The organism is Streptococcus sp. 27098_8_113, assembly GCF_041432545.1.
Lineage (GTDB): Bacteria > Bacillota > Bacilli > Lactobacillales > Streptococcaceae > Streptococcus.
The window spans coordinates 57,672-115,342 of record NZ_JAPVZU010000005.1 but is presented as its reverse complement, the minus strand read 5'-3'; the positions used below and the strand labels follow the sequence as shown (position 1 = coordinate 115,342).

Below are 57,671 nucleotides of genomic sequence, written 5' to 3'. Positions count from 1 at the left end.
AAATTTAATAACTAGAAAGAGGAAATAACAGAATGACACATTCAGTATTCCAAGGACGTAGCTTCCTTGCAGAAAAAGACTTTACTCGTGCAGAATTAGAATACCTTATCGGACTTTCAGCTCATTTGAAAGACTTGAAGAAACGCAATATTCAGCACCACTATCTTGCTGGTAAGAATATCGCTCTCTTGTTTGAAAAAACATCTACTCGTACGCGTGCAGCCTTTACTACAGCAGCTATCGACCTTGGTGCACATCCAGAATACCTTGGCGCTAATGATATTCAGCTTGGTAAGAAAGAATCTACAGAAGATACTGCTAAAGTATTGGGACGTATGTTTGACGGGATTGAATTCCGCGGCTTCAGCCAACGCATGGTAGAAGAATTGGCAGAATTCTCAGGTGTTCCAGTATGGAATGGTTTGACTGACGAATGGCACCCAACTCAAATGCTTGCTGACTATTTGACAGTCCAAGAAAACTTTGGTCGTTTGGAAGGCTTGACATTGGTTTACTGTGGTGATGGACGTAACAACGTTGCTAACAGCTTGCTGGTAACAGGAGCTATCCTTGGCGTTAACGTTCACATCTTCTCTCCAAAAGAACTCTTCCCAGAAAAAGAAATTGTTGAATTGGCAGAAGGCTTTGCGAAAGAAAGCGGCGCACACATCCTCATCACTGAAGATGCAGACGAAGCTGTTAAAGGTGCAGATGTACTTTACACAGACGTTTGGGTATCTATGGGTGAAGAAGACAAATTCGCAGAACGCGTTGCACTTTTGAAACCTTACCAAGTTAACATGGAATTGGTGAAGAAAGCTGACAATGAAGATTTGATCTTCTTGCACTGCTTGCCAGCATTCCACGATACAAATACTGTTTACGGTAAAGATGTCGCTGAAAAATTTGGCGTAGAAGAAATGGAAGTAACAGACGAAGTCTTCCGCAGCAAATATGCTCGCCACTTTGATCAAGCAGAAAACCGTATGCACACAATCAAAGCTGTTATGGCTGCTACACTCGGCAACCTTTACATTCCAAAAGTATAATTTATAAACCGTAATACCAACAGCTATGAGGGCTGCGACTAATAGCTTTAGTCCAGTCCTCTTTTATATGATGGAAATCTGTTATTTCTTATAAAAATTTGAAAAAATATTAAACCGAAATCTAAAGGCATTCAATTGAATGTGATAAAGGAGAATTTATGGCAAATCGTAAAATTGTAGTAGCTTTGGGAGGAAATGCGATTCTTTCTTCTGATCCATCAGCAAAAGCTCAACAGGAAGCTTTGGTGGAAACAGCTAAGCACCTTGTAAAACTGATTAAAAATGGGGATGATTTGATTATCACTCACGGTAATGGTCCTCAAGTTGGAAATCTTTTGCTCCAACACTTGGCGGCTGATTCTGAAAAGAACCCTGCTTTCCCACTCGATTCACTTGTTGCTATGACAGAAGGTAGCATCGGTTTCTGGCTGCAAAATGCCTTGCAAAATGCTCTTTTGGATGAAGGCATCGAGAAAGATGTTGCTTCAGTTGTGACACAAGTTGTTGTCGATAAAAATGACCCAGCTTTTGTTAACCTGAGCAAACCAATTGGTCCTTTTTATTCAGAAGAAGAAGCAAAAGCAGAAGCTGAAAAGAGCGGAGCGACTTTCAAAGAGGATGCTGGCCGCGGTTGGCGCAAGGTTGTTGCTTCACCAAAACCTGTTGATATCAAGGAAATCGAAACAATTCGTACCCTCTTGAATGCTGGTCAAGTGGTCGTTGCTGCTGGTGGTGGCGGAATTCCAGTCATCAAGGAAGACAACGGTCATTTGGCTGGTGTTGAAGCTGTTATTGATAAAGACTTTGCTTCTCAACGCTTGGCAGAATTAGTCGAAGCTGACCTTTTCATCGTCTTGACTGGTGTAGATTACGTCTTTGTCAACTACAATAAACCAGACCAAGAAAAGTTGGAACATGTGAATGTTGCTCAGCTGGAAGAATATATCAAACAAGACCAATTTGCCCCAGGCAGCATGCTTCCAAAAGTAGAAGCAGCTATCGCTTTTGTCAACGGTCGTCCAGAAGGAAAAGCAGTTATTACTTCCCTTGAAAATCTTGGCGCTTTGATCGAATCTGAAAGCGGAACAATTATTGAAAAAGAATAAGCTATTTTACTAGTAAAATATATGGTATTTCTAACGTCTTTATATCAAGTTAGGAATATTTCTTGAAAATAAGTGCGATATTTTCAAAAAATACTAGTTTTTTAGACCTTAATGTGGTAAAATAAATATAAATAGAAAGCGTTTTTCTTAAATATTTATTTAAGAAAGTGGTTGGTTTTTTGCACTTTGTTAGACATTAGGAGGAAAAACAAATGAGTGAAAAAGCTAAAAAAGGGTTTAAGATGCCTTCATCTTATACCGTCTTGTTGATAATCATTGCTATTATGGCAGTGTTGACTTGGATCATCCCTGCAGGTGCCTTTGTGGATGGTGTTTACAAAGCTCAACCTCAAAATCCGCAAGGGATTTGGGATGTTCTCATGGCACCGATTCGGGCTATGCTAGGTACTCATCCAGAGGAAGGTTCGCTGATTAAAGAAACAAGTGCAGCGATTGATGTAGCCTTCTTCATCCTCATGGTTGGTGGTTTTCTTGGTGTTGTCAATGAAACTGGTATGCTAGACACTGGTATTGCTTCTATTGTGAAGAAGTACAAGGGCCGCGAAAAAATGTTGATTTTGGTTCTCATGCCTTTGTTCGCCCTCGGTGGTACAACTTATGGTATGGGTGAAGAAACTATGGCCTTCTATCCTCTTCTTGTGCCAGTTATGATGGCTGTTGGATTTGATAGCTTGACTGGGGTTGCCATTATCTTGCTCGGTTCACAAATTGGATGTTTGGCATCTACCTTGAACCCATTTGCGACAGGTATTGCTTCATCAACTGCAGGTGTAGGTCTTGGTGAAGGGATTATCCTTCGTTTGATTTTCTGGTTTGCTTTAACTGGTCTTAGCACTTGGTTCGTTTACAAGTATGCTGACAAGATCCAAAAAGATCCAACTAAGTCTCTTACTTATGCAACACGTGATGAAGATATGAAATTCTTCAATGTTGGTGAAGACGAAGAAAACGTTAATTCAACTCTTACTAAGAAACAAAAACATGTCTTCGTACTCTTTGTTCTTACTTTCGTCTTGATGGTCTTGAGTTTCATTCCATGGAGTGACTTAGGTATTACTCTCTTTGGAGACTTAAATACTTGGTTGACTGGTCTTCCAGTTATCGGTAAGATTGTTGGCTCATCTACAGCTGCTTTGGGTACTTGGTATTTCCCAGAAGGCGCAATGCTCTTCGCCTTTATGGGTATCCTTATCGGTGTTGTTTATGGTCTTAAAGAAGACAAGATTATCTCTGCCTTCATGAATGGTGCTGCTGATTTGCTCAGTGTAGCCTTGATCGTAGCGATTGCCCGTGGTATCCAAGTTATCATGAACGATGGTATGATTACTGATACTATCCTCAACTGGGGTAAAGAAGGCCTGAGCGGTCTGTCTTCACAAGTCTTTATCGTTTTGACTTATATCTTCTATCTGCCTATGTCATTCTTGATCCCATCTTCATCTGGTCTTGCCAGCGCGACTATGGGTATCATGGCTCCGCTCGGAGAATTTGTCAATGTACGTCCTAGCTTGATCATCACTGCTTACCAATCTGCTTCAGGTGTCTTGAACTTGATTGCACCAACATCTGGTATTGTGATGGGAGCTCTTGCACTTGGACGTATCAACATTGGTACTTGGTGGAAATTCATGGGCAAACTTGTAGTTGCTATCATTGTAGTGACCATTGCTCTCCTTCTCCTTGGAACGTTCATTCCATTCCTATAAAGAGTGAGTGAGGTGATTCCATGAAAACATATATAACGAATCAAGTTAAAGATGAGTTTCTTACATCATTAAAGACTTTGATTTCCTACCCTTCGGTACTTAACGAGGGAGAAAATGGAACACCTTTTGGACAAGCAATTCAAGATGTCCTAGAAAAAACTTTAGGGATTTGTCGAAGTTTAGGTTTCACTACCTATCTTGACCCTAAAGGTTATTACGGATATGCAGAAATCGGTCAGGGAGCAGAGCTCCTGGCCGTTCTCTGTCATTTGGATGTTGTTCCATCAGGTGATGAAGCGGATTGGCGGACACCGCCATTCGAGGCAACTATCAAAGACGGCTGGATCTTCGGACGTGGTGTCCAAGATGATAAGGGACCATCTATGGCTGCTCTTTATGCAGTCAAGGCTCTGTTAGATAGCGGAGTAAAATTTAAAAAGCGGGTTCGTTTTATCTTTGGTACGGACGAAGAGACACTTTGGCGCTGTATGGGGCGGTACAATGAACTCGAAGAAACAGCGACGCTTGGCTTTGCACCAGATTCTTCTTTCCCTCTGACCTATGCTGAGAAAGGCCTCTTACAGGTCAAGCTGCATGGTCCTGGTTCTGATCAGCTGGACTTAGAAGCAGGAGAGGCCTTTAATGTTGTGCCTGGCAAGGCCAGCTATCAAGGAGAACTTTTGGAGCCGGTCGTGGCAGGTTTGCAGGCAGCTGCTTTTGAATACGAGCAAAATGACCAACAAGTCACTGTTCTCGGTCTACCTAAGCATGCCAAGGATGCAGCTGAAGGTATCAATGCTATTGTTCGGCTAGCGACAGTTTTGCAGCCTTTACAAGCTCATCCTGCTCTGGCCTTTATTGCAGAAGCGGTGGGAGAAGATGCGACTGGTAGCCGTTTATTTGGCGACATTTCAGATGAACCCTCTGGTAGACTCTCCTTTAATATTGCAGGTCTGACGCTGAACTCAGAAAAGTCTGAAATCCGTATTGATATTCGGATTCCTGTCTTAGCGGATAAAGATCAGCTAGTAGCACAACTAGCGGAGATTGCTGGGCGCTACCAGCTTGACTATGAAGAATTTGACTATCTGGCTCCGCTCTATGTACCTAAAGATAGCGAACTGGTCAGCACCTTGATGGCTATCTACCAAGAAAAGACTGGCGATACTAGTCCAGCCATGTCCTCTGGTGGGGCAACCTTTGCTCGGACTATGCCAAACTGTGTGGCCTTTGGTGCTCTTTTCCCAGGAGTAGAGCAGACGGAACATCAGGCCAATGAACGAGCGTCTTTGGAAGATCTCTATCGTGCGATGGATATCTATGCTGAGACTATTTTCCGCTTGGCAGGAGAGTAAAATTGCTAGGATAGATATCAGTGTTGCGAATTTTTCCAAGTAAAAACTGTGAATCAACACGAAAAAGAGTTGGATATTCCAACTCTTTTGTTATTTACTAAAGAAAAATGGGGGTGCAAATTCTTTGAGTTTATCAAAGCATTCGATAGCAGCTTGATTATCTTCGCAGATGATCAGGCAGACATCGTCTCCGCAGACTGTAGCAACAATCTGGGGTAATTCCAGAGCGTCTAAAATGGCACCAAAAGATTGGGCTAGTCCGGGTAAGGTTTTCATGACGACTTGATGCTGAACGGGGCGGAGCATGACGAGGGCATCTTCCATATAGAAGCGCAGTCTTTTCTCCCAACGAGAAGGGGCGATACTGTTAATGACATAGTAGGATTTGTCATTTTCGGTCACCTTGACTAGATTGAGAGTTTTCATGTCACGAGAGAGAGTAGACTGGGTGACAATGACACCATTTGCTTCCAGTAGTTCTTGGAGTTCCTGCTGGGTATGGACTCTTTTTTCCATGATGAGGGAGCGAATGAGGCGATGCCTACTTTCGATTTTATTCATAGATTCACCTGTATTTATTTGATAAACATAGCGTCGCCAAAGCTAAAGAAGCGGTAGCGCTCAGTGATAGCATGCTCATAGGCTTGCAGTGTCAGTTGGCGTCCAGCAAAAGCTGATACCAGCATGACAAGGGTTGATTTTGGCAAGTGGAAGTTGGTTGAAAAAGCATCGACAATCTTCCACTGATAGCCCGGTTTGATAAAGATATTGGTCCAGCCGGAGTCTGCTTGGATTTGACCCTCAAATTTGCTGCCGATTGTTTCCAGTGTTCGGATAGAAGTGGTACCGACAGCAACGATGCGGTGGCCGCTTGCCTTGACTTGGCGCAGGGTCTCAGCTGCTTCTTCAGACAAACTATAAAATTCGGAATGCATCTCATGCTCTTCCAGATTGTCAACTGATACGGGACGGAAGGTTCCGAGCCCGACATGCAGCGTCAGATAGACAAGTTTAACGCCTTTTGCCGCAATTTTATCCAGCAATTCCTCTGTGAAATGGAGGCCAGCGGTTGGAGCAGCGGCGGAGCCGTTTTCTTTAGCATAGACTGTCTGGTAGCGTTCACGGTCTTCTAGCTTCTCGTGGATATAAGGTGGCAGGGGCATTTCACCCAAACTTTCTAGGACTTCTAAGAAAATGCCCTGATAATCAAAGCGAACGATCCGTCCGCCGTGTTCTAGCTCTTCTGTAACAGTAGCAGTCAAACGACCATCACCGAATGACACACGCGTTCCGACTCTGAGTCGTTTGGCTGGCTTGGCTAGGACTTCCCAGAAGTCTCCTTGGGTATTTTTCAAGAGTAGGAGTTCTACATGACCGCCAGTTTCAGGTTTGGTTCCATAAAGGCGGGCTGGTAGGACACGGGTGTTATTCATAACCAAGGCATCACCTGGCTCAAGTTGGTCAATAATATTGTCAAAATGTTGGTCACTAAACTGGCCAGTTTCCCGATCTACAATGAGCAGGCGAGAAGAGTCTCGCTTCTCCAGAGGGGTTTGAGCAATCAGTTCTTCCGGCAAGTGAAAATCAAAATCAGCAGTATTCATTCTATCTCCTTAAATAGTTCTCATGATCCAAATATAGTAGGCGGCAAGTAAAAAGGGAATACTGATAAAGAAAATTCCCAGGCATAAAAAAATTAGTTGCCAACCTAGATGTTTTTTTAAGAAAAGCCCAGCGGTAAAAAGGGCAATTCCCAGTAAAAAGATTATAATCATTGGTAATAGCATGCTTTTATTATACCATGATTTGACGCTAAGTCTCTCAGTAAAATTTGAAAAAATTAAGTAGAATCTACTTGACAAAAATTGGTCTATACCATATAATAAAATAAGGAATCAATCAAGAAAAATAGGAGAATAGAATGAAAGTTATTCGTGTTGAGAATCAAGTAGAAGGCGCAAAGGTAGCTTTAGAAATCTTGAAAGAAAAGCTAGCTCAGGGGGCCAAAACATTGGGGTTGGCAACAGGAAGTAGCCCGATTGAGTTTTACAAGCAAATCATTGCCAGTAACCTAGATTTGTCAGAGCTGACCAGTGTAAACTTGGATGAGTATGTGGGACTTTCAGAAGATAATCCCCAATCTTACCGTTACTTTATGAATGAGCAGCTATTTAATAAAAAGCCTTTCAAAGAAAGCTTTTTGCCAAACGGTGCAGCAGAAGATGTGGAAGCAGAAGTGAAACGCTACAATCAAGTCTTGGCTGATCATCCAGTAGATTTGCAAATTTTGGGAATTGGGACCAATGGTCATATTGGCTTTAATGAGCCTGGAACTAGTTTTGATAGCACTGTCCATATTGTCGATTTGGAGCAGTCAACTATCCAAGCGAACGCTCGCTTCTTTGAAAAGATAGAGGACGTACCGACTCAAGCCATCTCAATGGGAATTCGGAATATCTTAGATGCAAAATCAATCATCCTCTTTGCCTATGGCGCTTCTAAAGCTCAAGCCATTGCAGGAACAGTCCGAGGAGAGGTAACAGAAGCTGTGCCAGCTAGCGCCCTTCAAGGCCATGAAGATGTCGTGATTATTGCAGACAAAGAAGCTCTAAGTTTATTAGAAGCTTAACAATCTATTTCCTATCTAATTTTTAGGTGGGATTTTTTATATTTATCAAAAACCTGATTAAAAATATGATATACTAGTTAGGAATGATTTTTTTGGAGGATAAATGTGAAGAAGAAGTTTTTGGTGTTTGGATTGATTTTGTCTGCCTTTCTATCACCGCTTTCTGCTGCGGCAGATGAATTGGTAGATATGGCACGAAAAATGTATCCCAATGAAAATGTACAAGCAATCAATCGCCCTAAGTCATCTTTGATGATTGACGGAAATACGGGCGATATACTGTGGCAGGATAACATTGATGAGGTTCGCGATCCAGCCAGCATGAGTAAGATCATGACCTTGTACTTGGTTTTTGAAGCCATTAAAGAGGGAAAACTCAGTTTAGATACGGTGATTAAGGCGACACCGCAAGATCAGGCGGTTGCGGGAATTTATGAAATTTCCAATAATAAAATCGTGGCTGGAGTCAATTATACTGTTTCTGAGCTGATTACCATGACAGTTGTACCCTCTTCTAACGCAACAACAGTGATGCTGGCAAATTACCTATCAGATAACGATCCCGATGCTTTCTTGGACAAGATGAACGCCAAAGCGCAAGAACTAGGCATGACCAACACCAAATGGTTTAATGCCAGTGGTGCTGCGGCAGTTTCTTTCAAGGGTTATTATACACCTCAGAGATATAACAATTATGTTAGCAACCAAACAACTGCGCGTGATTTAGGGATTTTAGTTTATAATTTTGTAAAGAACTATCCAGATATTTTAAACTATACCAATCAGGCTAAAGTAACTGTCAAGGCTGGGACGCCTTATGAAGAAACGTTTGAGACTTATAATTACTCATTGCCGGGTGCTCGCTACGCTCTGGAGGGAGTAGATGGTCTGAAGACGGGCTCAAGTCCGAACGGTGCCTTCAACTACATTGCAACTGTCAAGCGCGGAAACCAGCGCGTGATTGGCGTTATCATGGGCGTTGGTGACTGGGCTGACCAAGATGGTGAATATTATCGCCATCCATTTGGAAATGCCTTGATCGAAAAATCTTATGCTGACTACGAGTACAAGAAACTGTTCTCTAAAGGGAAGCAGGAGATTGATGGAAAAACTTACAATCTGCCAGAAGATTTTTATGCGACAATCAAAAAAGATGCGAAGGCGAAGCCTGTAGTTGAGAATGGTGTCTTGAAGGCCGGAAATGATCTATACACGCTCTCTCCAAAGATCTCTGATGAGATGAAAGTGGAGGAAGTAGATGCTTCTGTTACCCAGTCTGCCAAAGAAGAAGTCACTAAGAAAGAAAATAATAAAACTTGGTATAGTGACTTGCTGAGCAACCGCTGGTTAATTGCCTTACCAATTGTCATTATTTTCCTGATTTTCTATATCGAGAATCGGAAATCGAGAAAAGCTAAAGCAAGAGCTAGAAAGCAAAGATTTAAATAAAGGCTTGTGCTTATTTTGCAAGCTGAGATAGAGGCTGGGACAAAAGTCCTAGCCTCTCAATTGTCTTTGGATTGTCGAGCAAGACGCAGTGGTTGAGTGGGCTCTACTACGCTGATTTCATCAGCTTTTACAGCCCTACTCAACTGTGCGGAGGTGGGACGACGAAATCGAATTCTAACGAATTACCGATTTCTGTCCCACTCTCTATTCTATTTTTGGAGAGGTTTTGATGATGGGGAAAAAGTTTTCTAATAGCTATTTGGCTTATTTTTTGATGTATAATTTTTATTTTCTGTCCAATTCATTGTTTTCGACCTTGATATCCGTTTATATGCTGGATAAGGGGTACACGGCTGGTCAAGTATCTATCGTCGTATCAGCTTCTTTCTTTTCTTCCATGCTGGCTCAGCCAATCATGGGGGTGTTAACTGATACACTTGGCATCAAGAGAGTTTCGCTTATCAGTTTTTTCCTGATTATCCTGGGAGATATCTTTTTCATGGAGGCTGATAATCTATGGCTCTTAGCCATCTGGTATAGTTTTGTCTTGATGCTCATCAATGGGGTGGGTACCGTGATGGATGTGCTGGCAACCCAAAGTCCTTATAAATATGGGAAAATTCGAATTTGGGGAACAATCGGTTATGCCGTCGGTTCACAGCTGGCAGGTTTGATTTATAAGAATATTTCTCCCCAGGCCATCTATCTGGTCTTTATCGGGACTATGTTGCTGAGTATTTTAGGAGTTCTTGGCATGAATCCCAAGCGAGATAGATTAACTAAAAAGGGTGAAAAACGAGGCCATTCACTTTTTTCAGCCATTCTTAAAAACAGAACCTATCTTTTTTATCTTTTCCTTGTTGCCCTTTACTCTGGTGTAGGCAATACAGGGCATACCTATATTCCTTCCATGCTAGAATCCAGTGGCTTGAGTGTTGATTGGGCAACGACAGTCGTAGCTGTCTCTGTATTGTGTGAGGCGCCCTTAATCTTTTATTCCTATCTTTTCATGGATAAGATAGCTGTCAAAAAGTTGCTCTATATCTGCTTAGGTATGATGCTTCTTCAGTATGCGGTTTATGCTTTAAACTTTGGCTTAGGCTCGAAAATCGTAGTCACTCTGCTTTCCAAGCATGCTTCTGGTATGGTACTGACTATGCTTAGCCTGCGCATCGTGGCAAATTTGGTAGATGAAAAATATTTGGTGACCGCTTTTGCGTTACTACAGACAGGGAGAAATCTAGGAACAATTTTCATCCAGAATATGTCAGGGTCTATCTTAGATCGTTTTGGCTATGGTAGTATGAATTTCATGTTGGCAGCCATTATAGGTCTAGTGCTCTTGCTTGCTCTCTTCTTGAAAGTTCCTGAAAAAAAGAATCAGAATTTATTTGGATAAGAAAAAACGAGTCTGGAATTTTTTCAGCTCGTTTTTGTTTGGGTATATTACATAAGTGAGAGAATAAATAATACTTCGTTCCATTTCACAAGCCCTCTCTTTGGTGTTTTAATTACGAATAAAGATATAAAAGATATTGTTTTGAAAGGGAAATGCTCATGTTACTTGCGAAAAATGAAGAGGGGATTTTGCTGAATGCGATGGAAAATCAGCCGTCTCTAGGCGAACAACTCTTTTGTCCTGCCTGTTCGGGAGCGGTCCGCTTCAAAAAAGGAAGGGTCATGCGACCGCATTTTGCTCATGTTTCTCTTGAAAATTGTTCGTTTTATACGGAAAATGAAAGTGCGGAGCATTTGAATTTGAAAGCTGGCCTTTATGGCTGGGGGAAGCAAAGCCAAGAGGTTCAGGTGGAGGCCTTTTTACCTGAGATAAGGCAGATTGCTGACCTTTTGTTGGACGGTCGTATAGCCCTGGAGATCCAATGCAGTTCACTCAGTCAGGAAAGACTTGAGGAAAGGACGCTGTCCTATCGCCAGCATGGCTATCAGGTACTCTGGCTCTTGGGCAAGAAATTATGGTTAAAACAGTCGCTGACGAAACTGCAAAAGGACTTTCTTTATTTCAGTCAAAATATGGGCTTTCATCTTTGGGAATTGGATGAGAAAAAGCAGGAGCTTCGACTTAAATATCTCATTCACGAGGACTTGCATGGGCGTGCTCAGTACAAAGTCAAATCCTTTCCTTTTGGCCAAAGTTGCCTGTTATCCGTCTTGCGCAGCCCCTTTCAGAAGCAGGAGCTAGAGAGTTATCTGGCTAGGCAGGATCCTGAAATCTGTCGCTATGTTCGTCAGCAGCTTTATTATCAGCAGCCTCGTTGGATGAAGCTCCAAGCCCAGCTCTATCAAAAAGGAGACAATCTTCTAACCAAGTCGGCCGAGGATTTTTATCCGCAGGTTCGGCCTGTCCAAGCTAGCTCCTTTTGCCAAATAACAAGAGACTTAACGCCCTATTACCAGCACTTTCATCGCTATTATCAGGCTGAAAAAAATAAGCAGCTTCAAATTATCTATCCACCGGTATTTTATGCGAGGATTTCCCCCACTTTTATGATAAAATAGAAAAGATGGAGGAAATTTCTATGGCAAAACAAAGAAATGAAATTGAAGAAAAATATACTTGGGATTTGAGTACCATTTTCCTAACAGATGAAGCCTTTGAAGCGGAGTTGGCGCAGGTTTCAGAAGAAGTGAAGAAAGCAGCTAGTCTGGCTGGGCATTTGCTGGATTCGGCTGACAGTCTTTTGACAACGACAGAAATCCAGTTGGACTTGATACGTCGGATTGAAAAGCTTTATTCTTATGCTCACATGAAGAACGACCAGGATACTCGTGTGGCTAAGTATCAAGAATATCAGGCTAAGGGGATGACTCTTTATAGCGAATTCGGTCAAAGCTTTGCCTTCTATGAGCCCGAATTTATGGCGATTACAGAAGAGCAGTACCAAGCTTTCTTGGCTGAGCAGCCAGGTTTGCAGCTGTATCAGCATTATTTTGACAAGCTTTTGAAAAAGAAAGCCCACATCCTGACACAGCGCGAAGAGGAGCTATTGGCCGGTGCTGGTGAAATTTTTGGCGCAGCGGGCGAAACTTTTGCTATCTTGGATAATGCGGATATCGTCTTTCCGATGGTGCATGACGAAGATGGAAATGAAGTTCAGCTCAGTCACGGCAACTATATCACCTTAGTCGAGTCTAAGAACCGAGAGGTCCGTAAGGAAGCCTATGAGGCTCTTTACAGCGTCTACGAGCAGTACCAGCATACCTATGCTAAGACTCTGCAGACCAATGTTAAAGTTCACAATTACAATGCGAAAGTCCGCAAGTTCTCCTCTGCCCGTGAAGCAGCCTTGTCAGCGGACTTTATTCCAGAAAGTGTATACGATAGCTTAGTTTCAGCTGTCAATAAGCATTTGCCTCTTTTGCAGCGTTATATCGCTTTACGAGCAAAGATTTTAGGTATTTCTGACTTGAAGATGTATGATATGTACACACCTTTGTCAGAGACAGACTATAAGTTCACTTATGAGGAAGCCTTGGCTAAGTCTGAGGAAGTCCTGGCTATTCTGGGTGAGGATTATCTGAGCCGAGTGAAGACAGCTTTTTCAGAGCGCTGGATTGATGTTCATGAAAATCAAGGCAAGCGCTCAGGAGCATACTCAGGTGGTTCTTATGATACCAATGCCTTTATGTTGCTCAACTGGCAGGACACGCTGGATAATCTCTTTACCTTGGTGCATGAGACAGGCCACAGTATGCACTCCAGCTACACCCGTGAGACCCAGCCTTATGTCTACGGAGACTACTCTATCTTCCTAGCTGAGATTGCTTCGACGACCAATGAAAATATCCTGACAGAAAAGCTTTTGGAAGAAGTAGAAGATGATGCAACCCGCTTTGCTATCCTCAATCACTTTTTGGATGGCTTTAGAGGTACGGTCTTTCGTCAAACCCAGTTTGCTGAGTTTGAGCACGCTATCCACAAGGCTGACCAAGAAGGTCAAGTTTTGACCAGCGAGTTTCTCAATGAGCTCTACGCTGACTTGAACGAGAAATACTATGGACTGAAAAAAGAAGATAATCCACAGATTCAGTATGAGTGGGCACGGATTCCGCATTTCTACTATGATTACTATGTTTTCCAATACTCTACAGGCTTTGCAGCTGCTTCTGCCTTGGCTGAAAAGATTGTCCATGGCAGTCAGGAAGACAAGGACAAGTATCTGGACTATCTCAAAGCTGGGAATTCTGACTATCCGCTTAATGTCATCAAAAAAGCAGGTGTGGATATGGAAAAAGAAGACTACCTAAATGCTGCTTTTGCTGTCTTTGAGCGTCGCTTGGACGAATTCGAAGCCTTGGTAGAAAAGTTGGGACTGGCATAAGATGGTCGAGACTTATAATCAAAACTCTAATCCTAATATGCGCCGGCCAGTGGTCAAAGAAGAGATTGTAGACTTTATGAGACAACGACTCCAGCCAGTTTCTGGTGGACTCAAGGAGCTGGAGGATTTTGCCAGAGCTGAAAATGTACCCGTGATTCCTCATGAGACAGTGGCTTATTTCCGACTGCTACTTGAAAGTCTGCAACCAGAGAAGATTTTAGAAATCGGAACGGCTATCGGTTTTTCGGCCCTTTTGATGGCGGAACATGCGCCTCAGGCTCAGATTACGACTATTGACCGCAATCCAGAGATGATTGAGCTGGCCAAGGCTAATTTTGCTAAATATGACAGCCGTCAGCAGATCACCCTGCTGGAAGGCGATGCAATGGACCTGCTTGAGACACTGGAGGATTCCTACGACCTTGTCTTTATGGACTCTGCCAAGTCCAAGTATGTGGTCTTTCTGCCTCAGGTTCTCAAGCGCCTCAATCCTGGTGGTCTGGTCCTCATTGATGATGTTTTCCAAGGCGGTGATGTTGCCAAGCCTTTTGAGGACATTAAGCGTGGTCAACGGGCTATTTACCGAGGACTGCATAGCCTGTTTGACGCAACTTTGGATAGTCCAGATTTGACTGCGAGCTTGCTTCCTTTAGGAGATGGGCTGCTTATGGTTAGAAAAAAATAATCCCTTCACTTTTTTCTTGATTTCCAAAAATTTTTAGGAAAAATTAAGATATCAAGTTGGATTTGTGGTACAATAGACAAAGTGAATTTATTGAAGGAGTAGATAAAATAATGAAGAAAAAAATCCTTACAGGAGCAGTAACTCTCTTTTCTGTAGTGGCTTTAGCAGCATGTTCACAAACAGCAAAAGATAAAGATATTGTGACAATGAAAGGTGAGACAATCACAGTCAGTGAATTTTACGATCAAGTAAAAAATAATGGTGCCTCTCAACAAGTTTTGCTTCAAATGGCAATTAAGCAAGTTTTTGAAGAAAAGTATGGCAAAAAAGTGACGGATAAAGAGGTTGAAGAAGCCTTTGAAAAAATGAAATCCGCTTATGGTTCTGCCTTCCAAAATGTTCTTGCTCAAAGCGGATTGACCGAAGATGCCTACAGAGACCAGATCCGCGCAAATAAATTAGTTGAATACGCTGTTAAGAAAGCAGCTGAAAAAGAGTTGACAGATGACAACTACAAGGCTTTCTTTGAAACGTATACACCAGAAGTAACGGCTCAAATTATCAAGGTGGACAGTGAAGAAAAGGCTAAGGAAGTGCTTGAAAAAGCTAAGGCTGAGGGAGCAGACTTTGGTCAGTTGGCCAAGGAAAACTCAACCGACAAGGACACCAAAGATAAGGGCGGCGAGGTGAAATTTGATTCAACCTCAACAACAGTTGCGGATGCCGTTAAAAAAGCTACTTTTGCTTTGGAAGAAAATGGCGTTTCTGATGTAATCACTGTACGAGGTAAGCAGAACTATTCAGCAAGTTACTACATTGTTAAATTGGTGAAGAAAACTCAAAAATCTGCAAAATGGACAGATTACAAGAAGCAACTAAAAGAAGGAATCCTGACTCAAAAACAAAACGATGCAAGCTTTATTCGTTCTGTTATTTCTAAAGAATTGAAGGAAGCGAATCTGAAAGTGAAGGATCCAGCTTTCCAAAATGTCTTTGCCCAATATGTAGAAGGGGATACTTCTAGCTCATCGTCTAAAGAAGAAAGCAAGTCTCAGTCTTCTAGTTCAGAAGAAAAGAAATCACAATCTTCTAGCTCGGAAGAAGCAAAATCTGGGGCTTCAAGCTCAGAAGAAAGCAAGTCAGAAGCTGCTCATACTGAAGAAAACCCAGCTCCTGCAGCAGAATAAGCTTGACGAAAAGCCAAGAAGTCAGTATAATAAAATTATTGAGAATTGATTTTCTAAATCTCAGCTCAGAGAATTGGCGGTGCTGCGAGCCATGTGAGAGGAAAATTCATGCTACTCATGTTTCAAACTAAATAGCTAATGAGAATGACAAGTTCATTGAATGAAGGTGGTACCGCGGTTTTTCGCCCTTCAGACAAAGAGCTTGTCTTTTATCTTGACTCTGGAGGTAAAGCGATGAAGACCTATCTTGTCAAACAGAAATTTCGCCTAGGTGGCGAACGCTTTGATATCAAGGACGATCGAGGTAACATAGATTACCAAGTAGAAGGATCATTTTTCCAGATTCCGAAGAGCTTCACCATCTATGATGCCCAAGGACAGACAGTTAGTCAGATCAGCAAAATCTTTCTAACATTTTTGCCTCGGTTTGAAATAAAGCTCAGTGACGGGACTAGCTTTTATATTCGCAAGAAACTGACCTTCTTTCGTGATAGGTATGAGTTTGACAATTTAGGCCTCAGGATTGAGGGCAATATCTGGGATTTAAATTTTAAATTACTAGATGATCGCGATCAAGTCGTGGCAGAGATTACCAAGGAACTTTTCCATCTGACCTCCACTTATCAGGTGAGTGTCTATGATGAGGCTTACTCAGATTTGGTTATTTCCCTCTGTGTCGCCATTGACTATGTGGAAATGCTGGAAAGTTCATCATAAAAAAACATTAAAAAGATTTAAGGAGAAAAATAAATGAAACAAATGTCTAGTGCTCAAATTCGCCAAATGTGGTTGGATTTCTGGGCAAGCAAAGGCCACTCTGTAGAACCATCAGTTAGCTTGGTTCCAGTAAATGACCCGACTCTTTTGTGGATTAACTCTGGGGTAGCAACTCTTAAGAAATATTTTGACGGGACCATTATCCCTGAAAATCCACGTATCACCAATGCGCAAAAAGCGATTCGTACAAACGATATTGAAAACGTAGGGAAGACTGCGCGTCACCATACCATGTTTGAAATGTTGGGGAACTTCTCTATCGGGGATTACTTCCGTGACGAAGCCATCACTTGGGCTTATGAACTCTTGACAAGCCCTGAGTGGTTTGACTTCCCAGCTGAAAAACTCTACATGACTTACTATCCAGACGATAAAGATTCTTACAACCGCTGGATTGAAGTGGGAGTGGATCCAAGTCACTTGATTCCAATCGAGGACAACTTCTGGGAAATCGGTGCGGGACCTTCTGGACCAGATACTGAGATCTTCTTTGACCGTGGAGAAGCATTTGACCCAGAAAATATCGGTATTCGCCTGCTTGCAGAAGATATCGAAAACGACCGTTACATCGAAATCTGGAACATTGTTTTGTCTCAATTTAACGCGGACCCTGCTGTTCCTCGTAGTGAGTACAAGGAATTGCCACATAAGAACATTGATACGGGCGCTGGTTTGGAGCGTTTGGTGGCGGTTATTCAAGGGGCTAAGACCAACTTTGAAACAGACCTCTTCATGCCGATCATTCGTGAAGTTGAGAAGTTGTCTGGTAAGGTCTACGACCAAGATGGCGACAATATGAGCTTTAAGGTTATCGCTGACCACATCCGTTCTCTTTCATTTGCCATCGGTGATGGTGCTCTTCCTGGAAATGAAGGTCGTGGCTATGTCCTTCGTCGTCTTCTCCGTCGTGCTTCCATGCATGGTCAAAAATTGGGTATCAACGAGCCTTTCCTTTACAAACTAGTTCCAACTGTTGGAAAAATCATGGAAAGTTACTACCCAGAAGTACTTGAAAAACGTGATTTTATCGAGAAAATCGTTAAGAGCGAAGAAGAGTCATTTGCTCGTACCCTTCACTCAGGTCAACACTTTGCCCAAGGCATCGTAGCAGACTTGAAAGAAAAAGGTCAAAGCGTTATCGATGGACAAGATGTCTTTAAACTCTACGATACATACGGATTCCCAGTGGAGTTGACAGAAGAAATCGCTGAAGAAGCAGGTATGACTGTCGACCGTGAAGGTTTTGAAGCAGCTATGAAAGAGCAGCAAGAACGCGCGCGTGCGTCAGCTGTCAAAGGTGGCTCAATGGGAATGCAAAATGAAACCCTTCAAAACATCACAGTTGAAAGTGTCTTTAACTACAATGCGAGTCAATTGCCGTCTAAGTTGGTGGCTATCGTAGCTGATAATGCTGAAGTTGAAGCTGTTTCAGAAGGAACTGCCTCTCTTATCTTTGCAGAGACTCCATTCTACGCTGAAATGGGTGGACAAGTAGCTGACCACGGTCAAATCTTGGATGCTGCAGGAAACGTCGTGGCTACTGTAACAGATGTTCAAAAAGCACCAAACGGACAACCATTGCATACAGTGGAGGTTCATGCTCCGCTTGCTTTGAATCAAGAATACACACTGAGCATCGACAGTAATCGTCGTCTTCGTGTCATGAAGAACCACACGGCGACTCACTTGCTCCATGCCGCTCTTCACAATATCCTTGGTCACCATGCGACACAAGCAGGATCTCTGAACGAAGTCGAATTCCTTCGCTTTGACTTCACACATTTCCAAGCAGTAACTCATGAAGAATTGCGTGCCATTGAACAGCAAGTCAACGAGAAAATCTGGGAAGCAATTGCAGTAGAAACTGTTGAGACAGATATTGACACAGCAAAAGAAATGGGAGCTATGGCCCTCTTTGGGGAGAAATACGGTAAAGAAGTTCGTGTCGTTACCATTGGTGACTACTCTGTTGAGCTCTGTGGTGGTACCCACGTTGGCAACACTTCTGAAATTGGCCTTTTCAAGATTGTCAAAGAAGAAGGAATCGGATCAGGAACTCGTCGTATCTTGGCAGTGACTGGTAAGGAAGCCTTTGAAGCCTATCGCGAGCAAGAAGACGCTCTGAAAGCAGTAGCAGCAACCTTGAAAGCACCGCAACTCAAGGAAGTACCTCACAAGGTTGAAGGCCTTCAAGAGCAACTTCGTCAATTGCAAAAAGAAAATGCAGAGTTGAAAGAAAAAGCTGCAGCTGCAGCTGCAGGCGATGTCTTCAAGGATGTGAAGGAAGTCAACGGTCAGCGTTACATCGCTAGTCAAGTTTCTGTATCAGATGCAGGTGCCCTTCGTACCTTTGCGGATAACTGGAAACAAAAAGACTACTCTGATGTGCTTGTCCTAGTTGCCGCTATCGGTGACAAAGTCAATGTTCTTGTAGCTAGCAAGACAAAAGATGTGCATGCAGGAAACCTTGTCAAAGAATTGGCTCCAATCGTCGATGGACGTGGTGGTGGTAAACCAGATATGGCCATGGCAGGAGGAAGCAACCAAGCGAAAATCCAAGACTTGTTGGATGCAGTAGCAGGTAAGTTGTAGTATGATTTTTAAGATCAGGATTCAGTCCTGGTCTTTTTTACTTCTTATTTTGTAAAGGATCTAAGTCTTTATGACAAAAATATTTATTTTTTTGACAAATATGCTTGTCAAAAAGGAAAGAATCTGTTACAATGTATTTAAGTTAAGAAGAAAAGATAAAAGGAGGAACTAATGGAGATACTGTTTTGGTGTCTACTTCCGATATTTTCTGGTTTGTGGCTGATGTCATCCAGTGAATTGAAAAATGTAAAAAGGAAGTTGAAACGTTTAGAGAGAAATAAAGAAAGGAGTGGAGAAATGTCACGTTTTTTTAAAGAAATGATTGGGAAAAAACCGATCATCATTGGTGAAGTTTTCGGGACAGATTGCTGGGAGGTAGTTGATGCTGATGACGATTGGGTTAAGTTGAGTAAGACCAATAAAAAAGGTCAAACAAGAATCAAGCTCATGCGAATTGACGATATCAAGTCTGTTGAACTGAAAGAAGACTGAGAGGTGTTGTCATGAAGCTGAAAAATCGACTCAAAGAGCTGAGGGCCAGAGACGGGCTGAATCAAACCGACTTGGCCAAGAAAGCCGGCGTGTCACGGCAGACGATTAGCTTGCTGGAGCGGGATGAATACACGCCCTCCGTGGTCATTGCTCTCAAAATTGCTCAGATTTTTAACGAAAGTGTCGAAAATGTCTTTCGCCTAGTGGAGGAAGAGTAGATAGTCAGGAAAAATCAGTTGCTGGAGATAGTTTATGCTAGCCATCTTGTCATGAAGACAAGCAAGCTTTCATATCATAGTGATTACTTGTCTGATCCTGATAAGTTGAGTAAGTATATTAGTGCTTTTCCGCAAGTGACGGAAAGTAAAACAAGGAGAAAAACAATGCAAGAATTTATGGAAAACTTTAAAGTTAACGAAGAACAAGCAAAAATTGCTGGTGTTTGCGCAGGTTTGGCGGATTATTTTGGGATAAAGGTAGCTTATATTCGTCTAATTTTCGCAGTTGTAGTGCTAGCATCAACTGAGCTAGGGATTTTTGTAGCCTTGGGCTATGCCTATCTGGCAGGATGGTTCCAAAAGGATTATTTGTGGAATAAAATGAGCCAAAAAGTCAGAAATCACTTTATTTTTCTAATGACAGTGCTGATTATTTTACCTTTATTTGGCCGTGAAATACTGGAAACTGCCTCTGACTTTATTAGCCAAGTCATGGCTTGGCTGACTGCGCTTATTTAAGAATAGGAGAAAACAATGTCAACAAAGAAAAGAATATTGAGAAATATCGGCATCTTCATTCTTGCTGCTATATTAGGAGGAGGAGTAGTCGGTTTTATAATGACTCATTTTGAGCATTTCTCTTGGCCGACCGTCTTAAATGTTGAACTGCTGAAGAACATTGGTCGAGCGAGTTTATTCATTCTCTATCCCGTAACCTTTTTCTTGCTCTATCAGACGCATAAAGTTCACGGAGCTTACCAGAGAGAAGAAGATGATGACAGAAGCTATGAGCTCTATCGTCAAACTTTCAAAACCCTAGAATATGCGACGATTTTATATAATATCTCGTCTGCTCTGACTCTATTCACCCTCTTTGTAGGAGTGAGCTACCTAGGTCCGCTACTAAGGTCAGAAACGACGATTCACATTCCATTTTATGATATTGCACTGTTTCTTGCTTTGATTTTAGGTCAAATTCTTGTATTGAAAACCACTCAGAAGGTTCGTCAATATAAATTATCTGCTATGCCAACCATTGAGGAGATGAAGGACTATGCTCTGTCTTATGATGAAGGGGAGTTGCAGGCTCATTATGAACAAAGCTTTTTAACCCTCTTCAATCTCAATCAGCGCCTCATTCCAGGTCTTTATATCTTGCTCTTTATTCTTGGAGTTGGGACACCAATGCAGGTCGTATCTGGTATGATTGTCTTAACCATTATTTTTGTCTATATCAATGTGGACTCCTATCAAGCAGTTAAAAGATATTTCAAATAAGTTGTTTGTCGGTCAAAAAGGAGTTCATCTGAAATTAGTAAGCTTTATCTTTCCTAGTATCTATATTGGACTGATACTGCTAAATTTCCTATTCCAATTGGATACGATTTTGGCTTGGCTTGCGGTATCGGTCATCTATCTTTATGTTACTGTCAGCCAGTACAAAATCGTTAAACGTTATTATAAGTAAGAAAGTGAGAAGAGGCCTTATGTCACAAGTGATTCAAGTAGAGAATATTTCTAAAAGTTTTGGAGAGAAAAAAGCTTTAGAACGGATTAATTTTCATATCAATCAAGGAGAAATTTTCGGATTTTTAGGACCATCTGGCTCGGGAAAAACAACTTTAATTAACATCCTGACAGGCCAGCTTGATGCCGACAATGGTCAAAGTAAAATCCTTGGTAAAGCCTCAGATGCTATTAATGCTCAGGATTTGGTGAAAATTGGCCTAGTATCTGATACAAGTGGCTTTTATGAGAAGATGACTCTCTATAAAAACCTGCAGATATATGCGAAATTATACGATTTAAAAAATGAACGGATAGATGAAGTTTTAGAGCAGGTTGGTCTGTTAGAAAGCAAAAATATTGTAGCAGAGAAACTTTCGACAGGTATGAAGCAGCGGATGTTTCTAGCTCGAGCTCTTTTAAATAATCCTGAGGTCTTATTTTTGGATGAGCCAACGAGTGGGCTTGATCCCCGTACTTCCAAGGTGATTCATGAGCTTTTGCTTGAGCTGAAGAAAAAGGGAACAACCATTTTTCTGACGACGCATGATATGCATGAAGCGAGCGCCCTTTGTGATAGACTGGCCCTGCTAAATAAGGGAGTATTAGTAGAATATGGCAAGCCGAAAGCTATTATTCAAAAATATAACACAGCCAAGAAAGTTAAAATTAGCTATGAAAATGGAGAAACCGAGCAAATTTCGTTCTCAGAATTGGCTACAAAAGACCTAAAATTGGCCATTACAGTACATTCTTGCGAACCTACATTAGAAGAAATCTTTATTCAATTAACAGGAGAAAAACTAGATGTATAAAAAAATTAAAGCTCTCACATGGCTGCGTACTCAGATTTTATTGACAAATTCTTCATTGCTTATGTCTGTCTTGCTGCCCTTTGGCCTCCTCTTTTTGTACAATATGATTTTAAATAAGAATGGCAATGCAGGTCAAGGACTATTGAAAATGATCCTGCCTATGACCTTTGCCATGAGTGGCGGCTACATGGTGTCTATTATGATGGCAGAGGACAAGGAGAAGCGCAATCTAAAGACCTTGATGTTGAGCGGGGTTCGTTCTACTGAATACCTCTTATCCATGCTGGTTTATCCCTTCCTATTTACAGTCGTTGCCTTGCTTTTTTTCCCATATTATTTGCATGTAGACCTGTCTGGCAAATGGCCTGTCTATCTTGTGATCAATCTCTTCATTATTGTTATTATCCTTTTAATCAATCTTTTTATTGGTGGTATTTCCAAGACACAATCTCAAGCTCAGGTTTATAGTTTATTTCCGCTGTTGCTGATTAGTTTCGTACCTCTATTTGCTAGTTTTGATAAAACAATACAGCACATTCTACGGTTTACTTTTATGAATCCATTTATCAACTTCTTTGAAACAGGAGACTATTCATTTAAAATTGAAGATGTCTCTAATTTGGTGATTTGGCTTCTTATTTTTATCAGTGCAAGCACCTATGTCTTGAGTAAAGGTCGAAAATAATGGAGGAGCTTTTATGAAATTAATTAAAAAAATCAACTTTATGGAAGAAAAGAAATATGTAATCGGTCTAAATGTAGTGGGGCTCTTACTGATTTTTCCTTTCTCAATGCTTTTTGCGAAATTGACCCAGCTAATCTTCCGTGCAGACCATTATGATTTTTCGGGTCTAGATCTTGCCTATTTTTTAGTTTTTACCTTTATCCTTATCGTCATCCATGAGTACATTCACGGTTTCTTCTTCAAGTTTTTTGGTAAAGGGAAAGCCAAGGTCAAGTTTGGTTTTAAAAATGGGATGGCTTATGCGACTAGTCCAGGAACTTTTTACAATCGTAAGGACTTCTTGGTCATTGGTTTGGCTCCCTTTGTTTTGATTAGCCTGCTCCTGACATTATTGGCTATGCTGGGCTTGCTCAGTTCAACTCTCTACATGCCTCTGGCTAGTATTCATGCAGCGGGATGTGTTGGTGACTTTTACATCGCTTTGCTGCTGTTGGGCCAGACTGAGGATATTCTGGTCGAGGATACTGAGGTTGGGATGAACTTTTACCAGAAAGAAGAGCCTAGTCAGGACTAGCAATCACAAGTGTTGTATGCCTTTTTTAAAATGTCTATTAAAGAGTAATATACTTGATAATTTAAAGATGTGGAGCAATGTTGATCTTGTCTAAATGGATGGCAGCGTGATACTAATTTCAAATTTAAGACAAATGAAACCCGAAGGACTAGAAGTTCCTTCGGGTTTTGTATATAAGAGAAAAATGATTAGACAAGTTCGTCAATAGAAGTGTAATTGAGATTCAAGCCTTCTGCAACTGGTCGACTAGTGATGTGGCCGTGATAGGTTGTGACACCTTCACGCAATCCAGCGTCGTCTGCAATAGCTTGTCTGAAGCCCTTGCCAGCCAGTGCTTCGATATAAGGAAGAGTAACATTGGTCAGAGCAATAGTAGAAGTGCGGGCTACGGCACCAGGGATATTGGCTACTGCATAGTGGAGAACACCGTGTTTTTCATAGACTGGCTCATCATGGGTGGTCACGCGGTCAGCAGTCTCGATAACGCCACCTTGGTCAACAGCCACGTCAACAATAACAGAACCAGGGCGCATTTGCTTCACCATATCGTCAGTCACCAGTTTTGGAGCCTTAGCACCAGGAATGAGCACAGCTCCAATCACGACATCAGCTTCGCGGACGCTTGCCTCGATGTTAAATGGATTGGACATGAGAGTTTGAATTTGGTTGCCAAAGACTTCTTCTAGCACAGATAGACGTTTGGCACTAATATCGAGAATCGTAACTTGAGCGCCTAGTCCCAGAGCGATACGGGCTGCATGAGTTCCTACGACACCGCCTCCGATAATGGTAACTTTACCTTTTGGCACTCCTGGTACACCGCCAAGGAGAACGCCAGAGCCACCTGTCTGCTTGGTTAGGAAATGAGCTCCGATTTGAACCGCCATACGACCAGCAACCTCACTCATAGGTACTAAGAGTGGTAGTTGTCCTTGTCCATCACGCACAGTCTCGTAGGCTACCCCGGTAGTTTTGGCAGTTACCATAGCTTGGGCTAATTCGGGAGCAGCGGCCATGTGCAGGTAAGTGAAGAGTAGAAGGTCATCACGCAAGAATTGGTATTCAGCTTCCAGCGGTTCTTTAACCTTAACAACCAACTCAGCTGCCCAGGCTTCAGCAGCAGTGGCAACGATTTTTGCACCTTGCTTTTCATAGTCTGCATCTGCAAAGCCAGATCCAAGTCCAGCATTTGTCTCAATCAAAACCTGATGGCCTTTTCCTACAAGACTGTGTACACCAGCTGGCGTCAGGGCAACGCGATTTTCATTATTTTTAATTTCTTTTGGAATTCCGATTAACATAGAGCTTTACTCCTTTTTCTAACGCTAGGATCTCCGAATACAGGACTACAAAGGGACCTAGGTCAATTATTGTGATGTTTTCATTTTAAAGGAAACTATCGCAAAAAGCAAGAAAAAAAGGATTGTTTTGAGCAGGGAATTATGCTATTCTGTTAAGAAAAATTAGGAGGAAGAGATGGAAAATATCTATGTCAAGCTAAGTCAGCATTCTAGACTGGAAACGGAACGATTGATCTTGCGTCCAGTGACTTTGGATGACGCTCCAGCCATGTTTGAATATGCTTCTGATGAGGAGAATGTCCGCTATACCTTTGAGGCTAACAAAAATCTAGAGGAAACCCGCAATAATATCGCCCTGTTTTACCTAGCTAGTCCTTTGGGGCGCTGGGGCATTGAGCTGAAGGAGACTGGCGACTTTATCGGAACGATTGACCTGCATAAGATCCGCTTGGACTTGAAAACGGCAGCTATCGGCTATGTGATCCATAAAAAATACTGGAATCGGGGCTACACGACTGAGGCCACTCGGGCAGTGCTTGAGCTGGTTTTTGAAGAAATCGGCATGAACAAATTGGTGGCCTTACATGATATCGATAATCCTGCCTCTGGTCGTGTCATGCAAAAGTCAGGCATGATCTTTTCGCACGAAGAGCCTTACGCAGCCCTGGACAAGCATGAGGAGGGACGCATAGTGACGCGGCTGCATTACTATCTGACCAGAGACCAATATTTCGCAAAAAAGTGAGAAAGAATATTGACAAGTGCCTATCTACATGATATAGTAGATAGGTAATGCTGATTTAGCTCAGTAGGCAGAGCGCATCCATGGTAAGGATGAGGTCGCCGGTTCGATCCCGGCAATTAGCACTAGATAAAGAGGTTGAGATTTTCTCAGCCTTTTTTGGTTTTAAATTAGGATTTCTCCTAGTTTAAAATGTATGCTTGCGTCCTCATAGGCGCCCAAATATGGTATAATAAAAGTAATATTAGCAAGGCAGGTAAAATATGTATATCGAAATGGTGGATGAAACCGGTCAGGTTTCTCAAGAAATCATCAAGCAGACTCAGGAAATCTTGGAGTTTGCAGCTCAGAAAACAGGCAAAGAAAATAAGGAAATGGCTGTGACCTTTGTGACCAATGAGCGCAGCCATGAGCTCAACCTGGAATACCGAGACACAGATCGGCCGACGGATGTCATCAGTTTGGAATACAAACCAGAACTAGATATTGCCTTTGACGAGGAAGATTTGGCGGACAATCCTGAGCTGGCTGAGATGCTGGAGGATTTTGATGCTTATATCGGCGAGCTCTTCATTTCGGTGGACAAGGCGCGGGAGCAGGCAGAAGAATATGGCCACAGCTTTGAACGGGAGATGGGCTTTTTGGCGGTGCATGGTTTTCTGCATATCAACGGCTATGATCATTATACGCCGGAAGAAGAAGCAGAAATGTTTGGCTTACAGGAAGAAATTTTGACAGCTTATGGACTTACAAGACAATAAAAATAACAAGCGCAAGTGGAAAAATCGAGATGTCATATCGAGTTTGGAGTTCGCTCTGACGGGGATTTTCACCGCTTTTAAGGAAGAAAAGAATATGCGGAGCCATGTTCTTTCAGCTTTAGCTGCCATTATTGCAGGTCTGATTTTTCGGATTTCAGCGACGGAGTGGCTCTTATTGCTGCTAAGTATTTTTTTGGTGATCGCTTTTGAAATCATGAATTCAGCTGTTGAAAATGTTGTGGATCTGGCTAGTGATTATCACTTTTCTATGCGGGCTAAGAATGCCAAGGATATGGCAGCTGGTGCAGTTTTGGTGGTTTCTGGTTTTGCAGTTATCACAGGTTTGATTATCTTTTTGCCAAAACTGTGGGATATTATTTTTTAGAGAAGGAATAGAACAATGACTTTTAAATCAGGCTTTGTAGCCATTTTAGGCCGACCAAATGTCGGCAAATCAACTTTTTTGAATCATGTCATGGGGCAAAAAATTGCCATCATGAGTGACAAGGCTCAAACGACCCGCAACAAGATTATGGGCATTTATACGACGGATAAGGAGCAGATTGTCTTTATCGACACGCCGGGAATCCATAAGCCCAAGACTGCTCTAGGTGATTTTATGGTTGAATCTGCCTATAGCACCCTGCGTGAGGTGGACACGGTTCTCTTCATGGTACCGGCAGATGAGCCGCGTGGCAAGGGCGATGATATGATTATCGAACGCCTGAAAGCGGCTAAGGTGCCAGTGATCTTGGTGGTCAATAAGATTGATAAAGTCCATCCGGATCAGCTTTTGGCGCAAATTGATGATTTCCGTCAGCAGATGGACTTCAAAGAAATCGTTCCGATTTCGGCTCTGCAGGGCAACAATGTTTCCCGTCTGATTGATATCCTTAGTGAAAATCTGGAGGAAGGTTTTCAATATTTCCCAGAAGACCAAATTACCGACCATCCAGAACGTTTCTTGGTTTCAGAAATGATTCGCGAAAAGGTTCTACACCTGACTCGTGAAGAAATTCCCCACTCAGTTGCGGTAGTTGTTGATAGCATGAAGCGAGACGAGGAGACGGACAAGGTCCATATCCGAGCGACGATCATGGTCGAGCGAGACAGCCAAAAAGGCATTATCATCGGTAAAGGTGGCTCCATGCTCAAGAAAATCGGTTCTATGGCTCGCCGCGATATTGAGCTCATGCTGGGAGATAAGGTCTTCCTCGAAACCTGGGTCAAGGTCAAGAAAAACTGGCGAGACAAGAAGCTGGATTTGGCGGACTTTGGCTATAATGAGAAGGAATATTAAAAGAGCAAGAATTGTTCATTTCTGATTATTGATTGAATCGTAGATAGGAAAATTGAATGAACAAAGACTACATTTCCTATATTCGCTCCAAGGTGGGGCATGATAAGGTTATTCTGAATTTTGCTGGTGGAATTCTAGCAGACGAGGACGGCCGTGTGCTTCTGCAGTTACGAGGCGATAAGAAAACATGGGCGATTCCTGGAGGAGCTATGGAGCTCGGGGAGACTTCTCTGCAAGCAGCCGTGCGTGAGTTTTACGAAGAGACAGGCATTGCCGTTGAAGCCAAGCGCTTGCTGAATGTTTATACGAATTTTGATGAATCTTATCCTAATGGTGACAAAGTGCAGACGGTTGTCTTTCTGTATGAACTGCAGGCATTGGAGAATATTGATATTTCCAATTTTCATAATGAGGAAACACTGCGTTTAGTCTTTTTTTCTAAAGAAGAAATAGCAGAGCTGGAAAATGTATCGGATAAACACCGCCTGATGCTGGATGAGTATTTTTCGGACAGCTTTGCTATGGGGCTATGATATTGAGAATACTAAGAAAGGAACTTTATGCCTGAATTACCTGAAGTGGAAACGGTTCGGCGCGGTTTGGAGCGTCTGGTTGTTGGCAAGACGATTAGGCAGGTGCAGGTCCGCTATGCCAAGATGATTGGCGCGGGAGTGGATGCCTTTGTCCACGATTTGCCAGGTCAAACCATTGAAAAGATTGGCCGTCGGGGCAAGTATTTGCTCTTTTACCTGACAGGCGGGGTGCTGGTTTCCCATCTGCGAATGGAAGGCAAGTATCTTTTTTATCCGGATGCGGTGCCTGAGCGCAAGCATGCCCATGTCTTTTTCGAGATGACGGATGGTGGGACGCTTGTTTATGAGGATGTCCGCAAATTTGGAACCATGGAGCTGTTGAGAAAGGATCGGCTAGAGGCTTATTTCACTGCCAGAAAGCTTGGTCCTGAGCCGACAGAGGCGGACTTTCTTTTGCCGCCTTTTGCTGCAGCTTTGAGTCGTTCCAAGAAGCCCATCAAACCCTATTTGCTAGAGCAGACTTTAGTCGTTGGTCTGGGCAATATCTATGTAGATGAGGCCCTTTGGCGGGCGCGGATTCATCCGGCAAGGCCAGCAGCTAGTCTAAAGCCTGCTGAAGTAAAGCGGTTGCGTGAGCAGATTATAGAAGTTTTGCAGCTTGGGATTGAAAAGAGAGGCTCGACCATTCGGACCTACCGAAATGCTTTGGGTGAGGATGGCACTATGCAGGATTTTCTGCAGGTCTATGGAAAGACTGGTCAACCCTGTGCTAGATGCGGCAGCCCGATTGAAAAAATTAAGCTGGGCGGACGCGGTACTCATCTCTGTCCTCATTGCCAGAAAGCGAGGTAGCTGTTGTGGTAAGAATTATCGGTATCACTGGCGGCATTGCCTCGGGTAAGTCAACTGTGACAGATTTTTTGAAGCAGCAGGGCTATCAAGTCATTGATGCGGATCAAGTGGTGCATGAGCTGCAAGAGCCGGGAGGACGACTGTATCAAGCTCTTTTATCCGCTTTTGGTCCAGCTATCTTACGGGAAGATGGCCGCTTGGACCGGGCCAAGCTGGGAGCCATGATTTTTGGGAATCCAGACCTCTTGGCGCAGTCCAGCCAGCTTCAGAACGAGATTATTCGAGAGGAACTGGCTCGCAGACGGGACTTGTTGGCAGAGACGGAAGCTGTCTTTTTTATGGATCTTCCCTTGCTATTTGAGTTAGAATATGATAACTGGTTTGACCAAATCTGGCTGGTAGATGTGACGGAGGAAACTCAGCTCAGTCGCCTTATGAATCGAAATGCTCTGAATCAGGAAGAGGCAGAAAAACGCATAGCAGCTCAGCTATCTCTCCAAGAAAAACGAAAGAGGGCGGACGTGCTGATTGATAATAATGGCTCGCTTGAGGAAACAAGACAGCAGCTTCGCGATGCTTTGCAGAAATTAGAAAGAAGATGATTCTATCACGATACAAGTAAATTGGAAACATAATCTGAAAATCGCCTGGTTTGGGAATTTCCTGACAGGTGCCAGTATTTCTCTGGTCACTCCTTTCATGCCCCTTTTTGTGGAGCAGCTAGGAGCGCGTGGTCATGAGGTGGAGTATTATGCTGGTCTTGGCATTGCTCTTTCGGCTGTTTCGGCAGCCTTTTTATCCCCTGTCTGGGGCAGTTTGGCTGACCGTTATGGCCGTAAACCTATGATGATTCGGGCTGCTACGGCTATGGTCTTTACCATGGGTGGCATTGCCTTTGTGCCTAATATTTTTTGGCTCTTGGTTCTGCGCTTTCTCAACGGCGTTTTTGCGGGCTATGTGCCCAACAGCACCGCCTTGATTGCCAGTCAGGTTCCTAAGGAAAAGACGGGCTATGCGCTGGGAACTTTGGCAACAGGTGTCGTTGCGGGCAATCTCATGGGACCCTTGATTGGTGGAGTGATTGCTGAAGTCTTTGGCATCCGCAATGTCTTTCTACTGATTGGCTTTTTCTTTTTGATTGCGACCCTGATGACGGCTGCTTTCATCCGAGAAGATTTTAGGCCGGTCACCAAGGAAGAGGAGATTGGATTTGGAGAACTGATTCGTCAGATTAGATATCCCAAGCTATTGCTAACTCTTTTTCTGACTAGCTTTGTTATCCAGTTTGCAGCCCAGTCTATTGGTCCGATTCTTTCCCTTTATATTCGGGAGTTAGGCCAAACGGACAATTTAATTTTTGTATCTGGCCTGATTGTTTCGAGTATGGGGCTGTCTAGTATGCTGAGCTCAAGTATTTTAGGTCGGATGGGGGATCGGATGGGCAATCATCGTTTGCTCGTTTTAGCTCAGTTTTATTCTATTATCATTTACCTGCTCTGTGCTCATGCAGGCTCTTCGCTCCAACTCGGTTTTTACCGTTTCTTGTTTGGTTTAGGGACTGGAGCTTTGGTGCCAGGGGTCAATGCCCTATTGAGCAAAATCACGCCTAAGTTTGGGATTTCTCGAATCTTTAGCTACAACCAGATTTTCTTTTATCTGGGTGGCGTCATCGGCCCCATGTCAGGTTCGGCTATTGCAGCGACAGCAGGCTATCATTCAGTCTTTTATGCTACAGCAGGCTTAGTGGGACTGAGTCTCCTTATCAACCTTTTTTGTTTTGGAAATTTATTGAAAAAGAAGGAAATCTAGTGCGCGTTAAAATTCATTTGAAATGCTCCAGTTGCGGCAGTCAGAATTATCTGACCAGTAAGAATAGTAAGACTCATCCTGATAAGATTGAGGTATTGAAGTACTGCCCCAAGGAAAGAAAAGTAACCTTACATCTTGAATCTAAGTAGATTTTATGGTAAAATAGAAAGGATTTTAAGGAGTTTTATTTATGTATAGCCTATTATTAACGATTTTAGTCATTTTATCAGGTTTTATTGTCATTGCTATTTTCATGCAACCAACTAAAAACCAATCTAGTAACGTGTTTGATTCGAGTGCCAACGACCTTTTTGAGCGGTCAAAAGCACGGGGATTTGAAGCTGTGATGCAGCGTCTGACAGGATTTTTGATCTTTGTCTGGTTGCTGATTGCCTTGATATTGGCAGTATTATCTAGTAAATAAAATGGGCTCTGACTTTGTCTTGGCCTTTTTTTAAAGTTTAAAAAGAGGGGAATATCAAGAGCCCCTCATAGTATAGAAAGAAAGTATGAAAGAAGAAATTATAGAATATTTAAAAGAAAAGCAGCAGGCTAGCGTGAATGAGCTGGCGGCTGCTCTGGGGAAAGAGTCTTCCAAGGACTTTAGTGCCTTGGTCAAGACTATCTCCCAAATGGAAAGAAAGCATCAGCTTCGCTTTGATGATGAGGGGCGGATTGAGCTTTATGAGAAGAAAAAGCAAGAGCGTCTGACGCTCAAGGGTGTTTTTCATGCCCACAAAAATGGCTTTGGCTTTGTCACCCTGAATGAAGAAGAGGATGATCTTTTTGTCAGCCGTAATGATGTCAATCATGCCATTGATGACGATACGGTGGAAGTAGTCATTACCAAGGTGGCAGATCGTATCAAGGGAACGTCAGCTGAAGCTAAGATTATTGATATTTTGGAGCACAGCCTGACGTCAGCGGTTGGCCAGCTGGTGTTAGATGAGGAAAAGCCCAAGTATGCCGGCTATATCCGCTCGAAAAATCAGAAAATCAGCCAGCCTATTTATGTCAAAAAGCCAGCCATGGTTCTGGATGGTACAGAGGTGCTCAAGGTCGCTATTGACAAATATCCTACCAAGAAACACGATTTCTTTGTGGCCAGTCTGGTCGATGTGGTCGGTCATGTAAACGATCCAGGTATAGATGTACTGGAAGTGCTGGAGTCCATGGATATTGTCTCCGAATTTCCAGAAAAGGTCTTGGAAGAAGCCGAGCGAGTTCCGGATGCACCTTCAGAGAATGATTTGGAAGGCCGTTTGGACCTGCGTGAAGAGATTACCTTTACCATTGATGGAGCGGATGCCAAGGACTTGGACGATGCGGTCCATATCAAGCGCTTGAAAAATGGTAATTTTGAGCTGGGCGTCCACATCGCAGATGTATCCTACTATGTCAAAGAAGGCTCTGAGCTGGACAAGGAAGCCCTCAATCGGGCGACTTCAGTCTATGTGACAGACCGCGTGGTGCCTATGCTGCCAGAGCGCCTGTCCAACGGAATCTGCTCTCTCAATCCCAATGTAGACCGTCTGACCCAGTCGGCTATCATGGAGATTGATGCCAAGGGGCGCGTGGTCAAGCATACCATCACCCAGTCTGTCATTAAAACGACCTTTCGCATGACCTATAGTGATGTCAACGACATCATCGCAGGAGATCAGGAAAAGGCTGCGCAGTTCAAGGCCATTGTACCTAGCATTGACAGCATGGTCCAGCTGCATGAGATTCTGGAAAGCATGCGATTTAAACGTGGTGCGCTTAATTTTGATACCAACGAAGCCAAAATCATCGTCAACAAGGAAGGCCGGCCAGTGGATATTGTCCTGCGTCAGCGGGGGATTGCTGAGCGCATGATTGAGTCCTTTATGCTAGTGGCGAATGAGACGGTTGCTGAGCATTTTGCTAAGCTAAATCTGCCCTTCATCTACCGAATCCACGAGGAGCCCAAAGCGGAGAAGGTACAGAAGTTTATCGACTACGCCTCTAGCTTTGGGATTCGGATTTACGGAACGGCTAGCTCTATGAGTCAGCAGGCCCTGCAGGATATTATGGAGGCGGTCAAAGACCAGCCTTATGAGGACGTCTTGTCCATGATGCTTCTGCGCTCCATGCAGCAGGCTCGCTACTCTGAGCATAATCACGGCCACTATGGTCTGGCAGCGGAGTTTTATACGCATTTCACCAGTCCGATTCGCCGCTATCCAGACCTTTTGGTTCACCGGATGGTGCGGGATTATGGCAAGTCTAAGGCAATAGCAGAGCATTTTGAGCAAGTGATTCCAGAGATAGCCAGTCAGTCTTCTAGCCGAGAGCGTCGGGCTATTGAGGCCGAGCGTGAAGTTGAAGCCATGAAGAAGGCTGAGTACATGGAAGAATTCGTTGGGGAAGAGTTTGACGGCGTGGTTTCAAGCGTGGTCAAGTTTGGACTCTTCGTCGAACTGCCCAATACGGTCGAAGGCTTGATTCATGTTACTAACCTGCCAGAGTTTTACAGCTACAATGAGCGGACGATGACCCTGCAAGGAGAAAAGTCTGGCGTAGTCTTTAAGGTTGGTCAGCAGATTCGCATCAAGCTGGTCCGAGCGGATAAGGCTACGGGCGAGATTGACTTTGAATACCTGCCTAGTGAATTTGACCTGGTCGAAAAGACTAGCAAGAGTGGCAGAGGCAAGTCAGGCAGAAAGAGACGCCGTGAGGATGACAAGCGCAGCCATTCTTCCAAAGAAAAAGGCTACAGAGATAAGAAAGATAAGAAGTCCAAGAAAGGCAAGAGCCAGAAGGCATTTTACAAGGAACTAGTCAAGAAAGGAGCCAAGCATGGCAAAGGGAGAAGGAAAGGTCGTCGCGCAAAATAAAAAGGCCAGACACGACTACACCATCGTAGACACCATAGAGACTGGCATGGTGCTGACCGGGACAGAAATCAAGAGTGTCCGTGCCGCCCGCATCAATCTCAAAGACGGCTTTGCCCAGATTAAGAACGGTGAGGCCTGGCTCAGCAATGTCCATATCGCGCCTTATGAAGAGGGCAATATCTGGAACCAAGAGCCTGAGCGTCGCAGAAAGCTGCTGCTGCATAAGAAGCAGATCCAAAAGCTGGAGCAGGAGACCAAGGGAACAGGGATGACGCTGGTGCCGCTCAAGGTCTATCTCAAGGACGGCTATGCCAAGCTGCTTCTGGGCCTAGCCAAAGGGAAGCACGACTATGACAAGCGCGAGTCCATCAAACGCCGTGAGCAAAACCGCGACATCGCAAGACAGATGAAGAATTTTAATACAAGATGAAAGACTGGGCGACCGGTCTTTTTTAGGTTTTAACTCTGACTTTGGTTTTATGGTATAATAGAAAGGATGAGGTTTGAGAATGACCACTTTTGGTGAATGATTGATGAAAAAAGTGGAATGACTCCGAGAACTATCAAAATGATGGCTAGATGAATTAAAAACTGGTGGTAAGCAAATGAAACTCAATAAAAAATTTTTCATATTTCTTGGAGGACTTCTTCTTGCTGTAGCGGTCTTGGGACTTGCCATATTTGCTTGGCAGTGTCATTTAAAACAAGATCAGCTTCAAAAAGCTAAGGAAGAAAGAGAAACTTATGAATCCTTAAATTATTATACAGGAACTTTTACTATTGATGATTATTCTTTTCTTGAAAATGGTACAGGGGTAGTGGTTCATTGGAAATCAGAAAATCCAGAGGAAGATGCTTTAGTTCGCAAATATGCTACTCTACCGGCAACCTCAGAGAATCCAACGCATGTGACACGTGGTGCGCATAATCCCAACTATATTGTTCGAGAAAATATCGAACTTCCTTCAATGCCGAATATTATTGATAAAAAAAATGAAGGTAACTATTATACTTTATCCATTTACCATGTTAAGAATCAACAGCTAGAAGGTTATAAAGAAGATTTATATAAATTAGTTTCAGACTATAATTCTCGATATTTACCTAGAGGAATAGATGAAACATTAACTGTCATTGATGGAAATAATTATTTGTCTATTCTTGCCTCTGAGCATGGGGAATATGATAAGTTTCAAACTCTTTGGTACAATCTTGATACGCGAAAAATTGAATGGGAAGATAACAAGATGGCACAATCCCAAAGCCCGACATTTAATTTTAAACTAAATAGGCAACAGTTTGATGAAAAGTTGGGGAATTTTAAATTTCCTATTACATATCCTTTAGGCGAAGCTGTGGATACAAGTTGGATTCGAAATATCTTGATGGCGCAAACAGACCCAAAGGCAGCGGCATTATTGGAAAAAACGAACTCTCAACTTTATATACTTGATAAGAGCGTTAAAGACTATCTAGAGTTTTATAGTCTGTTAGTTCCTTCTAATACAGACTTATATGAAGGTGTAATTCCAGCAAGTATCAGTAAAGACGGATTGGAACATCCTTTTAACTCTAAAGAGGAATTCAACCAGTTTTATGATGAGAGTAAGGATAAGGAATTAATGAAACAAAAACAGAATAAATCAATTTTACAAGAAAGGGTATACTGATGAGTCGTAAAGAGATAGATGCTGAAAAGTAAAAGGAAGTGAACTTCCTATGTGAGAAAGAACTGGCTGATTGACCAGTTCTTTCTTTTTGCAAGGAAGGTCGTTCAATTTGATACTTGTCAAGTCTGCTCTTTTCGAGTATGATAAAGACAGTTAAAATTTTGAAATTTGGCTTTCAGAGAAAGGATTTTTTATGACAGAAAAATTGCTAGCTTATAAACGCTTGCCAGTGTGGACAGCTGAGACCATGCCCGAATTGGTCAAGAACAAGCACAATACCAAAGAGGGAACTTGGGGCAAAATCACTGTTCTCAAGGGACGCCTTAAGTTTGTTGAGATGTCAGAGGAAGGTGAGGAGCTGGCTGAGCACATCTTTGAAGCTGGTCAGGACAATCCTTTTGCCCAGCCCCAAGCTTGGCATCGGGTCGAAGCCTTGACAGATGACCTAGAGTGGTATTTGGAGTTTTACTGTCGGCCTGAGGATTATTTCCCTAAGAAATACGGCAGCAATCCAGTGCACTCAGAGGTTTTGGAAGCTATGCAGACGGTTGGCCCAGGACGGGCCTTAGATCTAGGCTGTGGTCAAGGCCGCAATGCTCTCTTTCTAGCTAAGCAGGGTTTTGAAGTAACGGCCGTAGATCAGAATGAGCTGGCACTGGAGATTTTACGTAGCATTGTCGAGCAGGAAGATTTGGATCTGCCAGTGGGGACTTACGATATCAACTCAGCTAGTCTGACTCAGACTTATGACTTGATCGTTTCTACCGTTGTTCTGATGTTCTTGCAGGCGGAGCGGATTCCAGATATTATCCGCAATATGCAAGAGCATACAGCGCTTGGTGGCTACAATCTCATCATCTGTGCTATGGATACAGAGGATTTCCCTTGCTCTGTTCCCTTCCCATTTACTTTTAAGGAAGGCGAGCTGGCTGAGTATTACAAGGACTGGGAGCTAGTTAAGTACAATGAAAATCCTGGCCACCTCCACCGCCGTGATGAAAACGGGAATCGGATTCAGCTCCGCTTTGCGACTATGCTGGCTAAAAAAGTGAGATAAATTCTTTGAAGCTCAAGTCGGCTCTGCCAAAATCTCTAGTGAATTGCTTATAAATATTTTATAGCAGGATGTTTTCCGATAAGATAAAAAATAATAGCCTTTCCTCTAAATAAGATGGGGCTATTTTTTGTTTATCTGCTCTGATTTGAGAAAAAAGTAGAGGAAATATAGATTAGATAAAAAATATACACAATTTTGTGTAAACGCTTGCAAAAAATTTAGAAAGAGAGTATACTAAAATAGGAATGTTAAGGTATTACGGTTTATGTTGTTTAGACTGGGAGTTGATTCCAGCCCCGCAGATAGTCAAAAGGAGATAGACTATGAAGAAAATACTGCTCAGACTAATGTTCCTTGCAATGTTAGTTGCTCTTTTGCCTGTTCATGTGGCACAAGCGTGTTCTGCGTTTATTGTCGGTAAAGACCTGACAGCAGATGGCTCTACTCTATTTGGTCGGACAGAGGACTATCCCTACGCCCCTGACGGTGGTCGGCACAATCAAAACTATGTAGTTGTGCCAGCTAAGACCTATAAAGATGGCGATAAGATAGAAGACGAGTCAAATGGCTTTACCTATCCGCATTTGGCGAATGAAATGAAATACACAGCTGTCTACGACTCTGATCGTGACAACGGAAGTAACGGAAACTTCGCTGCGCATGGCTTTAATGAACTTGGTGTAGCTATGACAGCGACCGTTTCAGCAACACCAAATGACAAAGTGTTAAAAGAAGACCCACTTGTAAAAGATGGTCTTCCAGAAGCATCATTAGTTGACCTTGCTTTGCCTCGTGCAAAAACAGCACGTGAGGTTATTGAGACAGTTGCGAAAGTTCTTGATGAAAAAGGGTCAGCAGAAGGAAATATCATCGTTGCAGCGGATAAAAATGAGCTATGGTACATGGAAATCCTGTCTGGTCACCAATACGTAGCCATCAAATTCCCAACGAATAAGTATGCTGTCTTTGCGAACACTTACTATCTTGGTCACGTTGACTTGAACGATAAGGAAAATGTCATTGCTTCTAAAGATGTGGAAGAAGTAGCTAAAAAAGCAGACAACTATAAGACTGACAAAGATGGCAACTTTATGATTGCTAAATCTTATGGACCTGATAAATATATGGAACGTAACCGTTCTCGGACCTACGCAGGTATCAAGTGGATGGATCCACAAGCAAAAGTAAATTATGACGATGAAGCTTTTGATCTCTTGCGCGAACCAACTGATCCAAATAAGAAATACACAGTTCATGATGTGATCGCTGAACAAAGAAATCGTTTTGAACACTTGCCAGAATATAAAGCAGATGACTTAGTTGAAGTCGGTAAGAAGATCGATGGCAATGTCTACAAATATGCGCTAGGTAACGAAAACGTAATTGACGCCCACGTTTATCAAATCAAACCAAACCTACCAAATGCCTTTGGCGGTGTTATGTGGCTGGGTCTGGCACAAAGTCGCAACACACCATATGTGCCATTCTATGGTAATGTAGAAGATACTTACGAAGCTTTCAAGAACCGCTCTACTAAATATGACGGAAAATCTTGGTATTGGACTGTTTGGCATATTGACCAAATGGTTATGAAATATCCAGAAATCTTTGGTAACAGCATCCAAGAAAAATGGAAAGAAAAAGAAGCTGAATGGGATAAAGAACAAACTGAACGCGATGCCAAATATGCAAATTACACAGATGAACAAGCCAAAGCCGCTGGACCAGAAGTGACGAAGGAAGCCTTGGAACGATCAGAAAAAATCTTTAAGGAAATCAAAGCAGTCGAAGCAGAGATGGAAGAAAAGATTAAGAAGGAAAAAGGTAAAGATGCAGATCTTGTCTATACAGGCTATAATAAGGCAAACCTCTTAGCTGATGCAGAAAAAGGAAAATCAGCGGATAAAGCTAGCGATACGAAGAAAGATAGCTCAAGTCAAACTACTTGGATTGTCATCGGCGTATTGGTTGTGCTAGTTGCTGGATTCTTCGGATACAAACAATTTAATAAAAAGAAGGAGGAAGAATAAATTTTGAAAGAAAAGCTAGAAGTTTAAGACTTCTGGCTTTTTGCTTGCCTCAACTAATCACACTATATTCTGAAATGTTTATCAAGAAGATAGAGATAGAAGATTAGAATTGTCAAAAAACTAGGCTCCATCTTGCTTTTAGCGGTAAATTGCTATAAAATAGATAGGGTTAAACATCAATACTTTTATATTGCAAATAGGAGAAAAGATGATAAAAAAATTAAAACGTCCAGAGGTACTTTCGCCAGCTGGTACGTTAGAAAAGTTGAAAGTAGCTGTTCGCTATGGAGCAGATGCTGTTTTTATTGGTGGTCAAGCCTATGGTTTGCGCAGCCGTGCGGGGAACTTCACTTTTGAGCAAATGGAAGAAGGTGTCCAATTTGCGGCTGAGCATGGTGCCAAGGTCTATGTAGCGGCCAATATGGTCATGCACGAAGGAAACGAAGCAGGTGCTGGAGAATGGTTCCGTCGTTTGCGAGACATTGGGATCGCGGCTGTTATTGTTTCTGACCCAGCCTTGATTGCGATTGCAGCTTCTGAAGCACCTGGTTTGGAGATTCACTTGTCAACGCAGGCTAGTGCAACCAACTATGAAACGCTTGAGTTTTGGAAAAATCTTGGTTTGACACGGGTTGTTTTGGCACGTGAGGTTTCCATGGCTGAGCTAGCTGAGATTCGCAAGCGTACCGATGTAGAAATCGAAGCTTTCGTTCATGGAGCGATGTGTATTTCTTACTCTGGCCGTTGTACCCTTTCCAATCACATGAGTATGCGCGACGCCAACCGTGGCGGTTGCTCGCAATCTTGTCGTTGGAAATATGATTTGTATGACATGCCTTTCGGACAAGAACGCAAGAGTTTGAAGGGGGAAATTCCAGAAGAATTTTCTATGTCAGCTGTTGATATGTCCATGATTGACCGGATTCCTGATATGATTGAAAATGGTGTCGATAGCTTGAAAATCGAAGGTCGGATGAAGTCTATTCACTACGTTTCTACGGTGACCAATTGCTACAAAGCAGCTGTGGACGCCTATTTGGAAAGCCCAGAAAAGTTTGAATCTATTAAGCAAGATTTGGTAGATGAAATGTGGAAAGTAGCCCAACGTGAGCTGGCAACTGGTTTCTACTATCATACGCCAACTGAGAATGAGCAGCTTTTCGGAGCCCGCCGTAAGATTCCAGAATACAAATTTGTAGCAGAAGTAGTTGCTTATGATGAAGTGACACAAACTGCGACTATTCGCCAGAGGAATGTTATCCATGAAGGCGATCAGGTAGAATTCTACGGACCTGGTTTCCGCCATTTTGAAACCTACATTACTGACCTCCATGATGACAAGGGAAATAAGATTGACCGTGCACCGAATCCAATGGAATTGCTGACGATTACCGTTCCACAGCCAGTTCAACCTGGTGATATGGTTCGTGCCCGCAAGGAAGGTTTAATCAATTTGTATAAAGAAGATGGCACTAGTGTGACTGTTCGGGCTTAATCAGGCGCGAAAGCTGGAGTAATGAGCTCATCAAGTAGGCCTTGCCTACAAGGTGGATACGAATAGATAGCGGAAGTCCTTATTCTAAAAATTCAGCCATTGGCTTTAAAAATAAAACTCTTCAAATCGTTTTTGATTTGAAGAGTTATTTTTTGAATTTGCGGCTTTCGGGTCGAATATCTTTTCTCTGGGCTTCACGGATGTTATTGGGGACTAGACTGATGCGATGGATATCAGGCACACGGATGATGGTCGTCATGCTTTTTTTGAAATTTTTGACAATCAACTGTTGGCGGTCACGGTCATATTTGACAATATCTCCAGTAAAATTTTTATCCAGAAAAATAACATGGACACCAGAATTTTTCCGCAGAGCCAAGTCAATTGTATGTAGGATATGACTCTTGTCGTCCTCTTCCTTATCTGTCTTTTTATAGTTAATGAACTCATTCGTCTTTTGTAAAATCATTTCGAGATATTTTTTCATAGATAAAATCTCCATAACTTGTTACAATATATTATATAATAAAATAAGTAAAAAAGTAAAATCTTTTACGAATAATGAGATAGAAAGTAGAAAAGAGGTAAAGTATGGCAGATTTTAAATTTGAAATCGAGGAGAAATTGCTCGTTTTATCGGAAAATGAAAAAGGCTGGACCAAGGAGCTCAACCGCGTAAGTTTTAACGGTGCGCCTGCCAAGTACGATATCCGAACTTGGAGTCCTGACCACAGCAAGATGGGCAAGGGCATCACCCTTTCCAATGAAGAATTTCAAGTTCTTTTGGATGCATTTAAAAACGGATAGAGAAAACTCTATCCGTTTTTCTATTTCTCTAAAAAATAGGGATGAAAAGCTAGGCTTCTAAATATAGGAATGCTGATGAGCGTGATGGCTACAAGTTTTAAAAGATCTGGAAGAATGAATGGTGTGACACCAACAGCAATGGCTTTAGAAAATTCCATATTAGCTAGAAAATGAAGTCCGATAACTCCACCGACGAAGACCAGTGTATCTCCGAGCAGATTAGCCAAAAGGATCGTGTAAAACTTGCTATCCTGGCTTGTCAGACTGGAAGTAATCAGCGCAAAGAGCAGATATGCCCAAAGATAGCCTGCGCTTGGACCAAAGAGAGCCTGAAATCCACCGCTTCCTCCGGCAAAGACTGGCAGGCCAATAGCTCCGAGCAGTAGATAAAGCAGAACAGACAAGACAGCTTCGCGGGTTTTAAAAATGGTTGCAATTAAACCCACGGCAAAGGTCTGTAGCGTAATGGGAATGGTGCCAATAGAGAAACTAAGCTGGGATAGTACAGCTAAGAATGCAGCGCCAATAGCTGGGAGGGCAAGAAGAAAAGCTTTGTTCTTGTTCATAATAGTAAACCTCTTTTTAAAATTATGGTAACTATTTTAAATCAAAATAAAAAAAAGTCAAGTCTTTTCATATCAGACTAGACAGTTGTTTGTTTATTTCCGCTTTTTGCGGCTCCGAATGAGGAGGAAGATAAAGGCGATTAAGCCAAAAATATTAAAGAAAATGATTCCTAGAGCTGCTAGTAATTTTTTCGTTTTGCTCATTTCCAATCCCCTTTCTCTTAGTATTTCTTACTATCATATCAAAAATACGGTTTCTTGAATAGCAGAAAGGGTAAAAGATGGTTGGGAAGTTATAAATATTTCAAGAAAATAAGACTATCTTCAAAAATTACAATTTATAAGCTTGTCCAGAAGAAGTGAGCCAACTAAATAAAAAAGAGGAAGATCCATTAAATAAATCTTCCTCAATTTTAGAAATAATTTAGAATTTCTTGAATGATAATTGAATTTTGTGCTTTAAAATAAAGAAAGAAGTCAAAGAATAAAGCCAGAATAGTGTGTTTAGCTCTATCTAAATGGCCTAAGACTTCTTTCTTACAAAAATGTAAGATAAAAATCAAAAATGAAAGGATAAGTTATGGTTGCCTTCTCTTCTTTATTTTATGATAATAATGAGCTTTAGAAAGGCCAAAGAGGAAACTTTTAGCGCATGGTGACAAATTCTTCGGAGCCAGTTGGGTGGATGGCAACGGTGGAGTCGAAATCAGCTTTGGTAGCTCCCATCTTAATAGCAACAGCGAAGCCTTGGATCATCTCATCTACGCCATAGCCAATGCCGTGGAGGCCGACAACCTTTTCATCCTGACCAGCAGTGATAAGCTTGAAGCGAGCCTGCTGGCGGTGCTGGGTGACAGCTGAGTACATAGAGGTAAAGCTAGAGGTGTAGACATGAACTTGCTCAGCACCATAATCTCGAATAGCTTCTTCCTCCGTCAGCCCTACTGTGCCAATGGCGGGGTGGGAGAAGACGACAGTCGGAATAGTGGAGTAATCCATCTTGGCATCTGTCTTGCCGTTAAAGAGGCGCTCAGACAGGGTGCGTCCAGCCTTGATTGCTACTGGTGTCAGTTCTTTTTCGCCCGTCACATCGCCCAAGGCATAGATGCCAGGTACGACAGTATTTTGGTATTCGTCCACAGCGATAAAGCCTCGGTCATTTAGGGTAACTCCCGCAGCATCAAGATTGAGCCCTTGGACATTTGGCTTGCGGCCAATAGCCCAAATAATCCGCTCAGCAATATGGCTACTACCGTCTTGGAAGTAGAGTTGTAGTTGGCCATCGGCTAATTTCTCCACTCGTTCGGGTATCTTGTGAGCATGAAGACTAGGACCAGATTTTTCCATCTCAGCCACCAATCCATCAATCAGATAGCTATCGAAATTGCGGAGAGGACGGTCGCGACGGACAAAGAGATCCGTCTTGACACCTAGAGTATGGAGGACACCAGCAAGCTCCACAGCGATATAGCCTGCTCCGACGACGGCAACAGACTTGGGTAGCTCTTCCCAAGCAAAAACATCGTCAGAAGTCTCACCGTATTCGGCACCAGGAATCTGAGGAATGGCTGCATGTGCACCTGTTGCAATTACGATGTGCTTGGCGCGAATCAATTCTCCATTGACTTCGACTGTATGTTTATCAACGAAATGAGCACGACCTTCAATCAGTTCAACGCCGTTGCGTTTGAAGCTGCCATCATAGGATGAGCGAGCGCGGTCAATGTAGGCTTCCCGATTCTTTCGTAAAGTAGCAAAGTCAAAGTGCTGATTTTCTGAAGTAAAGCCATAGTCTGGTCCATAGTGTCGGATGGCCTCGGCAATCTGAGCACCATACCACATGATTTTTTTAGGGACACAACCGACATTGACACAGGTTCCCCCTAATTTCTTTTCTTCAATGACAGCTGCTTTAGCGCCATGCTCACCAGCGCGATTCATGGTAGCAATACCCCCGCTACCCCCGCCAATTGCAATAATATCGAATTCTTTCATAGTTAGATAGAAGCTCCTTTAATCAATATGAAGTAATTGTACCTTTTTTAGAAAATGAATGCAAAAATCTGCTATGATTTAGAGATCCTGCAGCGTTTTTATAGGAAAAATGGTCTTTTAGGGATTTTGTCCCTTTTCCTATCACAATATGTTAGGCTTATGATATAATGTAGTATAAAAGAAAAATGGTTTTCATCAAGAGGAGGAAAAAAGATGAAAAAGCTGAAAAAATGGCAGCTATTTAGTATTATCGGAGTTGCTGTTGTAGTTGTAGTAGGAGCAATTTCTGCAATAGTCCTGAGCAATCTTAGTTCTACAACAGAACCTAAGGAAGTTGCCCCAATTGTGCAACAGGCAAAAGAAGGTAGCATAGCCTCATCTGTCCTGTTGACGGGGACCGTAACTGCTAACTCAGAGCAATATGTTTATTATGATGCTACCAAGGGCGACTTGGAGTCGGTCCTAGTCAATGTTGGTGACCAAGTAGCTGTAGGACAAGCACTTGTTCAATATAAGAGCACAGAAGCTCAAGCAAACTATGATGCAGCAGTTCGTGCTGTCAATAAGGCTGACCGTCAGATTAATGACTTACAGACAAATGGGGCGACAGTAGAAAAAACTGGTGATGAAGAGACGGATAGTAAGTCCCTTGCTTCTGCTCAACGTACCGTCGATTCTCAACTGGCTGATTTGCGTGATGCACGTTCAGACGCTGTAGACAATATGAACAAAGCGCAAGCTTTGTTGAATGCAGCGACTGTTACAAGCACTGTTGAGGGAACAGTAGTAGAAGTAAACCGCGATGTATCCAAATCAACAACAGGAACCAACCAAACCTTGGTGCATATTGTCAGCAACGGTAGTCTTCAAATCAAGGGAGAACTCTCTGAGTACAATCTGGCTAATTTGTCAGTTGGACAAGAAGTAACCATTACCTCAAAAGTGTATCCAGATAAAAAATGGACAGGTAAAATTAGCTATATTTCTAACTATCCTAAGGATGGACAGCAAGCTTCATCAACTAATACAGGTGGCGCAGCTTCCTCTGCAAAATATCCATTTACAGTCGATATTACAAGTGAAATTGGTGATTTGAAGCAAGGTTTCTCTGTCAGCGTTGAAGTGAAAAACAATACAAAAGGGATTCTTGTACCAGCAAGCAGTATCATCTCAGACGGAGACAAGAACTACGTTTGGACTGTCGAAAAAGGTAAAGCAAAGAAAGTGGAAGTAACCTTAGGAAATGCTGATGCTGAAAATCAAGAAATCTCATCTGGTTTGACAAAAGACAGTAAAGTTATCACCAATCCAACAGATAGCTTGAAAGATGGTCAAGAGGTGAAAGCGGATGAAAAAACTCATTGATCTACGAAATATTAACAAAACCTATCGGAATGGTGATCAAGAACTTAAAGTCTTAAAAAATATCAATTTGACAGTTGAAGAGGGCGAGTTTGTGGCTATCATGGGGCCGTCTGGTTCCGGGAAGTCCACCCTGATGAATATTATCGGAATGTTGGATCGTCCGTCTACTGGCGAGTATTTTTTAGAAAACGAAGATGTTGCAAACTTAGGTGATAAGAAGTTAGCCAAGGTTCGAAATAATCAAATCGGCTTCGTTTTTCAGCAATTTTTCCTCTTATCTAAATTAAATGCCCTTCAAAATGTAGAACTCCCGTTGATTTATGCGGGGGTGTCACAAGGAAGTCGAAAAAATCTAGCTAAGCAGTATTTAGAAAAAGTAGATTTGGGCACTCGTATGACTCACTTGCCATCAGAGTTGTCTGGGGGACAGAAGCAACGTGTTGCGATTGCGCGTGCCTTGGTAAACAATCCTTCGATTATTCTTGCCGACGAGCCTACAGGAGCCCTTGATACCAAAACTGGCGAGCAAATTATGGAACTCTTGACGGAGTTGAACGCTGAAGGAAAAACGATTATCATGGTTACTCACGAACCTGAAATTGCTGCCTATGCTAAGCGTCAGATTGTCATTCGTGATGGAGTCATCTCTTCAGATAGCGCTGAGAAGGAGGAACGTGATTAATGCAAAATTTTAAATTTGCCATTAGTTCCATTCTTGGGCATAAGATGCGGGCTTTTCTGACCATGATTGGAATTATCATCGGGGTTGCGTCTGTTGTCGTCATCTTGGCACTGGGAAATGGAATGCAACAGGGAGTTACCAAGAGCATCACAAAAGAACAGAAGTATGTAAGCTTGCTTTATTCTCCCACTAAAAATAATTATACGATGGGAGTTAATTTGATGGAGGTCAATGGTGGGCAAGATGCAGATAGTGAGATATTAGAGGAACCACCTGTTGTCCAAGAATCTTGGGTCAAGGAACTACTCAAAATTGACGGAGTCAAGGGCTATTATGTGACCAATGGTTCAACAGCTGACTTTTCTTATAAGAACAAGAAGTCTGATAAGGTCAACATTACAGGTGTGAATGCCACGTTCTTTAAAATTAGAAAATATGAGATTTTAGCTGGACGGACTCTCTTGCCTAGTGACTATCAAAGTTTTTCTAACGTGATGATGATTGATGAAACAGTGGCAACCAGCCTGTTTGGAAGTAGTGCGGAAGCCCTGAATAAAATAGTTTCAGTTGGTGACAGCAACTATCGGGTTGTTGGTATCTATAAGGATCCCAATGCTGGTCAGAGCATGAGTATGAGCTCAGGTAGCGCCCTGATGGCTAATACACAGGTGGCATCTGAATTTCATACAGATGAAATTGCAACTGTCTATATCTATGTGCCAGAAGTGGATCGTATCAACGAAGTTGGTGTAGAAGCGGCCAAAGAATTGACAGCTCTTTCAGGAGCTCGTCAAGGAGAATATCAAATCCTAAATATGGATACTTTGCTGGAGCAGTACAATCAAATTACAGGAACTATGACCGGTGTTATCGGAGCTATTGCAGGAATTTCCCTCTTTGTTGGTGGTATCGGTGTGATGAATATTATGTTGGTATCCGTTACAGAGCGGACTCGGGAAATTGGTTTGCGAAAAGCTCTTGGAGCAACGCGTGGAAATATTCTCACGCAGTTCTTGATTGAATCTATGGTATTGACTCTTATCGGTGGCCTGCTTGGTCTTAGCCTTGCCTACGGGATCAATGCTCTGCTAGCTGCAGTCGTGCCTGAAAACGTATTTGGAGGCCCACCAGTTGTCTCTGTCACTGCAGCAGTTGGAAGCCTTGTCTTCTCAGCCATGGTTGGTATTGTCTTTGGTATCTTGCCGGCTAATAAAGCCTCTAAACTAGATCCGATTGAAGCGCTGAGATATGAATAATATTGGCAAAAGTCTGGGAAACCAGACTTTTTGTCATGTGAAAAATCCCACTGGAATTCCAGCGGGATTTGTTTTTTAAAATTTTGTAAGTTTGAGATTACTTCATTGTTGGGAAAAGCAATACATCGCGAATCGTAGTCACATCTGTAAGCAACATTACGAGACGGTCGATACCGATTCCTAGGCCTCCAGTTGGTGGCATACCGTATTCCAAGGCTTCAACGTAATCATAGTCGATGCCAGTTGCTTCGTCATCACCCAGTTCTTTAGCTTTTGCCTGTGCTTCAAAACGAGATAATTGATCGATTGGATCGTTCAACTCAGTGAAGGCGTTGGCATATTCTTTGGTCATGATGAAGAGCTCGAAGCGGTCCGTGAAGCGTGGATCTTCTGGGTTTTTCTTAGCCAGAGGTGATACTGCTACAGGATGACCGTAAACAAAGGTTGGCTGAATCAAGGTTTCTTCGACAAATTCTTCAAAGAAAGCATTGATGATGTGTCCAACTTCAGTATAATGTTTTTCAACTGGTACTTTCTTTTCTTTAGCTAAGGCAGCAGCTTCTTCGAAGGTCATATCCTGCCAGAAGTCTATGCCAGTGATTTCCTTGATGGCATCCACCATGTGAACACGTTTGAATGGCTCGTTGATCTTGATCTCAGTGCCTTGGTAGTTGACTGGACCATCACCATTAACTGCCTTGGCAGCATGTTGGATGATGCCTTCTGTCAAGTCCATGATATCTTGGAAGTCCGCATAGGCTTGGTAAACTTCGATAGAAGTGAACTCAGGGTTGTGAGTGGCGTCCATCCCTTCGTTACGGAAGATACGGCCAATTTCATAGACGCGTTCCATACCACCAACGATAAGGCGTTTCAAGTGAAGCTCAGTCGCGATACGAAGCACCATGTCAATGTTTTGGGCATTGTGGTGAGTGATAAATGGACGAGCAGCCGCACCACCTGCTTCGTTGTGGAGAACAGGTGTTTCAACTTCAAGGAAGCCTTGTCCATCCAAGTAACGGCGGATTTCTGAGATGATTTTTGAGCGAGTGACAAAGCGTTCAAAGCTTTCGCGGTTGGAAATCAAGTCCAAATAACGTTTACGGTAGATAGTTTCTACGTCAGTCAAACCGTGGAATTTCTCTGGAAGGGGACGCAAAGCTTTTGAAAGGTGAGTAATATGCGTTGCTTTGATAGAGAGTTCTCCCATATCTGTGCGCATCACATCGCCTTCAATTCCCAAGAAGTCACCCAAGTCAGCTTTTTTGAAAATCTCATAGTTTTCTTCACCGACCTCGTCCTTACGAACGTAAATCTGGATTTGGCCTTCACGATCTTGGATGTGGGCGAAGCCGACTTTCCCTTTTCCACGTTTAGTCATCAAACGACCAGCAATAGTTGCTTTTTCGTTCAATTCATGTAATTCTTCTTTGGATTTGTCGTTGTATTTTTCTTTAAGTTGAGCAGAATTTGCAGTACGTTCAAAACGTTTTCCGAAAGGATCAATTCCTTGCTCAGCCAGCGCGGCCATTTTTTCACGGCGAATAATCTGCTGGTCATTTAGTTCTTCAATATGTTCAGTAGTCATTTTCTTCCTCCTAAGGCTTTCCCTTCTATTTTATCACAAAATAAAAGGAAATTCAGCAATAATTATCGATAAAAATAGAAAAACTGCGATGTTTAAAGATTCGCAGTTTCATTTGTTCGCATGTAATCTAAGTTGTTCCAAGCAAGTAACTTGAAAGAGTCAAAGTCGTCTGTTTCCAAAATGGTGACGCTAGCGTTAGCCAGACCTCCGTCTTTACGGAGCAAAGATGTTTCATAACCGAGCAGGCGACGAATGCTGGCAGTTAGATTCGCCCCATGTCCGACAATCAAGACATTTTGAAAATCTTTCCCTTTGAGAGACTTCACGAAGGCAATTGTCCGATTGGTGGTTTGAGCGACGGATTCTGCGTCAAATAGTTGGTGATCAAACTGGGATAGATCGTGGCGAAAAGCCCACATCTGCTGAGGATAAGTGGCTTCTACAGTAGCAATTTTGGCTCCTTCTAGTTTTCCAAGAGCCCACTCTCTTAGTTCAGGAGTCGAAACAATGTCGGTTTGATACTGATTTTCACTTTGGATAATTTCTGCAGAATGGTAAGCGCGAGGCAAATCGCTAGAGTAGATTTTATCGAATTGAACGTTTGACAAATGCTTGCCCAAGCGCTTGAGCTCGTCAATGGATGTTTCAAGAAGTGGAGAATCTCCGCTTGCCCCTTGGAAACGCATTTCTAGATTCCATTCGGTTTTTCCATGTCGGATAAAATACAATTTCATATCAAATTCCTTTTTCCTTTTGAAGCGAATAGCCTAGTCCTCTTTCAAGTCTGCGAACTGTGCTTGAACAAAGTCAGCCAAATCCTGAGCCTTGATCTGGATGCTACGGCCGACCTCACCAGCAGAAACAATAATACTTTCGCGACTCAGGGCCGTTTGGTCAATGAAAATGGGGAAGGAGTGCTTTTGGCGAATGCCGACAGGATTATTAGCGCCATGGATGTAACCAGTCGTTTTTTCTAAATCTTTTTGCGGAATCATGCTGACTTTTTTATTGCCTGAAATTTTTGCTAATTTCTTTTCTGACAGATGTTCGGTGATGGGGAGAATGCCAATGACTGTTCCTGTTTTATCCCCGTTTAAAGCCAGTGTTTTATAAATTTGCGAGCGGTCAAATTCCTCTGTCAGGCTATCATCTAAAGCATTAATCTGCAAGCCTTGGTGTTCGATTTTTGCCTTGTTTAAAATTTGCTCAACCAGTGTTTTTTTGAGTTTTGTCTTTTTTGCCATTATTTATATTTCTCTTCTAATTGGGACATCCAAATTCCTAGCCAGATGCCTAGTCCAAAGAAAAAGGCAGCAAGAACAAGGGTGAAAATGGATACTCCTGCATAACTAATGCTCTCACTGTTGCCACTTTGAGGGAGGACAATGAGCAAGGTGCTGGACAGTACAATACCAATGATAAAATGGTAAACGCGGGAATGATAATGTTTCAAAATGTAATCCATGGCTTTTGAAAAGAGAATCAGAGCCAGAGCGCCACCGATACCTATTGGCAGGAAGGTGCCAAATAAATCTAGGCGTTTAAATCCTGTCAGCATGGGAGTATAGAGCCCTAAAATCAATAGCAGATTTGAAGGACTGAGTCCCGGAATCAAGATTCCTAAGGCGATAAGAGCACCCGCTAAAACAAAGGACAGGAAGTTAGCTGGCAGTGTTCCCACCATTCCATTCAGCGAGTAAAGAAAGATCCCTGATAAGATGAAACTAAGCCAGAAGGTAACAGTATCAGCTCGATCTCTGTCGGATTCCTTGACGGATTCTTTGATCAGGCTGGGAATGGTGCCGATGATGGCTCCAGCAAAGCCCCAGAGAACGATAACCTTGTAATTATCCAGCAAGAGATTGACTGGATAGGAGAAGGCTGCGATCCCTAAAACCATCCCAATAGCCACAGGAGTGAAGTAGAGAACATTCTCGACAAAATTATCTTTGATATGAGCTAAAAAGCGAATCATTCGCTCATAAATCCCCAAAATAGCAGCTAATACACCGCCAGACACACCAGGTAGGATGAAGCCAAGCGCGATAATCATTCCTTTTAACATCCTAGCAATCCATGAAATCATAATATCTCCCTACAAGTCTTTTTCATTAGACTATTGTACCATAAAGCTACATACTTTTCTGAAAAAAGCAAGAAAAATATCTTGTACAGAGAAAAAAAGATACAAGATTTCCTAACAATTATCTTGCATCTTTTTTATTTTGGTGTTGAAAATAATTTCTTGTAAGTCTCTTTTTTATCCTGTACAGGAGAGAGCTGATTGAGGTCTAAGTTATGTGGGAAACCTTCCAATTTACCTTCTGAGGTGTATTGATGTAGGTCATAGGGCTGTTCAGTATTTGGAGCAGCGTTATAGTAGCCGTCATTATAGCCATAAGTTGGAATCCAAACGGCAGTAAATTTTTCAGTCGAGATACTATGCTCTTCCATAAAGTAGGTTCCAATGTAGATGCCAATATTTTGAGCTCCAAGACTTTCAAGCTTGGCACGAAAAGCTTCGATTCCTGCGTTCATGTCGCCCATAGTCTTTTCTTCAACATCAAGCCAGTAGAAGGTAGGTTTATATTTCGAAGAGGCCTTGTAGAAGCTTTCAGCTTCTTTTTCCATTTCTTTGATATTGCCTGCTGCTATATAAGCATACACAGCCACAGGAATCCCTCGTTTTTGAAACTCTTGAATATGGGTAGCAAATGATTTGTCAAGTCCATTTAAATGAGTGGCAACATTTTCTTTTTTTGCTTGAGCTCCACTATGCACGCGAATGATAGCACCAGAAATATTTGTTGATAAGGTATCATAGTCTATTTCGCTAGGCAATTGCCAACCGGAAAGGTCAACGATAGGCTTATTAAGCAATTCTTCCTCAGGTTCGTCTGAAGGAGTTTCCTCCTTTTTTTTCTTGGTTGTCACCTGACTGACTTGAGTTTTTTTTGTTTGGGCTTGTTTAATTTGCACATCAAGATGGTGTTTGCTTATGACAATATATAGAATAAAGCAAGCAAAGAATAGCAAGAGTGCAAGCGGTTTAATCCTTTTTCTCATACTGTTTCATTGTAACGTAAAATAAATAGAAAAGCAAAGTATTTATCTATATTTCCAGCGAAATACGAAAATGTAATCTGATTGCAATAGAAGATAAAACAATTTGAAATAATTGGATTTTTGAGGCGATAAATAAGTAAATATCTATTGAGGCCATCCTAATGCTTTTTTTTCGAATCAAAAAGTGGTATAATGAAGTTTGAATTTTTAGAATAAATTGGTGAAATATGAAAATTGACAAAAAGCATTTATTGAATTACTCAATTTTGATTCCGTACATGCTGTTATCTGGCATTGGCTTGATTGTCGTTTATTCCACGACGAGCCCCATCCTCATTCAAAATGGGCTCAATAGTTTTCGAATGGTCGCCACTCAAGCAGGTTTCTGGCTCTTCAGCTTGGTGATGATTGGGATTATTTACCGAATGAAGCTGGATTTTCTGAAGAGGCCAGGAGTGATTACGTTTGTTATCATAGCTGAAATTATTCTGCTTTTACTCTCACGCTTTATCACAGGAACGATCAATGGGGCACACGGTTGGCTAAAAATCGGCCCAGTTACTGCTCAGCCGGCAGAATATCTGAAGATTATTTTGGTCTGGTATTTGGCCCTACAGTTTTCTAAGAAACAAGAACAAATAGAAGTATATGATTATCAAGCAATCACCTTTAATCAGTTGATTCCGCGTGCTGTTACGGATTGGCGGGTTATTGTTGCTTTCTTGATAGGCCTGGTGGTTATCATGCCCGACTTAGGAAATGCGACCATTTTGCTCTTAACAGTTTTGATTGTAATTTCCACCAGCGGAGTTGCTTACAGATGGTTCTCGACCATGCTTGGTGCTGTTGTAGGAGGGTCGGCAGCAGTTTTAGCGAGTATTTGGTTGATAGGTGTCAAGCGTGTTGAGCAAGTTCCTGTTTTTGGGTATGTCGCAAAGCGTTTTAGTGCCTTTTTCAATCCATTTGACGATTTGTCTGGCTCAGGTCACCAGTTGGCCAATTCCTACTATGCTATGAGTAATGGTGGTTGGTTTGGCTTAGGCTTAGGGAACTCCATCGAAAAACGAGGTTACCTACCAGAGGCTCATACAGACTTTGTTTTCTCGATTGTTATTGAGGAAGTCGGATTCTTTGGAGCTACTTTAATTTTAGCCCTGCTCTTTTTCTTGATTTTACGAATTATTCTCGTAGGTACAAGAGCCAAGGATCCATTTAATTCTATGATGGCTTTGGGAATTGGCGGTATGATTCTGATGCAAACCTTTGTCAATATTGGTGGTATTTCGGGCTTGATTCCTTCAACCGGTGTAACCTTCCCATTCTTATCTCAGGGGGGAAATAGTTTGTTGGTTCTATCAGTTGCCATTGCCTTTGTTTTAAATATTGATGCTAATGAGCGACGAAACGCCATGTATCAGGAACTAGAAGTAAGTCAATCCTAAAAGATCTTCTTGTATGTTAGCTCTTCAACAATAGAAAGGTGTAAATAATGTCATTTACAAAATTAGAAAATTATAGCAATAAAGAAATGATTCGAGAAGAAGTTTCTATTTTAACGGACTTGTTGGTAGATATTACCCGGGATATTCTCAGTCCTGACACTTTTGCTAAAATCTCCATGATTGAAGAACTGGCAGTTCAATCTAAATACCAAGAGCTGAAAGCAGTAGTAGAAGAATTATCCACGGATGATATGGTCTATATCTCACGCTATTTTGCTATTTTACCTCTACTCATCAATATTTCTGAAGATGTTGACTTGGCTTATGAGATCAATCATCAAAATAATATCGACCAAGACTACCTTGGTAAGCTTTCGACGACGATTGATTTGGTTTCCACACGAGAAAATGCACAAGAAATCTTGGAAAATCTAAATGTTGTTCCCGTTTTGACTGCTCATCCGACTCAGGTTCAGCGCAAGACCATGTTGGATTTGACTAATCATATTCACACACTGTTGCGCCAGCATCGTGATGTTAAAGCTGGTCTGGTGAACGAAAAGAAATGGTTAGCCAATCTCCGTCGCTATATCGAGCTGATGATGCAGACCGATATGATTCGGGAAAAGAAACTTAAGGTTACCAATGAAATCACTAACGTTATGGAGTACTATAACAGTTCTTTTCTTCAAGCAATCACGAACCTGATGCTAGAGTATAAACGCTTAGCAGAAGAAAAAGGAATCCATTTGGAAAATCCTAAACCGATCACCATGGGAATGTGGATTGGTGGTGACCGTGATGGAAATCCATTTGTAACCGCTGAAACTCTGAAATTGTCTGCGACGGTACAGAGCGAAGTTATTCTGAATTACTACATTGACAAGGTTTATACGCTCTATCGTAACTTCTCCCTGTCTACTAATCTTTCAAAAACAAGTGAAGCTGTAGCCAAGATGGCAGCTTTGTCAAGCGACAAGTCTGTTTATCGGGAAAATGAGCCTTATCGCCGTGCTTTTCATTACATTCAGTCCAAGTTGATTCAGACCTTACTTTATCTGAAAGAAGGTAATTTCTCCGGTGAAGGGCATCGTTTGGCTGATAAAGCTGAAGCAGTCCTGCATGCAAATGCTGCTACCTCGGTCAGCCATAATGGTAGAGAAATCATTCCAAATTATATCCAGTCTAAACTTAGTGGTAGTTTAGATGAATTACGAAAAGAACAACTTCCATCTTACAAAGATGCGCAAGAGTTTAAGGAAGATCTTCTAGTTATTCGTGATTCTTTGCTGGAGCACAATGGACAAGCTCTGGTGACCGGAGAACTTACTGAATTGCTACAAGCAGTTGACATTTTTGGTTTCTTCTTGGCCAGCATTGACATGCGTCAGGATTCCAGTGTCCATGAGGCTTGTGTGGCGGAGCTCTTGGCTTCTGCTAATATCGTAAAAGATTACAGCAGCTTGTCAGAGGAAGAAAAATGCCAAGTTCTCCTCAAGCAGCTTCTGGAGGATCCACGGATCCTGTCAGCCACTCATGCACCTAAGTCTGAACTTCTACAAAAAGAATTGGAGATCTTCAAGACAGCTCGTCAGCTTAAGGATGCGATTGGCGAAGATGTTATCAAGCAAAATATTATTTCCCATTCGACTAGCGTATCAGATCTGCTAGAGTTGGCGATTATGCTCAAGGAAGTTGGCTTGATCGATGAAGAAGGGGCGCGTGTGCAGATTGTTCCTCTGTTTGAAACGATTGAGGACCTAGATAATTCCTGCGATACTATGGAGAAATATCTATCTCTGCCAATTGCTCAAAAATGGATTGCTTCTAAAAACAACTACCAAGAAATCATGCTGGGCTACTCAGATAGTAATAAGGATGGTGGCTATTTATCATCGTGCTGGACACTTTATAAGGCTCAGCAACAACTGACAGCTATTGGTGATAAGTTTGGCGTCAAGATTACCTTCTTCCATGGTCGTGGAGGAACTGTCGGTCGTGGCGGTGGCCCAACCTATGAGGCAATCACTTCGCAACCATTGCGAAGTATCAATGATCGTATCCGCCTGACAGAGCAGGGTGAGGTTATTGGCAATAAATACGGTAATAAGGATGCTGCGTACTACAATCTGGAAATGCTTGTATCTGCGGCTATTAACCGTATAATAAGCTATAAGAAGAGTGATAGTAATACGACCAATGAATACGAGAGAGTGATGGATCGAGTGGTCGATCGAAGCTACCAAATCTATCGCGACCTAGTCTTTGGCGACGAACGTTTCTACGATTATTTCTTTGAGTCTAGTCCTATTAAGGCCATTTCTAGCTTTAATATCGGTTCTCGTCCAGCAGCTCGTAAAACCATCACTGAAATCGGCGGTCTGAGAGCTATTCCTTGGGTCTTCTCATGGTCTCAAAGTCGGGTTATGTTCCCTGGTTGGTATGGCGTTGGCTCTAGCTTCAAAGAATTTATCGATGAAGATCCTGAAAAGAATCTGGCCTTCCTTCAATTTATGTATCAGAGATGGCCATTCTTCCAGTCCCTCTTGTCAAATGTTGATATGGTACTGTCCAAATCTAATATGAATATCGCTTTTGAATATGCGCAACTTTGTGAAGACCAAAATGTACGCGATATTTTCAATACAATCCTAGATGAATGGCAGCTGACCAAGGATGTTATCTTGGCGATTGAAGGCCATGACGAGCTCTTGGCAGAAAATGCCTATCTCAAGGATAGTTTGAACTATCGGATGCCTTATTTCAATGTTTTGAATTATATCCAGCTTGAGCTGATCAAGCGTCAGCGGCGAGGAGAACTTTCACCAGAACAAGAACGTTTGATCCACATTACCATCAATGGAATTGCGACAGGACTACGAAATTCTGGTTGATGCACAAGGAGCTTTAAAAGAACTCAATAAAAAATCGGCTTCTAAGCCGATTTTTTATTGAGTCTAAACTATTTTGAGTCCATAACTTATTTCCTGTGATTCGTGTAAATAAAAAATGAAAAAGTTTTCATATCTGTGCGCTAAAATACTTGAAAGTGTTTACAATTAGTGATACAATGATAAGTGTAGAAAAATGAAAACGATATTTTCAACAAAAGAAAGGAAACTATATGAACACAGACGACACAGTAACCATTTATGATGTCGCCCGTGAAGCGGGAGTTTCAATGGCGACAGTCAGCCGAGTTGTAAATGGTAACAAGAATGTAAAAGAAAATACACGAAAAAAAGTACTAGAAGTAATTGAACGTCTTGACTATCGTCCTAATGCAGTTGCCCGTGGTCTGGCCAGCAAAAAGACGACCACAGTTGGTGTTGTAATTCCTAATATTACGAATAGTTACTTCTCTACTTTAGCCAAAGGGATTGATGATATTGCCGAAATGTATAAGTACAATATCGTCCTGGCAAACAGCGATGAAGATGATGACAAGGAAGTTTCGGTTGTTAATACCCTTTTCTCTAAGCAAGTAGATGGTATTATTTTCATGGGCTACCATCTGACAGAGAAAATTCGCTCAGAATTTTCACGTTCGCGGACACCAGTGGTTCTAGCGGGCACGGTGGATGTAGAACATCAGTTACCAAGTGTCAATATTGATTATAAACAGGCAACCGTTGATGCTGTGGAACTATTGGCTAAGCGCAACAAGAAAATTGCTTTTGTCAGCGGTCCTTTGGTAGATGATATCAATGGTAAAATTCGCTTGTCTGGCTACAAAGAAGCTCTGAAGAGCAAGAAAATTTCATACAGCGAGGGCTTGGTCTTCGAGTCTAAGTATAGCTACGATGATGGTTATCACCTAGCTGAACGTCTGATTGCTTCAAAGGCAACAGCGGCCTTTGTGACCGGAGATGAGTTGGCAGCAGGTTTGCTTAATGGTTTGGCTGATCGAGGTGTTCGTATTCCTGAAGACTTTGAAATCATTACTAGCGATGATTCGCAAATTGCTCGCTTTACTCGCCCTAATCTGTCTACTATCGGACAACCTCTGTATGACATCGGTGCGATTAGTATGCGGATGCTGACAAAGATCATGCATAAAGAAGAGTTGGAAGAGCGCGAAGTTCTCCTAGCTCATACGATCAATGAACGTAAATCAACTCGTAAATAATAAAATTGATTCGGGATGGGACAGAATTAAATTTTGAAAGAATTTAGTTCTGTCTCGTTTTTTTATTTTAGTTAAACACGGTCGCCGAATATAAGAGACTCTGAGTTTCTTCTTTACAGAAATTTAGGTATAATAGAAGCAGGAATGTTGAAATTAGTTCTTGTTCTACTTACTTGACTGACGAAGGTTAAGAAGAAATAGGCTAGTTAGAGCTTGGGATAGATTTTCAGTAAAACGAAAAAATAAAGAAGTGAAAATATATTGTTTTCTGTCTTCTTTTTACTAGTAGGCATCATTTATCGTAGCTGTATCAAGGAGAATTTTGTGATTACGCAACTAGATACCAAGACTGTTTATAGCTTTATGGATAGTTTAGTCTCTATCAAAAAATATGTTCAACGGGCCAAGGGCCTGGGCTACAAAAGTCTAGGCATGATGGATGTGGACAATCTTTATGGGGCTTATCATTTTCTAGAGGAGGCAAAAGCGGCAGGACTTCAGCCCTTGCTCGGTCTAGAAATGGAAATTTTAAAAGATGGTAATCTTCTCAATCTGAGACTGTTGGCCTTGGATAGTCAGGGCTATCGCAATTTGATGAAGATTTCGACTCTGAAAATGATGAATCGTCAAAATTGGGAAGACTTTCAACATCTTTTTAAGGGGCTGGCTCTGATTGTGCCAATCTTTGAGGGCGTGGATCAACTAGATCTTGGCTTAGACTTTTATGTTGGGGTCTTTCCAGATACGACAAGGCAGGAATTGACTAGACCAGTCCTGCCCTTGCATACAGTTCGCTACTTTGAGCAAGGAGATTTAGAAACCTTGCAAATGCTGAGGGCGATTCGGGATAATATCAGCTTGCGAGAGGTCGGCCATCTGTTAAACCATGAATTTTTATTAGCGCCAGCCTCTTTAGAAGAAGCTTTCGCTGAAAACTTTCCAGAGAGTTTGACCAACTTAGAGCGATTGATAGCTAATGTTCATTATGAAATTAACACCGAGTTGAAGCTTCCGCGCTTCAATCCTGAGCGTCCTGCTGTAGAAGAGCTGAGGGAATTAGCTGAGGCAGGATTGGCCAAGCGGGGGCTTACGGGAACAGCCTATCAAGCAAGGCTGGATCAGGAACTGGATGTCATTCATCAGATGGGCTTTGATGATTATTTCCTTATTGTCTGGGATTT

General features: G+C 42.3%; 55 protein-coding genes and 1 tRNA gene (1 of these 56 only partly in view). 45 read left to right on the top strand and 11 right to left on the bottom strand.

Going from position 1 to position 57,671, the window contains the following annotated elements:
- The first annotated feature begins 32 nt into the window (after window positions 1-32).
- From argF to O3644_RS04595, 4 genes are all read left to right on the top strand, one after another.
- A complete protein-coding gene (argF, locus tag O3644_RS04610; protein ID WP_005590765.1) occupies window positions 33-1,049 on the top strand; it encodes an ornithine carbamoyltransferase in 1,017 nt (338 codons plus the stop codon).
- A 158-nt stretch (window positions 1,050-1,207) separates the two neighbouring features.
- Window positions 1,208-2,155 (top strand): carbamate kinase, encoded by a 948-nt coding sequence (gene arcC / locus O3644_RS04605; RefSeq protein WP_045499180.1) that lies wholly within the window; start codon window positions 1,208-1,210, stop codon window positions 2,153-2,155.
- Window positions 2,156-2,367: 212 nt separating this feature from the next.
- Complete coding sequence (locus O3644_RS04600; RefSeq protein ID WP_045499182.1) at window positions 2,368-3,882, top strand: YfcC family protein; 1,515 nt, start codon at window positions 2,368-2,370, stop codon at window positions 3,880-3,882.
- 20 nt (window positions 3,883-3,902) lie between these two features.
- Entirely contained in the window at window positions 3,903-5,237 is a 1,335-nt protein-coding gene (locus tag O3644_RS04595) for a dipeptidase (protein WP_247950725.1), read from the top strand.
- Window positions 5,238-5,327: 90 nt separating this feature from the next.
- Here the strand turns inward: O3644_RS04595 and O3644_RS04590 are convergent, their stop codons facing one another.
- Both O3644_RS04590 and queA read right to left on the bottom strand, forming a co-directional pair.
- A complete protein-coding gene (locus O3644_RS04590; RefSeq protein WP_005590761.1) occupies window positions 5,328-5,798 on the bottom strand; it encodes an arginine repressor in 471 nt (156 codons plus the stop codon).
- A 14-nt stretch (window positions 5,799-5,812) separates the two neighbouring features.
- Window positions 5,813-6,841, bottom strand: a complete 1,029-nt coding sequence (gene queA, locus O3644_RS04585; RefSeq protein WP_148888376.1) for a tRNA preQ1(34) S-adenosylmethionine ribosyltransferase-isomerase QueA — start codon at window positions 6,839-6,841, stop codon at window positions 5,813-5,815.
- Between the two features lie 317 nt (window positions 6,842-7,158).
- Here queA and nagB point away from each other — a divergent pair, with 317 nt between their 5' ends.
- From nagB to O3644_RS04505, 16 genes are all read left to right on the top strand, one after another.
- A complete protein-coding gene (gene nagB / locus O3644_RS04580) occupies window positions 7,159-7,866 on the top strand; it encodes a glucosamine-6-phosphate deaminase (protein WP_371595167.1) in 708 nt (235 codons plus the stop codon).
- A gap of 105 nt (window positions 7,867-7,971) precedes the next feature.
- A complete protein-coding gene (locus O3644_RS04575) occupies window positions 7,972-9,315 on the top strand; it encodes a DUF1958 domain-containing protein (protein ID WP_371595166.1) in 1,344 nt (447 codons plus the stop codon).
- 232 nt (window positions 9,316-9,547) lie between these two features.
- The gene (locus tag O3644_RS04570; RefSeq protein WP_371595176.1) at window positions 9,548-10,714 is read left to right on the top strand and encodes an MFS transporter; all 1,167 of its coding nucleotides are present in this window, start codon (window positions 9,548-9,550) and stop codon (window positions 10,712-10,714) included.
- 158 nt (window positions 10,715-10,872) lie between these two features.
- On the top strand, window positions 10,873-11,832 hold the full coding sequence (locus tag O3644_RS04565) for a competence protein CoiA (protein WP_371595165.1): 960 nt from the start codon (window positions 10,873-10,875) through the stop codon (window positions 11,830-11,832).
- Window positions 11,833-11,852: 20 nt separating this feature from the next.
- Complete coding sequence (gene pepF, locus O3644_RS04560; RefSeq protein ID WP_371595164.1) at window positions 11,853-13,655, top strand: oligoendopeptidase F; 1,803 nt, start codon at window positions 11,853-11,855, stop codon at window positions 13,653-13,655.
- 1 nt (window position 13,656) lies between these two features.
- Window positions 13,657-14,340, top strand: a complete 684-nt coding sequence (locus O3644_RS04555) for an O-methyltransferase (protein ID WP_371595163.1) — start codon at window positions 13,657-13,659, stop codon at window positions 14,338-14,340.
- Window positions 14,341-14,450: 110 nt separating this feature from the next.
- Window positions 14,451-15,527 carry a peptidylprolyl isomerase PrsA gene (gene prsA, locus O3644_RS04550; protein ID WP_313963344.1) on the top strand — a complete coding sequence of 359 codons (1,077 nt, stop codon included), beginning with the start codon at window positions 14,451-14,453 and terminating at the stop codon, window positions 15,525-15,527.
- A gap of 138 nt (window positions 15,528-15,665) precedes the next feature.
- Window positions 15,666-16,244, top strand: coding sequence for an LURP-one-related/scramblase family protein (locus O3644_RS04545; RefSeq protein WP_193388938.1), 579 nt, complete (start codon window positions 15,666-15,668; stop codon window positions 16,242-16,244).
- 33 nt (window positions 16,245-16,277) lie between these two features.
- A complete protein-coding gene (alaS, locus tag O3644_RS04540) occupies window positions 16,278-18,896 on the top strand; it encodes an alanine--tRNA ligase (RefSeq protein WP_048763564.1) in 2,619 nt (872 codons plus the stop codon).
- Between the two features lie 297 nt (window positions 18,897-19,193).
- On the top strand, window positions 19,194-19,388 hold the full coding sequence (locus O3644_RS04535) for an aspartyl-tRNA synthetase (protein WP_231089324.1): 195 nt from the start codon (window positions 19,194-19,196) through the stop codon (window positions 19,386-19,388).
- Between the two features lie 11 nt (window positions 19,389-19,399).
- The gene (locus O3644_RS04530) at window positions 19,400-19,606 is read left to right on the top strand and encodes a helix-turn-helix transcriptional regulator (RefSeq protein ID WP_005590740.1); all 207 of its coding nucleotides are present in this window, start codon (window positions 19,400-19,402) and stop codon (window positions 19,604-19,606) included.
- 165 nt (window positions 19,607-19,771) lie between these two features.
- Window positions 19,772-20,125, top strand: a complete 354-nt coding sequence (locus O3644_RS04525; RefSeq protein ID WP_061909657.1) for a PspC domain-containing protein — start codon at window positions 19,772-19,774, stop codon at window positions 20,123-20,125.
- Between the two features lie 15 nt (window positions 20,126-20,140).
- Window positions 20,141-20,884 carry a DUF3169 family protein gene (locus O3644_RS04520; protein WP_371595162.1) on the top strand — a complete coding sequence of 248 codons (744 nt, stop codon included), beginning with the start codon at window positions 20,141-20,143 and terminating at the stop codon, window positions 20,882-20,884.
- 209 nt (window positions 20,885-21,093) lie between these two features.
- Window positions 21,094-21,927: an ABC transporter ATP-binding protein gene (locus O3644_RS04515; protein ID WP_371595175.1), complete on the top strand. Its 834-nt coding sequence runs from the start codon at window positions 21,094-21,096 to the stop codon at window positions 21,925-21,927.
- Window positions 21,920-22,612, top strand: coding sequence for an ABC transporter permease (locus O3644_RS04510; RefSeq protein WP_371595161.1), 693 nt, complete (start codon window positions 21,920-21,922; stop codon window positions 22,610-22,612). Before O3644_RS04515 ends, O3644_RS04510 begins: the two co-directional genes overlap by 8 nt.
- A 13-nt stretch (window positions 22,613-22,625) precedes the next feature.
- Window positions 22,626-23,186 (top strand): DUF3267 domain-containing protein, encoded by a 561-nt coding sequence (locus O3644_RS04505; RefSeq protein WP_371595160.1) that lies wholly within the window; start codon window positions 22,626-22,628, stop codon window positions 23,184-23,186.
- Between the two features lie 188 nt (window positions 23,187-23,374).
- Here O3644_RS04505 and ald read toward each other — a convergent pair whose 3' ends face one another.
- Window positions 23,375-24,487, bottom strand: a complete 1,113-nt coding sequence (gene ald, locus O3644_RS04500) for an alanine dehydrogenase (RefSeq protein ID WP_371595158.1) — start codon at window positions 24,485-24,487, stop codon at window positions 23,375-23,377.
- A gap of 175 nt (window positions 24,488-24,662) precedes the next feature.
- Here ald and O3644_RS04495 point away from each other — a divergent pair, with 175 nt between their 5' ends.
- From O3644_RS04495 to O3644_RS04415, 17 genes are all read left to right on the top strand, one after another.
- On the top strand, window positions 24,663-25,232 hold the full coding sequence (locus O3644_RS04495; RefSeq protein WP_371595157.1) for a GNAT family N-acetyltransferase: 570 nt from the start codon (window positions 24,663-24,665) through the stop codon (window positions 25,230-25,232).
- A 49-nt stretch (window positions 25,233-25,281) separates the two neighbouring features.
- Window positions 25,282-25,354 (top strand) — tRNA-Thr (locus O3644_RS04490).
- A gap of 138 nt (window positions 25,355-25,492) precedes the next feature.
- Entirely contained in the window at window positions 25,493-25,990 is a 498-nt protein-coding gene (gene ybeY, locus O3644_RS04485) for an rRNA maturation RNase YbeY (protein ID WP_015605451.1), read from the top strand.
- Window positions 25,971-26,375 carry a diacylglycerol kinase family protein gene (locus tag O3644_RS04480; protein ID WP_371595156.1) on the top strand — a complete coding sequence of 135 codons (405 nt, stop codon included), beginning with the start codon at window positions 25,971-25,973 and terminating at the stop codon, window positions 26,373-26,375. Before ybeY ends, O3644_RS04480 begins: the two co-directional genes overlap by 20 nt.
- A gap of 15 nt (window positions 26,376-26,390) precedes the next feature.
- Window positions 26,391-27,290 (top strand): GTPase Era, encoded by a 900-nt coding sequence (gene era, locus O3644_RS04475; protein WP_061909637.1) that lies wholly within the window; start codon window positions 26,391-26,393, stop codon window positions 27,288-27,290.
- A 56-nt stretch (window positions 27,291-27,346) separates the two neighbouring features.
- The gene (locus O3644_RS04470) at window positions 27,347-27,823 is read left to right on the top strand and encodes an NUDIX hydrolase (RefSeq protein WP_148888397.1); all 477 of its coding nucleotides are present in this window, start codon (window positions 27,347-27,349) and stop codon (window positions 27,821-27,823) included.
- A 27-nt stretch (window positions 27,824-27,850) separates the two neighbouring features.
- Window positions 27,851-28,675: a DNA-formamidopyrimidine glycosylase gene (gene mutM, locus O3644_RS04465; RefSeq protein ID WP_371595155.1), complete on the top strand. Its 825-nt coding sequence runs from the start codon at window positions 27,851-27,853 to the stop codon at window positions 28,673-28,675.
- A 5-nt stretch (window positions 28,676-28,680) separates the two neighbouring features.
- A complete protein-coding gene (gene coaE / locus O3644_RS04460) occupies window positions 28,681-29,277 on the top strand; it encodes a dephospho-CoA kinase (protein WP_288929223.1) in 597 nt (198 codons plus the stop codon).
- A 10-nt stretch (window positions 29,278-29,287) separates the two neighbouring features.
- On the top strand, window positions 29,288-30,484 hold the full coding sequence (locus O3644_RS04455) for a multidrug efflux MFS transporter (protein ID WP_371595174.1): 1,197 nt from the start codon (window positions 29,288-29,290) through the stop codon (window positions 30,482-30,484).
- Window positions 30,484-30,633, top strand: a complete 150-nt coding sequence (rpmG, locus tag O3644_RS04450; protein ID WP_005590723.1) for a 50S ribosomal protein L33 — start codon at window positions 30,484-30,486, stop codon at window positions 30,631-30,633. The genes O3644_RS04455 and rpmG overlap by 1 nt, the downstream gene beginning before the upstream one ends.
- Before the next feature lie 41 nt (window positions 30,634-30,674).
- A complete protein-coding gene (gene secG / locus O3644_RS04445) occupies window positions 30,675-30,908 on the top strand; it encodes a preprotein translocase subunit SecG (protein ID WP_005590722.1) in 234 nt (77 codons plus the stop codon).
- A gap of 85 nt (window positions 30,909-30,993) precedes the next feature.
- Window positions 30,994-33,342 (top strand): ribonuclease R, encoded by a 2,349-nt coding sequence (gene rnr / locus O3644_RS04440; RefSeq protein ID WP_371595154.1) that lies wholly within the window; start codon window positions 30,994-30,996, stop codon window positions 33,340-33,342.
- Window positions 33,305-33,772 carry an SsrA-binding protein SmpB gene (smpB, locus tag O3644_RS04435; protein ID WP_125405829.1) on the top strand — a complete coding sequence of 156 codons (468 nt, stop codon included), beginning with the start codon at window positions 33,305-33,307 and terminating at the stop codon, window positions 33,770-33,772. Before rnr ends, smpB begins: the two co-directional genes overlap by 38 nt.
- Window positions 33,773-33,947: 175 nt before the next feature.
- The gene (locus O3644_RS04430; protein ID WP_371595153.1) at window positions 33,948-35,012 is read left to right on the top strand and encodes a hypothetical protein; all 1,065 of its coding nucleotides are present in this window, start codon (window positions 33,948-33,950) and stop codon (window positions 35,010-35,012) included.
- A gap of 193 nt (window positions 35,013-35,205) precedes the next feature.
- The gene (gene tehB / locus O3644_RS04425; RefSeq protein ID WP_371595152.1) at window positions 35,206-36,069 is read left to right on the top strand and encodes an SAM-dependent methyltransferase TehB; all 864 of its coding nucleotides are present in this window, start codon (window positions 35,206-35,208) and stop codon (window positions 36,067-36,069) included.
- 323 nt (window positions 36,070-36,392) lie between these two features.
- The gene (locus O3644_RS04420) at window positions 36,393-38,099 is read left to right on the top strand and encodes a C69 family dipeptidase (protein ID WP_148877583.1); all 1,707 of its coding nucleotides are present in this window, start codon (window positions 36,393-36,395) and stop codon (window positions 38,097-38,099) included.
- Between the two features lie 208 nt (window positions 38,100-38,307).
- Window positions 38,308-39,594: a U32 family peptidase gene (locus O3644_RS04415; protein WP_371595151.1), complete on the top strand. Its 1,287-nt coding sequence runs from the start codon at window positions 38,308-38,310 to the stop codon at window positions 39,592-39,594.
- A 145-nt stretch (window positions 39,595-39,739) separates the two neighbouring features.
- Here O3644_RS04415 and O3644_RS04410 read toward each other — a convergent pair whose 3' ends face one another.
- Window positions 39,740-40,096: a hypothetical protein gene (locus tag O3644_RS04410; RefSeq protein WP_288930206.1), complete on the bottom strand. Its 357-nt coding sequence runs from the start codon at window positions 40,094-40,096 to the stop codon at window positions 39,740-39,742.
- 89 nt (window positions 40,097-40,185) lie between these two features.
- Between O3644_RS04410 and O3644_RS04405 the strand changes: the two genes are divergently transcribed.
- Window positions 40,186-40,401: a YdbC family protein gene (locus O3644_RS04405; RefSeq protein WP_005590703.1), complete on the top strand. Its 216-nt coding sequence runs from the start codon at window positions 40,186-40,188 to the stop codon at window positions 40,399-40,401.
- Window positions 40,402-40,421: 20 nt separating this feature from the next.
- Here the strand turns inward: O3644_RS04405 and O3644_RS04400 are convergent, their stop codons facing one another.
- Both O3644_RS04400 and gorA read right to left on the bottom strand, forming a co-directional pair.
- On the bottom strand, window positions 40,422-40,967 hold the full coding sequence (locus O3644_RS04400) for a biotin transporter BioY (protein WP_371595150.1): 546 nt from the start codon (window positions 40,965-40,967) through the stop codon (window positions 40,422-40,424).
- Window positions 40,968-41,612: 645 nt separating this feature from the next.
- Window positions 41,613-42,962, bottom strand: coding sequence for a glutathione-disulfide reductase (gorA, locus tag O3644_RS04395; RefSeq protein ID WP_371595149.1), 1,350 nt, complete (start codon window positions 42,960-42,962; stop codon window positions 41,613-41,615).
- 213 nt (window positions 42,963-43,175) lie between these two features.
- Between gorA and O3644_RS04390 the strand changes: the two genes are divergently transcribed.
- From O3644_RS04390 to O3644_RS04380, 3 genes are read left to right on the top strand one after another with little or no spacing between them, the layout of a single operon-like run.
- Window positions 43,176-44,327 carry an efflux RND transporter periplasmic adaptor subunit gene (locus O3644_RS04390; RefSeq protein WP_371595148.1) on the top strand — a complete coding sequence of 384 codons (1,152 nt, stop codon included), beginning with the start codon at window positions 43,176-43,178 and terminating at the stop codon, window positions 44,325-44,327.
- Entirely contained in the window at window positions 44,311-45,009 is a 699-nt protein-coding gene (locus O3644_RS04385; protein ID WP_048763610.1) for an ABC transporter ATP-binding protein, read from the top strand. The genes O3644_RS04390 and O3644_RS04385 overlap by 17 nt, the downstream gene beginning before the upstream one ends.
- Window positions 45,009-46,265, top strand: a complete 1,257-nt coding sequence (locus O3644_RS04380; protein ID WP_371595147.1) for an ABC transporter permease — start codon at window positions 45,009-45,011, stop codon at window positions 46,263-46,265. Before O3644_RS04385 ends, O3644_RS04380 begins: the two co-directional genes overlap by 1 nt.
- A gap of 97 nt (window positions 46,266-46,362) precedes the next feature.
- Here the strand turns inward: O3644_RS04380 and lysS are convergent, their stop codons facing one another.
- The 5 genes from lysS to O3644_RS04355 form a co-directional block, all read right to left on the bottom strand.
- Window positions 46,363-47,853, bottom strand: a complete 1,491-nt coding sequence (gene lysS, locus O3644_RS04375; protein ID WP_371595146.1) for a lysine--tRNA ligase — start codon at window positions 47,851-47,853, stop codon at window positions 46,363-46,365.
- Between the two features lie 92 nt (window positions 47,854-47,945).
- On the bottom strand, window positions 47,946-48,587 hold the full coding sequence (locus tag O3644_RS04370; protein ID WP_048763616.1) for a histidine phosphatase family protein: 642 nt from the start codon (window positions 48,585-48,587) through the stop codon (window positions 47,946-47,948).
- 33 nt (window positions 48,588-48,620) lie between these two features.
- The gene (locus tag O3644_RS04365) at window positions 48,621-49,097 is read right to left on the bottom strand and encodes an aminoacyl-tRNA deacylase (RefSeq protein ID WP_005590691.1); all 477 of its coding nucleotides are present in this window, start codon (window positions 49,095-49,097) and stop codon (window positions 48,621-48,623) included.
- The gene (locus O3644_RS04360; protein WP_005590690.1) at window positions 49,097-49,939 is read right to left on the bottom strand and encodes a DUF368 domain-containing protein; all 843 of its coding nucleotides are present in this window, start codon (window positions 49,937-49,939) and stop codon (window positions 49,097-49,099) included. Before O3644_RS04360 ends, O3644_RS04365 begins: the two co-directional genes overlap by 1 nt.
- Before the next feature lie 134 nt (window positions 49,940-50,073).
- Complete coding sequence (locus O3644_RS04355) at window positions 50,074-50,919, bottom strand: glycoside hydrolase family 25 protein (RefSeq protein ID WP_125370646.1); 846 nt, start codon at window positions 50,917-50,919, stop codon at window positions 50,074-50,076.
- A 227-nt stretch (window positions 50,920-51,146) separates the two neighbouring features.
- Here O3644_RS04355 and ftsW point away from each other — a divergent pair, with 227 nt between their 5' ends.
- The 4 genes from ftsW to O3644_RS04335 all read left to right on the top strand — a co-directional run.
- On the top strand, window positions 51,147-52,361 hold the full coding sequence (gene ftsW, locus O3644_RS04350) for a cell division peptidoglycan polymerase FtsW (RefSeq protein WP_125387620.1): 1,215 nt from the start codon (window positions 51,147-51,149) through the stop codon (window positions 52,359-52,361).
- Window positions 52,362-52,408: 47 nt separating this feature from the next.
- On the top strand, window positions 52,409-55,255 hold the full coding sequence (ppc, locus tag O3644_RS04345) for a phosphoenolpyruvate carboxylase (protein ID WP_048763626.1): 2,847 nt from the start codon (window positions 52,409-52,411) through the stop codon (window positions 55,253-55,255).
- Window positions 55,256-55,485: 230 nt separating this feature from the next.
- Window positions 55,486-56,490 (top strand): catabolite control protein A, encoded by a 1,005-nt coding sequence (gene ccpA / locus O3644_RS04340; RefSeq protein ID WP_061909588.1) that lies wholly within the window; start codon window positions 55,486-55,488, stop codon window positions 56,488-56,490.
- 324 nt (window positions 56,491-56,814) lie between these two features.
- Window positions 56,815-57,671, top strand: the beginning of a protein-coding gene (locus O3644_RS04335) for a DNA polymerase III subunit alpha (protein WP_048763627.1). 2,254 nt of this gene lie beyond the right edge of the window; the window shows 857 of its 3,111 coding nt (coding positions 1-857); its start codon is at window positions 56,815-56,817; its stop codon lies beyond the right edge, outside the window.

What these genes read in the sequence shown, in the direction of transcription:
- argF (WP_005590765.1), top strand. Translation starts at nt 33, where the DNA reads ATGACACATTCAGTATTCCAAGGACGTAGCTTCCTTGCAGAAAAAGAC.
- arcC (WP_045499180.1), top strand. Translation starts at nt 1,208, where the DNA reads ATGGCAAATCGTAAAATTGTAGTAGCTTTGGGAGGAAATGCGATTCTT.
- O3644_RS04600 (WP_045499182.1), top strand. Translation starts at nt 2,368, where the DNA reads ATGAGTGAAAAAGCTAAAAAAGGGTTTAAGATGCCTTCATCTTATACC.
- O3644_RS04595 (WP_247950725.1), top strand. Translation starts at nt 3,903, where the DNA reads ATGAAAACATATATAACGAATCAAGTTAAAGATGAGTTTCTTACATCA.
- O3644_RS04590 (WP_005590761.1), bottom strand. Translation starts at nt 5,798, where the DNA reads ATGAATAAAATCGAAAGTAGGCATCGCCTCATTCGCTCCCTCATCATG.
- queA (WP_148888376.1), bottom strand. Translation starts at nt 6,841, where the DNA reads ATGAATACTGCTGATTTTGATTTTCACTTGCCGGAAGAACTGATTGCT.
- nagB (WP_371595167.1), top strand. Translation starts at nt 7,159, where the DNA reads ATGAAAGTTATTCGTGTTGAGAATCAAGTAGAAGGCGCAAAGGTAGCT.
- O3644_RS04570 (WP_371595176.1), top strand. Translation starts at nt 9,548, where the DNA reads ATGGGGAAAAAGTTTTCTAATAGCTATTTGGCTTATTTTTTGATGTAT.
- O3644_RS04565 (WP_371595165.1), top strand. Translation starts at nt 10,873, where the DNA reads ATGTTACTTGCGAAAAATGAAGAGGGGATTTTGCTGAATGCGATGGAA.
- pepF (WP_371595164.1), top strand. Translation starts at nt 11,853, where the DNA reads ATGGCAAAACAAAGAAATGAAATTGAAGAAAAATATACTTGGGATTTG.
- O3644_RS04555 (WP_371595163.1), top strand. Translation starts at nt 13,657, where the DNA reads ATGGTCGAGACTTATAATCAAAACTCTAATCCTAATATGCGCCGGCCA.
- prsA (WP_313963344.1), top strand. Translation starts at nt 14,451, where the DNA reads ATGAAGAAAAAAATCCTTACAGGAGCAGTAACTCTCTTTTCTGTAGTG.
- O3644_RS04545 (WP_193388938.1), top strand. Translation starts at nt 15,666, where the DNA reads ATGAGAATGACAAGTTCATTGAATGAAGGTGGTACCGCGGTTTTTCGC.
- alaS (WP_048763564.1), top strand. Translation starts at nt 16,278, where the DNA reads ATGAAACAAATGTCTAGTGCTCAAATTCGCCAAATGTGGTTGGATTTC.
- O3644_RS04535 (WP_231089324.1), top strand. Translation starts at nt 19,194, where the DNA reads ATGTCACGTTTTTTTAAAGAAATGATTGGGAAAAAACCGATCATCATT.
- O3644_RS04530 (WP_005590740.1), top strand. Translation starts at nt 19,400, where the DNA reads ATGAAGCTGAAAAATCGACTCAAAGAGCTGAGGGCCAGAGACGGGCTG.
- O3644_RS04525 (WP_061909657.1), top strand. Translation starts at nt 19,772, where the DNA reads ATGCAAGAATTTATGGAAAACTTTAAAGTTAACGAAGAACAAGCAAAA.
- O3644_RS04520 (WP_371595162.1), top strand. Translation starts at nt 20,141, where the DNA reads ATGTCAACAAAGAAAAGAATATTGAGAAATATCGGCATCTTCATTCTT.
- O3644_RS04515 (WP_371595175.1), top strand. Translation starts at nt 21,094, where the DNA reads ATGTCACAAGTGATTCAAGTAGAGAATATTTCTAAAAGTTTTGGAGAG.
- O3644_RS04510 (WP_371595161.1), top strand. Translation starts at nt 21,920, where the DNA reads ATGTATAAAAAAATTAAAGCTCTCACATGGCTGCGTACTCAGATTTTA.
- O3644_RS04505 (WP_371595160.1), top strand. Translation starts at nt 22,626, where the DNA reads ATGAAATTAATTAAAAAAATCAACTTTATGGAAGAAAAGAAATATGTA.
- ald (WP_371595158.1), bottom strand. Translation starts at nt 24,487, where the DNA reads ATGTTAATCGGAATTCCAAAAGAAATTAAAAATAATGAAAATCGCGTT.
- O3644_RS04495 (WP_371595157.1), top strand. Translation starts at nt 24,663, where the DNA reads ATGGAAAATATCTATGTCAAGCTAAGTCAGCATTCTAGACTGGAAACG.
- ybeY (WP_015605451.1), top strand. Translation starts at nt 25,493, where the DNA reads ATGTATATCGAAATGGTGGATGAAACCGGTCAGGTTTCTCAAGAAATC.
- O3644_RS04480 (WP_371595156.1), top strand. Translation starts at nt 25,971, where the DNA reads ATGGACTTACAAGACAATAAAAATAACAAGCGCAAGTGGAAAAATCGA.
- era (WP_061909637.1), top strand. Translation starts at nt 26,391, where the DNA reads ATGACTTTTAAATCAGGCTTTGTAGCCATTTTAGGCCGACCAAATGTC.
- O3644_RS04470 (WP_148888397.1), top strand. Translation starts at nt 27,347, where the DNA reads ATGAACAAAGACTACATTTCCTATATTCGCTCCAAGGTGGGGCATGAT.
- mutM (WP_371595155.1), top strand. Translation starts at nt 27,851, where the DNA reads ATGCCTGAATTACCTGAAGTGGAAACGGTTCGGCGCGGTTTGGAGCGT.
- secG (WP_005590722.1), top strand. Translation starts at nt 30,675, where the DNA reads ATGTATAGCCTATTATTAACGATTTTAGTCATTTTATCAGGTTTTATT.
- rnr (WP_371595154.1), top strand. Translation starts at nt 30,994, where the DNA reads ATGAAAGAAGAAATTATAGAATATTTAAAAGAAAAGCAGCAGGCTAGC.
- smpB (WP_125405829.1), top strand. Translation starts at nt 33,305, where the DNA reads ATGGCAAAGGGAGAAGGAAAGGTCGTCGCGCAAAATAAAAAGGCCAGA.
- O3644_RS04430 (WP_371595153.1), top strand. Translation starts at nt 33,948, where the DNA reads ATGAAACTCAATAAAAAATTTTTCATATTTCTTGGAGGACTTCTTCTT.
- tehB (WP_371595152.1), top strand. Translation starts at nt 35,206, where the DNA reads ATGACAGAAAAATTGCTAGCTTATAAACGCTTGCCAGTGTGGACAGCT.
- O3644_RS04420 (WP_148877583.1), top strand. Translation starts at nt 36,393, where the DNA reads ATGAAGAAAATACTGCTCAGACTAATGTTCCTTGCAATGTTAGTTGCT.
- O3644_RS04415 (WP_371595151.1), top strand. Translation starts at nt 38,308, where the DNA reads ATGATAAAAAAATTAAAACGTCCAGAGGTACTTTCGCCAGCTGGTACG.
- O3644_RS04410 (WP_288930206.1), bottom strand. Translation starts at nt 40,096, where the DNA reads ATGGAGATTTTATCTATGAAAAAATATCTCGAAATGATTTTACAAAAG.
- O3644_RS04405 (WP_005590703.1), top strand. Translation starts at nt 40,186, where the DNA reads ATGGCAGATTTTAAATTTGAAATCGAGGAGAAATTGCTCGTTTTATCG.
- O3644_RS04400 (WP_371595150.1), bottom strand. Translation starts at nt 40,967, where the DNA reads ATGAACAAGAACAAAGCTTTTCTTCTTGCCCTCCCAGCTATTGGCGCT.
- gorA (WP_371595149.1), bottom strand. Translation starts at nt 42,962, where the DNA reads ATGAAAGAATTCGATATTATTGCAATTGGCGGGGGTAGCGGGGGTATT.
- O3644_RS04390 (WP_371595148.1), top strand. Translation starts at nt 43,176, where the DNA reads ATGAAAAAGCTGAAAAAATGGCAGCTATTTAGTATTATCGGAGTTGCT.
- O3644_RS04385 (WP_048763610.1), top strand. Translation starts at nt 44,311, where the DNA reads ATGAAAAAACTCATTGATCTACGAAATATTAACAAAACCTATCGGAAT.
- O3644_RS04380 (WP_371595147.1), top strand. Translation starts at nt 45,009, where the DNA reads ATGCAAAATTTTAAATTTGCCATTAGTTCCATTCTTGGGCATAAGATG.
- lysS (WP_371595146.1), bottom strand. Translation starts at nt 47,853, where the DNA reads ATGACTACTGAACATATTGAAGAACTAAATGACCAGCAGATTATTCGC.
- O3644_RS04370 (WP_048763616.1), bottom strand. Translation starts at nt 48,587, where the DNA reads ATGAAATTGTATTTTATCCGACATGGAAAAACCGAATGGAATCTAGAA.
- O3644_RS04365 (WP_005590691.1), bottom strand. Translation starts at nt 49,097, where the DNA reads ATGGCAAAAAAGACAAAACTCAAAAAAACACTGGTTGAGCAAATTTTA.
- O3644_RS04360 (WP_005590690.1), bottom strand. Translation starts at nt 49,939, where the DNA reads ATGATTTCATGGATTGCTAGGATGTTAAAAGGAATGATTATCGCGCTT.
- O3644_RS04355 (WP_125370646.1), bottom strand. Translation starts at nt 50,919, where the DNA reads ATGAGAAAAAGGATTAAACCGCTTGCACTCTTGCTATTCTTTGCTTGC.
- ftsW (WP_125387620.1), top strand. Translation starts at nt 51,147, where the DNA reads ATGAAAATTGACAAAAAGCATTTATTGAATTACTCAATTTTGATTCCG.
- ppc (WP_048763626.1), top strand. Translation starts at nt 52,409, where the DNA reads ATGTCATTTACAAAATTAGAAAATTATAGCAATAAAGAAATGATTCGA.
- ccpA (WP_061909588.1), top strand. Translation starts at nt 55,486, where the DNA reads ATGAACACAGACGACACAGTAACCATTTATGATGTCGCCCGTGAAGCG.